Annotated in this window: 52 protein-coding genes (2 of these 52 running past the window's edge); 34 read left to right on the top strand and 18 right to left on the bottom strand. The window is 61.1% G+C overall.

Annotated features, from left to right (window positions below; all coding sequences use genetic code 11):
• The 5 genes in view from C5L13_RS14270 to C5L13_RS14250 are tightly spaced (at most 47 nt apart) and all read right to left on the bottom strand, a layout consistent with a single transcriptional unit that may run on beyond the window.
• On the bottom strand, positions 1-637 hold the 5' portion of the coding sequence (locus C5L13_RS14270) for a dihydrodipicolinate synthase family protein (protein WP_105383940.1). It extends 302 nt beyond the left edge of the window; the window shows 637 of its 939 coding nt (coding positions 1-637); the start codon lies at positions 635-637; its stop codon lies beyond the left edge, outside the window.
• Positions 638-670: 33 nt separating this feature from the next.
• Complete coding sequence (locus C5L13_RS14265) at positions 671-1,549, bottom strand: SMP-30/gluconolactonase/LRE family protein (RefSeq protein ID WP_105383939.1); 879 nt, start codon at positions 1,547-1,549, stop codon at positions 671-673.
• On the bottom strand, positions 1,546-2,376 hold the full coding sequence (locus tag C5L13_RS14260; protein WP_105383938.1) for an NAD-dependent epimerase/dehydratase family protein: 831 nt from the start codon (positions 2,374-2,376) through the stop codon (positions 1,546-1,548). Before C5L13_RS14260 ends, C5L13_RS14265 begins: the two co-directional genes overlap by 4 nt.
• Positions 2,377-2,423: 47 nt before the next feature.
• On the bottom strand, positions 2,424-3,143 hold the full coding sequence (locus C5L13_RS14255; protein WP_105383937.1) for a FadR/GntR family transcriptional regulator: 720 nt from the start codon (positions 3,141-3,143) through the stop codon (positions 2,424-2,426).
• Entirely contained in the window at positions 3,143-3,856 is a 714-nt protein-coding gene (locus tag C5L13_RS14250; RefSeq protein ID WP_105383936.1) for a ribonuclease activity regulator RraA, read from the bottom strand. Before C5L13_RS14250 ends, C5L13_RS14255 begins: the two co-directional genes overlap by 1 nt.
• Before the next feature lie 197 nt (positions 3,857-4,053).
• On the opposite strand from C5L13_RS14250, the gene C5L13_RS14245 reads away from it, so the two are divergent.
• The 9 genes from C5L13_RS14245 to C5L13_RS14205 all read left to right on the top strand — a co-directional run bounded on the left by C5L13_RS14245 (position 4,054) and on the right by C5L13_RS14205 (position 15,043).
• Positions 4,054-6,003 carry an ABC transporter substrate-binding protein gene (locus tag C5L13_RS14245; protein WP_105383966.1) on the top strand — a complete coding sequence of 650 codons (1,950 nt, stop codon included), beginning with the start codon at positions 4,054-4,056 and terminating at the stop codon, positions 6,001-6,003.
• Positions 6,004-6,123: 120 nt separating this feature from the next.
• The gene (locus tag C5L13_RS14240) at positions 6,124-7,110 is read left to right on the top strand and encodes an ABC transporter permease (RefSeq protein ID WP_105383935.1); all 987 of its coding nucleotides are present in this window, start codon (positions 6,124-6,126) and stop codon (positions 7,108-7,110) included.
• 11 nt (positions 7,111-7,121) lie between these two features.
• Complete coding sequence (locus C5L13_RS14235; protein WP_105383934.1) at positions 7,122-8,243, top strand: ABC transporter permease; 1,122 nt, start codon at positions 7,122-7,124, stop codon at positions 8,241-8,243.
• A 7-nt stretch (positions 8,244-8,250) separates the two neighbouring features.
• Positions 8,251-9,993, top strand: coding sequence for an ABC transporter ATP-binding protein (locus C5L13_RS14230; RefSeq protein WP_170117268.1), 1,743 nt, complete (start codon positions 8,251-8,253; stop codon positions 9,991-9,993).
• Complete coding sequence (locus tag C5L13_RS14225) at positions 9,990-11,201, top strand: mandelate racemase/muconate lactonizing enzyme family protein (protein ID WP_105383933.1); 1,212 nt, start codon at positions 9,990-9,992, stop codon at positions 11,199-11,201. The genes C5L13_RS14230 and C5L13_RS14225 overlap by 4 nt, the downstream gene beginning before the upstream one ends.
• Positions 11,202-11,215: 14 nt before the next feature.
• Positions 11,216-12,403, top strand: a complete 1,188-nt coding sequence (locus tag C5L13_RS14220; RefSeq protein WP_105383932.1) for a galactarate dehydratase — start codon at positions 11,216-11,218, stop codon at positions 12,401-12,403.
• Positions 12,390-13,262 carry an aldose epimerase family protein gene (locus tag C5L13_RS14215; protein ID WP_105383931.1) on the top strand — a complete coding sequence of 291 codons (873 nt, stop codon included), beginning with the start codon at positions 12,390-12,392 and terminating at the stop codon, positions 13,260-13,262. Before C5L13_RS14220 ends, C5L13_RS14215 begins: the two co-directional genes overlap by 14 nt.
• Before the next feature lie 156 nt (positions 13,263-13,418).
• On the top strand, positions 13,419-14,480 hold the full coding sequence (locus C5L13_RS14210) for an AI-2E family transporter (protein ID WP_105383930.1): 1,062 nt from the start codon (positions 13,419-13,421) through the stop codon (positions 14,478-14,480).
• A gap of 137 nt (positions 14,481-14,617) precedes the next feature.
• On the top strand, positions 14,618-15,043 hold the full coding sequence (locus C5L13_RS14205) for a CBS domain-containing protein (protein WP_105383929.1): 426 nt from the start codon (positions 14,618-14,620) through the stop codon (positions 15,041-15,043).
• 96 nt (positions 15,044-15,139) lie between these two features.
• Here the strand turns inward: C5L13_RS14205 and C5L13_RS14200 are convergent, their stop codons facing one another.
• Positions 15,140-16,549 (bottom strand): helix-turn-helix domain-containing protein, encoded by a 1,410-nt coding sequence (locus tag C5L13_RS14200; RefSeq protein WP_105383928.1) that lies wholly within the window; start codon positions 16,547-16,549, stop codon positions 15,140-15,142.
• Positions 16,550-16,666: 117 nt separating this feature from the next.
• Between C5L13_RS14200 and C5L13_RS14195 the strand changes: the two genes are divergently transcribed.
• From C5L13_RS14195 to scpA, 6 genes are all read left to right on the top strand, one after another.
• Positions 16,667-18,199 (top strand): acyl-CoA carboxylase subunit beta, encoded by a 1,533-nt coding sequence (locus C5L13_RS14195; RefSeq protein WP_105383927.1) that lies wholly within the window; start codon positions 16,667-16,669, stop codon positions 18,197-18,199.
• Between the two features lie 89 nt (positions 18,200-18,288).
• Positions 18,289-19,194: a glutathione-dependent disulfide-bond oxidoreductase gene (yghU, locus tag C5L13_RS14190; RefSeq protein WP_105383926.1), complete on the top strand. Its 906-nt coding sequence runs from the start codon at positions 18,289-18,291 to the stop codon at positions 19,192-19,194.
• A 10-nt stretch (positions 19,195-19,204) separates the two neighbouring features.
• Positions 19,205-19,582, top strand: a complete 378-nt coding sequence (locus C5L13_RS14185) for a hypothetical protein (RefSeq protein WP_105383925.1) — start codon at positions 19,205-19,207, stop codon at positions 19,580-19,582.
• A 37-nt stretch (positions 19,583-19,619) separates the two neighbouring features.
• Complete coding sequence (locus C5L13_RS14180; RefSeq protein WP_105383924.1) at positions 19,620-21,623, top strand: acetyl-CoA carboxylase biotin carboxylase subunit; 2,004 nt, start codon at positions 19,620-19,622, stop codon at positions 21,621-21,623.
• Positions 21,620-22,213 (top strand): hypothetical protein, encoded by a 594-nt coding sequence (locus tag C5L13_RS14175; protein WP_105383923.1) that lies wholly within the window; start codon positions 21,620-21,622, stop codon positions 22,211-22,213. Before C5L13_RS14180 ends, C5L13_RS14175 begins: the two co-directional genes overlap by 4 nt.
• Positions 22,214-22,337: 124 nt before the next feature.
• Positions 22,338-24,503 carry a methylmalonyl-CoA mutase gene (scpA, locus tag C5L13_RS14170; RefSeq protein ID WP_105383922.1) on the top strand — a complete coding sequence of 722 codons (2,166 nt, stop codon included), beginning with the start codon at positions 22,338-22,340 and terminating at the stop codon, positions 24,501-24,503.
• Here scpA and C5L13_RS14165 read toward each other — a convergent pair.
• Positions 24,500-25,432 carry a sugar-binding transcriptional regulator gene (locus C5L13_RS14165; RefSeq protein ID WP_105383921.1) on the bottom strand — a complete coding sequence of 311 codons (933 nt, stop codon included), beginning with the start codon at positions 25,430-25,432 and terminating at the stop codon, positions 24,500-24,502. The two genes, scpA and C5L13_RS14165, sit on opposite strands and share 4 nt — an antisense overlap.
• 147 nt (positions 25,433-25,579) lie before the next feature.
• On the opposite strand from C5L13_RS14165, the gene C5L13_RS14160 reads away from it, so the two are divergent.
• From C5L13_RS14160 to C5L13_RS14110, 11 genes are all read left to right on the top strand, one after another.
• Complete coding sequence (locus C5L13_RS14160) at positions 25,580-26,905, top strand: extracellular solute-binding protein (protein WP_105383920.1); 1,326 nt, start codon at positions 25,580-25,582, stop codon at positions 26,903-26,905.
• The gene (locus C5L13_RS14155; RefSeq protein ID WP_105383919.1) at positions 26,892-27,881 is read left to right on the top strand and encodes an ABC transporter permease; all 990 of its coding nucleotides are present in this window, start codon (positions 26,892-26,894) and stop codon (positions 27,879-27,881) included. Before C5L13_RS14160 ends, C5L13_RS14155 begins: the two co-directional genes overlap by 14 nt.
• A gap of 2 nt (positions 27,882-27,883) precedes the next feature.
• Positions 27,884-28,804: an ABC transporter permease subunit gene (locus C5L13_RS14150; RefSeq protein ID WP_105383918.1), complete on the top strand. Its 921-nt coding sequence runs from the start codon at positions 27,884-27,886 to the stop codon at positions 28,802-28,804.
• Positions 28,805-28,816: 12 nt separating this feature from the next.
• Positions 28,817-29,569, top strand: coding sequence for a glycerophosphodiester phosphodiesterase family protein (locus tag C5L13_RS14145; protein WP_105383917.1), 753 nt, complete (start codon positions 28,817-28,819; stop codon positions 29,567-29,569).
• A complete protein-coding gene (locus tag C5L13_RS14140; protein WP_105383916.1) occupies positions 29,556-31,079 on the top strand; it encodes an alkaline phosphatase D family protein in 1,524 nt (507 codons plus the stop codon). Before C5L13_RS14145 ends, C5L13_RS14140 begins: the two co-directional genes overlap by 14 nt.
• 23 nt (positions 31,080-31,102) lie before the next feature.
• Positions 31,103-31,786, top strand: a complete 684-nt coding sequence (locus tag C5L13_RS14135) for an HAD family hydrolase (protein ID WP_105383915.1) — start codon at positions 31,103-31,105, stop codon at positions 31,784-31,786.
• Positions 31,787-31,897: 111 nt separating this feature from the next.
• The gene (locus tag C5L13_RS14130; protein ID WP_105383914.1) at positions 31,898-32,983 is read left to right on the top strand and encodes an ABC transporter ATP-binding protein; all 1,086 of its coding nucleotides are present in this window, start codon (positions 31,898-31,900) and stop codon (positions 32,981-32,983) included.
• 89 nt (positions 32,984-33,072) lie between these two features.
• Positions 33,073-34,206: an ABC transporter substrate-binding protein gene (locus C5L13_RS14125; protein ID WP_205836836.1), complete on the top strand. Its 1,134-nt coding sequence runs from the start codon at positions 33,073-33,075 to the stop codon at positions 34,204-34,206.
• Between the two features lie 169 nt (positions 34,207-34,375).
• A complete protein-coding gene (locus C5L13_RS14120; RefSeq protein WP_105383913.1) occupies positions 34,376-35,197 on the top strand; it encodes an ABC transporter permease in 822 nt (273 codons plus the stop codon).
• Positions 35,194-36,018 carry an ABC transporter permease gene (locus C5L13_RS14115; protein WP_105383912.1) on the top strand — a complete coding sequence of 275 codons (825 nt, stop codon included), beginning with the start codon at positions 35,194-35,196 and terminating at the stop codon, positions 36,016-36,018. Before C5L13_RS14120 ends, C5L13_RS14115 begins: the two co-directional genes overlap by 4 nt.
• 7 nt (positions 36,019-36,025) lie before the next feature.
• On the top strand, positions 36,026-37,042 hold the full coding sequence (locus tag C5L13_RS14110; protein ID WP_105383911.1) for a LacI family DNA-binding transcriptional regulator: 1,017 nt from the start codon (positions 36,026-36,028) through the stop codon (positions 37,040-37,042).
• Here the strand turns inward: C5L13_RS14110 and C5L13_RS14105 are convergent.
• Genes C5L13_RS14105 through C5L13_RS14095 form a run of 3 tightly spaced genes read right to left on the bottom strand, consistent with a single transcriptional unit; the run spans position 37,032 to position 39,193 of the window.
• Positions 37,032-37,907: an amidohydrolase family protein gene (locus tag C5L13_RS14105; protein WP_105383910.1), complete on the bottom strand. Its 876-nt coding sequence runs from the start codon at positions 37,905-37,907 to the stop codon at positions 37,032-37,034. The genes C5L13_RS14110 and C5L13_RS14105 overlap by 11 nt on opposite strands.
• A gap of 23 nt (positions 37,908-37,930) precedes the next feature.
• Complete coding sequence (locus C5L13_RS14100) at positions 37,931-38,386, bottom strand: MarR family winged helix-turn-helix transcriptional regulator (protein WP_105383909.1); 456 nt, start codon at positions 38,384-38,386, stop codon at positions 37,931-37,933.
• A gap of 12 nt (positions 38,387-38,398) precedes the next feature.
• Complete coding sequence (locus C5L13_RS14095) at positions 38,399-39,193, bottom strand: crotonase/enoyl-CoA hydratase family protein (RefSeq protein WP_105383908.1); 795 nt, start codon at positions 39,191-39,193, stop codon at positions 38,399-38,401.
• Positions 39,194-39,326: 133 nt separating this feature from the next.
• Between C5L13_RS14095 and C5L13_RS14090 the strand changes: the two genes are divergently transcribed.
• From C5L13_RS14090 to C5L13_RS14060, 7 genes are all read left to right on the top strand, one after another.
• Positions 39,327-41,183: a feruloyl-CoA synthase gene (locus C5L13_RS14090; RefSeq protein ID WP_105383907.1), complete on the top strand. Its 1,857-nt coding sequence runs from the start codon at positions 39,327-39,329 to the stop codon at positions 41,181-41,183.
• The gene (locus C5L13_RS14085) at positions 41,180-41,941 is read left to right on the top strand and encodes an SDR family NAD(P)-dependent oxidoreductase (RefSeq protein ID WP_105383906.1); all 762 of its coding nucleotides are present in this window, start codon (positions 41,180-41,182) and stop codon (positions 41,939-41,941) included. The genes C5L13_RS14090 and C5L13_RS14085 overlap by 4 nt, the downstream gene beginning before the upstream one ends.
• A gap of 5 nt (positions 41,942-41,946) precedes the next feature.
• Positions 41,947-43,554 (top strand): acyl-CoA dehydrogenase family protein, encoded by a 1,608-nt coding sequence (locus C5L13_RS14080; RefSeq protein ID WP_170117267.1) that lies wholly within the window; start codon positions 41,947-41,949, stop codon positions 43,552-43,554.
• A 71-nt stretch (positions 43,555-43,625) separates the two neighbouring features.
• Complete coding sequence (locus C5L13_RS14075) at positions 43,626-44,534, top strand: LysR family transcriptional regulator (protein WP_105383905.1); 909 nt, start codon at positions 43,626-43,628, stop codon at positions 44,532-44,534.
• A gap of 147 nt (positions 44,535-44,681) precedes the next feature.
• Entirely contained in the window at positions 44,682-46,019 is a 1,338-nt protein-coding gene (locus tag C5L13_RS14070) for an FAD-dependent oxidoreductase (protein WP_105383904.1), read from the top strand.
• A gap of 10 nt (positions 46,020-46,029) precedes the next feature.
• Positions 46,030-47,301, top strand: coding sequence for an aconitase X (locus C5L13_RS14065; RefSeq protein ID WP_105383903.1), 1,272 nt, complete (start codon positions 46,030-46,032; stop codon positions 47,299-47,301).
• A complete protein-coding gene (locus tag C5L13_RS14060) occupies positions 47,301-47,747 on the top strand; it encodes an aconitase X swivel domain-containing protein (RefSeq protein WP_105383902.1) in 447 nt (148 codons plus the stop codon). The genes C5L13_RS14065 and C5L13_RS14060 overlap by 1 nt, the downstream gene beginning before the upstream one ends.
• 1 nt (position 47,748) lies before the next feature.
• Here C5L13_RS14060 and C5L13_RS14055 read toward each other — a convergent pair whose 3' ends face one another.
• Positions 47,749-48,561, bottom strand: a complete 813-nt coding sequence (locus C5L13_RS14055; RefSeq protein ID WP_105383901.1) for an NmrA family NAD(P)-binding protein — start codon at positions 48,559-48,561, stop codon at positions 47,749-47,751.
• A gap of 119 nt (positions 48,562-48,680) precedes the next feature.
• On the opposite strand from C5L13_RS14055, the gene C5L13_RS14050 reads away from it, so the two are divergent.
• Positions 48,681-49,295, top strand: a complete 615-nt coding sequence (locus C5L13_RS14050) for a TetR/AcrR family transcriptional regulator (protein WP_105383900.1) — start codon at positions 48,681-48,683, stop codon at positions 49,293-49,295.
• A 98-nt stretch (positions 49,296-49,393) separates the two neighbouring features.
• Here C5L13_RS14050 and C5L13_RS14045 read toward each other — a convergent pair whose 3' ends face one another.
• The 7 genes from C5L13_RS14045 to C5L13_RS14015 form a co-directional block, all read right to left on the bottom strand.
• Positions 49,394-50,098, bottom strand: a complete 705-nt coding sequence (locus tag C5L13_RS14045) for a ParA family protein (protein ID WP_105383899.1) — start codon at positions 50,096-50,098, stop codon at positions 49,394-49,396.
• A 117-nt stretch (positions 50,099-50,215) separates the two neighbouring features.
• The gene (locus C5L13_RS14040; protein WP_105383898.1) at positions 50,216-51,298 is read right to left on the bottom strand and encodes a protein-glutamate methylesterase/protein-glutamine glutaminase; all 1,083 of its coding nucleotides are present in this window, start codon (positions 51,296-51,298) and stop codon (positions 50,216-50,218) included.
• Positions 51,299-51,300: 2 nt separating this feature from the next.
• Complete coding sequence (locus C5L13_RS14035; protein ID WP_105383897.1) at positions 51,301-52,152, bottom strand: CheR family methyltransferase; 852 nt, start codon at positions 52,150-52,152, stop codon at positions 51,301-51,303.
• Between the two features lie 51 nt (positions 52,153-52,203).
• A complete protein-coding gene (locus C5L13_RS14030) occupies positions 52,204-52,695 on the bottom strand; it encodes a chemotaxis protein CheW (protein WP_105383896.1) in 492 nt (163 codons plus the stop codon).
• Positions 52,695-54,617, bottom strand: coding sequence for a HAMP domain-containing methyl-accepting chemotaxis protein (locus C5L13_RS14025; RefSeq protein WP_105383895.1), 1,923 nt, complete (start codon positions 54,615-54,617; stop codon positions 52,695-52,697). Before C5L13_RS14025 ends, C5L13_RS14030 begins: the two co-directional genes overlap by 1 nt.
• Positions 54,618-54,725: 108 nt before the next feature.
• Entirely contained in the window at positions 54,726-56,549 is a 1,824-nt protein-coding gene (locus C5L13_RS14020) for a methyl-accepting chemotaxis protein (RefSeq protein WP_105383894.1), read from the bottom strand.
• A gap of 186 nt (positions 56,550-56,735) precedes the next feature.
• Positions 56,736-57,303, bottom strand: the end of a protein-coding gene (locus C5L13_RS14015; protein WP_105383893.1) for a methyl-accepting chemotaxis protein. The gene runs 1,133 nt beyond the window's last position; the window shows 568 of its 1,701 coding nt (coding positions 1,134-1,701); its start codon lies beyond the right edge, outside the window; its stop codon occupies positions 56,736-56,738.

The raw sequence follows: 57,303 nt of genomic DNA, 5'->3' as shown, positions 1-57,303 counted from the left end.
TGACGAGGCCGGACGTGAAGCCGCGGGCGCCTGCCGCTGTGAAGGCGGGCGCCCAGCTCTCGGCGAGCCCGCAGACGAAGAGTGCATGGCCGGGATCGGCGGCGGCAACCGACCGCGAAAGCAGGAGAATATCGGTTGTCGCAAATTTTACCCCGGCAATGTTCGGATGGCTTGCCAGCCGCAGCATGTCGTCGAGGCTGAAACCTTCCGCCCGCACATAGGCCACCAGCGGCAGAGGCGATTCTTCCGCCAGTTGGCGAAAATAGTCGATCTGCGCTGCCGGCGCCGCGAACGGATCGACCGGCTGGTGAGACATGACCGCTGAAGCACCCATGTTTTTGGCTGTTTTCGCCATGGCGATTGCCTCGCGGAGCGAACGGCCGACAGCCGCAGTCACCGGAGCCTTGCCATCGACGCCAGCGATTGCCGCCTCGACGACGCGGCTGATCTCCTCGGGGGCCAAGGCATAAAATTCGCCGGTGTTGCCAGCTGCCACGATGTTGTGGATGCCTGCCGCGGCGACCCGCGCATAGATCGCGCGGGTGGTGTGGATGTCGACCTCGCCGTCGTCTCCATAAGCGGTGATGGGCACGCCGGAGATGCCGGTGAGGACGTTGCGGAATTCTTGGATGTTCATGTTTTTCCCTCTCCAGATGGGGGAGATGATGGATCAGATCGCGAAGCGATGTACCGGCACACCGCGCGCCCCGGTCTCGAAGGCGAATAGTGTTCCGTTCTCGAATGTGCCGTTGTTGTCAGTGGAAAGCGTGGTGACATAGATCGTGTCGAGGTCCCGGCCACCGAAACAGGGCATGGTCGGCGATTTCGCCGGCATCTTGTAGATTTCGACGACGTCGCCTTCCGGCGAAAGCCGATTGACGCCCCCGGACAGCACGCCGGCGATCCAGTAGAAGCCGTCCGCATCCATCGCCGCACCGTCCGGACGGCCTTCCTCTGGGGTGAAGTCGTGCAGCCGCCTGGGCGCGCTGGTGACACCTATAGTCGGATCGAAATCGAAGACCTGGGCAAAGAGCCCGCTGCTGTCGGAATGATACATCGTCCGGCCGTCCGAACTCCAGGCAAGGCCGTTGGACGTCAATAGGCCATCTGCAATCGTCGAAAAGCTGCCGTCCGGCATAACCCGGTAGAGGCGGGCATTGCCGGTCTGCGGCACCGCCTCGTCGCGTGTGCCGACCCAGAAGCACCCGTCCGGCCCGATCTTGCCGTCATTCAGTCGGCTGTCGGGGCGCCCGCCATCGGGATTGCAGAGCAGCTTTGTCGTTCCCGTTTTGGGGTTCAGCAGATGAACGCCGTTCTCCAGGGCAACGGCGATATCGTCCCCCTCGCAGAGCGCCAGGCAGCCGATCTTGAAAGGCATGTCGAACCGGTCGATACGTCCGTCGGCCCTCAGGCATAGCGCTGCGGGGGCGAGGATATCGACGAACCAGAGGTCGCCCGTCCTGTCGTCCCACACGGGAGATTCGCCGACCTGCAGGGGCAGCTCTATGACGCGCCTCACCTGAGGGGTGATGATTTTGGTTTTGCTCACAGCATCGCCTCCAGGCATGCAACCAGTCCATTTTTGTCACGCATTCGCATTGTCCCGTCATGCTCGGGGGCGCAGAACGCACCGCCCTGAAAGGTGGATTCAACCGTGCTTTCCGCTCGACCTTCGATTCTTAGATGGTCGCGCGCCATGTCCTGCGGCCGATAGCCCAGGCGTTCGGCAACCTCGTCTCGCCACCAGCCGGCATCGGTGCGCGACATGCCGTAGACGACCGCCGCTGCGATATCCGGGTGGGTGAGGCCGATCTTCACGAGTTGCCAAAGATCGCGGGCGCTGATCCAGATCGCCGCCGATCGCTCGCTGTTGGGATAGGGGGCCGCGTTGCCGATCCGGATGGAGAGCGTTCGAATGCCGGCGGTGTCGTAATAGAGGCCGGCAACGAGCTCTCCCCAGCATTTCGACAGGCCGTAGCGGCTGTCGGGGCGTGCGGGGTCGAGCTGCGTGATGGTGTCGGTGCGGGGATAAAAGCCGGTCGTATGGTTGCTCGATGCAAAGACGACCCGGTCGACACCGTTTTCCCGTGCCGCCTGGTAAAGATTGTACGTGCCGAGGACGTTGCTGTGCAGGATCTCGCCGATAGCCGCCTCCCGTGGAATGCCGCCGAGATGGATGACGCCGTCCATATCCTTCAACGCTGCGGCCATCGCATCGGCATCGGCCAGATCGGCCGCAAAGAAGCTTTCATTGGAAGCGAGCGCCTTCGGCGGCCGGAGGTCGATGAGCCTCACATGTTCGACTTCGGGGCCGAGAAAGGCTCTCAGCTGCGAGGCGATGTGGCCTGAGCCGCCCGTCATTGCGATCCGTTTCAAAACATCCTCCTCCGTGCGCCTCCCCGCGCCGCGGCTTATGGCAGGTCTTATCCTCCCACGCCCTGGAACATGCGGGCGCGTGCGTTCAGGATGTGGGTCTTCATAGCGTGATGTGCTTCCAGCTCGTTTCGGGCCAGAATGGCTTCGACGATTGCCGTATGCTCGTCCTGGACGTTGCGGACATGCAGTGGGGTTCGTTTCAGACTGAGACTGCGCGTGACCGACATGCCGATGGCGAAATGCGGCTTGAACCATTCCCTCACCGTGGTGTGGAACTGATTGCCGGTCGCCATCGCGATCGCATCGTGCAGGGCCTGATCTTCCTCTGCCCCGAGTTCGCCGACCTCGAGACAATGTTCGAGCGCCTTCAGCGCCGCGGTGATGCGGATCTTGTCGTGAGGTTGCCAATTGCGGGCCGCCAGTTCCGCGGCCTCTGCCTCCAGGCCCGCCCTGAACTCGAAGAACCGCTGCACATCCGCAAGGGATCCCACGGGAACCTGCTTGAGCACCGATGAGTCCGGTCTCTGGCGGACATAGGAGCCCGACCCCTTGCGCGAGACGATCAACTGGTCCGCCCTTAGCCTTTCCAGTGCCTCGCGGACCACAGGTCTGGATGCACCGAACAGGATGGCCAGATTCGGCTCCGACGGAAGCCGTTCGTTGACGGGAAAGCGGCCGTCGGCGATCATTCCCACGATCTTCTCGTAGATGATGTCGCTGAAACGAGGTTCGGCTTTCGCCGCCGCTATCACGTCGGACTGGTCCATCAACGTCCCTTCTCACGTCTCCAATCGCGGAATTCCGCTTCGGCTTCGGGGCCGGGCGGATAGAGACCGAAAATGCCTCGCCCCGCCTTCACGCGATCCTCGACGAAATCCTCGAAAACCGTCTGCTCGAAAGCCTCGTCGGCGACCTCTTGCGCTATGCCCGCGGGAATAACAACCACACCCTCGCCGTCACCGACGACAATATCTCCAGGATAGACCGGCACGTCGCCGCAGCCGATCGGCTGATTGATATCCAGTGCATGGTGGCGGATGAGATTGGTCGGGGCAGAAGGCGCGGAGTGATAGGCGGCAAACGGCAGTTTTGCGATCTCTGGTGTGTCGCGGAAGCCGCCGTCGGTCACCACGCCCGCCGCGCCGCGCATATAGAGCCGGGTTACCAGAATTCCGCCGGCGGAAGCGGCCGACGGGTCCTTTCTGCTGTCCATCACCAGAACATGGCCGGGCGGGCATTCTTCGATCGCACGGCGTTGCGGATGGGTGCGGTCGGTAAAGACGCCGATATTGTCGATATCCTCACGAGCGGGAATGTAGCGCAGGGTGAAAGCCGGCCCGACCAGTCGCGGCGCATCCGCATTGATCTTGTGAACGCCGCGAATGAACACGTTCCGAAGCCCGCGCTTCATCAGGACGGTCGTCAATGTGGCCGTTGAAACGGCCTTCAGCTTTTCGCGCACTTCCTCGGTGAACGTCATTCCTGTCCTCCCAACGGGACTGGGTATTTTGGGATACAGCTATGTAATCTGTAAAAATCTGTCAATACTTGTAATCATCTGAAAAGCGGCTTATGGTCCGGAGCGATCGGATGGAGGTCCGAGGCGTCGCGGCTGGGAGGCCGCTCGGGCGGGACGGCCTGACGAGAAGCTCGGTCTGGATTTGGGAGGAGATCAGGATGCACGACGACGATTTTATTTCTACCGGTGTGACCCGCCGGACATTCTTGGCAGGGGTGGGCGGAGCCGTCGCTCTCTCCGTTGCCGGCACCAGCGCACAGGCGGCCGCCGGAAAAGAAGCACCGCAACTGGCGGCACTCGTGAAAGACGGCAAGCTGCCGCCGCTGGCCGAGCGCCTGCCGCAGAATCCATTGGTTATCAAGCCTTTCGAGAAGATCGGCACCTATGGCGGCACGTTGCGGCGCGGTCTGCGCGGCTCGTCGGACCACAACGGCATTCTGCGCATGGTCGGCAATCAGGGTCTGGTGCGGTGGAATATGGATTTCACCCAGGTCTTGCCTAATCTTGCCGAAAAATGGGAGGTCAGTGCGGACGCAACCCAGTTCACATTCCATCTCCTAAAGGGTGCAAAGTGGTCCGACGGCCATCCGTTCACCGCCGATGACGTCGTCTTCGCCATTGAGGATGTCGTCAAGAACAAGGAACTCTACAGCGCGACGCCGGCCCAGATTTCCGTTGCCGGCAAACCGGTCACCGTCGAAAAGGTCGACGACTATACCGTCAAGTTCACTTTCGCGGCCGCGAATGCGCTCTACCTGGAAAACCTGGCGACCCCTCTCGGTCAGCATCCGACGCTCTTTGCCAAGCACTACTGCAGCAAGTTCCTGCCGAAATACAATACGAACCTCGATGCCGATGTGAAGGCGGCGGGCGTATCGAGCTGGACGGAGCTTTTCCGCGCCAAATGCGGCGACATCGAAATCCCGTCGCGATGGGGCAACGTCGACAAGCCGACGCTCGACCCCTGGATCGTCAAGGAAGCCTATTCCGGCGGTGCCACGCGGGTGCTCATGGTCCGCAATCCTTATTTCTGGCAGGTCGATACGGAGGGCAATCAGCTTCCCTATGTCGACGAGATCAATTTCGGCATTTCGCAGGACGTCGAGTCGCTGATGCTGAACGTCATCTCCGGCAAGGTCGACATACAGGAGCGTCATATCAGCACGCTCGCCAACAAGCCTACGCTGTCGCAGAACATGCAGAAGGGCGACTACCGGCTGCTACAGCTCGTGCCGTCCGCCGCGCAGCAGTGCCAGCTCTATCTGAACATGACCCACAAGGACCCGGCGATGCGAAAGATGTTCGCCGACAAATCCTTCCGCCAGGCTCTCTCTATTGGTATCAACCGGCAGGAGATTATCGACATCATCTATTTCGGCCAGAGCGAAGGTTATCAGACCGGCCCGCGCCCTGGACATCCCTGGCATCACGAGAAGCTGGGGCGGCAGTTCACGGAATATGATCCGGACAAGGCCAGCGCAATGCTGGACAAGGTTGGCTTCGACAAGAAGAACGGCAGCGGCATTCGGCTTCGCCCGGACGGTCAGCCCGTCTTCTTCGCCGTCGACGTCATTCCGACGCTCTATCCTGATCTGGTCGACGTGCTGGAGCTTGTGAAGGCGCATTGGGCGCAAATCGGCATAGACATGAAGGTCAATACCATCGAGCGGGCGCTCTATTACACCCGCGGTGACGACAACGCCCATGATGCGCAGGTCTGGCCAGGCCCAGGCGGCCTCGATCCGATGCTCGATCCGCGTGACTACTTTGCCTTTCATCCGCAGGGTTCGCGTTACGCTATCCCGTGGACGCTCTGGTACACGTCCAACGGTCAGAAGGGCGAGGAGCCTCCGGAAAGCCAGAAGAAGCGCATGAAGCTTTTTGACGAGGCCCGGTCGACGGCCGATCTCAACAAGCGGGGCGCGATCATGAAACAGATCTTCGACCTCGCGGCTGAAGATTTCGAGACCATCGGCGTCTGCCTTGCAGTCGGCGGCTTCGGCGTCATTCGCAACAATCTGCGCAATGTGCCGGAGAAACAGCCCGATAGTTGGTCATGGCCTAATCCCGGTCCTGCCCTCCCGCAGCAGTTCACCTTCACGAGCTGATTTGCCTCGCCGATGCCGCCGCCACCGCGGCGGCATCTTCTCCCAGTCCCGTTGCAAGACGCCGGGCGAGCCCCACGGTTCGCATCGACGCATCATGCAACCCGAATTGCGAGCATTCCCATGCTGAAATTCGTCGTCAAACGACTTTTCTGGATGATCCCGTCGCTGTTTGCAGTGAGTTTTCTCGCCTTCGTGCTGATCCAGCTCCCGCCGGGCGACTTCGTCACGACTTACATCGCCACCCTCGCATCGTCCAACGAAGTGGTCGACCAGAATACCGCCGCCCAGCTGCGCGAGCGTTTCGGTCTGGATCAGCCGATGCTGGTTCAGTATCTCAAGTGGATCTGGGGCATTGTCACTCGCGGCGATTTCGGGCTCTCGTTTGAATGGCAGCAGCCGGTCTCTGGATTGATCTGGGAACGCATGGCGCTGACGCTTGTTCTGGCGCTCGCAAGCCTGATCGCCACCTGGGCCTTGGCCCTGCCGATCGGCGTTTATTCCGCCGTCAAGAAATATTCGATCGGCGACTATGCTTTTACAGCCTTCACCTTTTTCGGCCTCTCCATTCCGTCCTTCCTGCTGGCGCTGGTGCTGATGTATGTCGCCGCGGTCGAGTTCGGGCAGGATGTCGGCGGCCTTTTCTCGTCGCAATACGAAACGGCACCCTGGAGCATCGGCAAGATGTACGATCTGCTGACGCATTTGTGGCTGCCGGTGGCGATCCTGGCGGTCTCCTCGACAGCCAGCCTCATCCGCGTGATGCGCGCCAACATGCTGGACGAACTGCCGAAGCCCTATGTGACGACGGCGCGCGCGAAGGGCCTCTCGGAATTTCGGCTGCTGGTCAAATATCCGCTGCGGATCGCGCTCAATCCGTTCATCTCGACCATCGCCTGGCTTCTCCCGAACCTCATTTCCGGTTCGGTCGTAGTGGCGATCGTGCTCAATCTGCCGACCGCCGCGCCGCTTCTGTTGCAGTCGCTGATGGCGCAGGACATGTATCTCGCCGGAGCCTTTGTCCTGTTGATCTGCGCCCTGACGCTGATCGGTTCGTTGATCAGTGATATCCTGCTTGCGCTGGTCGATCCGCGCATCCGTCTCGAATAGGAGGCCAGCCAATGGTTGATGTTTCCATCGCCACCCTGCGTGCGGATCGTGCTGCCGTCGCTTCCCAATGGCAGCTCATATGGTGGGCATTCAAGCGGCACAGGCTCGCCATGGCCGCGCTCTTCGTGACGCTCGCCATGTATGTCGTCGCCACGGTGCCGGGCTTTTTTGCCATCAATGACCCGATTGCCCAGAATGCCCGCGCAACATTCCATCCACCGCAGGCTGTGCATTTCTTCGATACGAGCGACGGCTTCGATTTTGGCCCCTATTACCATCCCATGCGGCTTACCCGCGATCCGAACACGCTCGCTGCGATCTTTATCGCGGACACGTCGAAGAAAGTGCCGATCGAGCTTTTCGGGCGCGGTTTCAGCTATTCCGTGCTCGGGCTTTTTGAAACCGACATACACCTCATCGCGAGTACCGATAAGACGCGGCCGTTATTCCTGTTCGGTGCCGACCGTCTCGGGCGCGACGTCTACAGCCGCGTGGTGCAAGGGGCGCAGGTGTCTCTCTCCATCGGCCTCGTCGGCGTGTTCCTGTCCCTGCTTCTCGGGATCGTGCTCGGTGGTATTTCGGGTTATTACGGTGGCCGTATCGATTTCGTCATGCAGCGCGTGATCGACTTCGTTCTTTCGCTTCCGACGATCCCGATCTGGCTCGCCCTGGCTGCGGCCCTGCCGCAAGGCTGGCCGGCGACGCTGCAATATATGATGATCACCATCATATTGTCCTTCACCGGCTGGGCCCAGCTTGCCCGCGTGGTGCGGGGACGGTTCCTGTCGCTCAGGACCGAGGAGTTCGTGGCTGCAGCGCGTCTGGATGGGGTGTCAGAGGGAAGAATTATATTCCGTCACATGCTGCCGAGCTTCTCAAGCCACATCATCGCTTCGATGACGCTTGCCGTTCCCGCGATGATCCTTGCGGAAACCTCGCTTTCCTTCCTTGGTCTCGGCCTCCAGCCGCCGACGATTTCCTGGGGTGTGCTGTTGCGCGAGGCGCAGAACATTCGCTCGATCGCCACAGCGCCCTGGCTCTTCCTTCCCGGGCTCGCGGTCGTCATTGCCGTCATGGCGCTCAATCTTTTCGGCGATGGTCTTCGCGACGCCGCCGACCCCTACAACAAGTGAGGCGCCGATGACCGATATCCTGTCCATCGCACCCCGCCCTTCAATGACAGCCAATAAGCCGCTGCTTGAGGTCCGCAATCTGGTGACGGAATTTCCGCTCCGAACCGGCATCTTCCGAGCGGTCGACGACCTCTCCTTTTCCATAGAACCCGGTAAGACGCTCTGCGTCGTCGGCGAAAGCGGTTCCGGAAAGTCGGTGACCGCCCGCTCGATCCTGCAGATCATCGATTCCCCCGGTCGTATCGCGTCGGGATCGATCCTGCTTCACCAGCCGGACGGCACCTCGCTCGATCTTGCCAAACTCGATCCGCGCGGCCGGGCGATCCGCTCTGTCCGCGGACGCGACATCGCCATGATCTTCCAGGAGCCGATGTCCTCGCTTTCTCCGGTGCATACGGTGGGAGACCAGATTACCGAGGCTCTCCGTCTGCACCTCAGGATGGGCAAGGCGGAGGCGAGGGCGGAAGCGATCTCGCTGCTGCGCCAGGTGGAAATCCCCAATCCCGAAAAAGCGATCGACCGCTATGCATTCCAGTATTCAGGCGGCATGCGGCAACGCGCGATGATCGCCATGGCGCTGGCCTGCAAGCCGCAGCTGCTCATTGCCGACGAACCGACCACCGCGCTTGACGTGACCACCCAGGCGGAAATCCTCGACCTGATCTCGCGGTTGCAGAAGGCGCATGGCATGGCCGTGCTGTTCATCACCCACGACATGGGGGTCGTTGCTCAGATTGCCGATGATGTTCTCGTCATGCATCACGGCGTCGCGAAGGAATACGGGCCGGTGGAACAAATCTTCCATTCGCCCCAGGATCCCTATACGCGCATGTTGATCGGTTCCGTTCTGAAGCTGGAGCAGAAGGCCGAGATCCGGCTTGCGCGGCCGCCGCTCGATACCACCGCCGCCCCGCTTCTCGACATTCGCAATCTGTCCATGCACTTCGGCGATATGAAGGCGCTGGATGACGTCTCGATCTCCCTGCTTCCGGGCGAAACGCTCGGCATCGTCGGGGAAAGCGGCTCGGGCAAGACCACCATGGGCCGGTCGATCATGCGGCTCTACGATCCCACCGCCGGTGAAATGCACTACCGCCGCGCCGATGGCACGGTCCTGGACCTCGCGAAAATCGGCGGCGGCGAGCTGAAGGCCGCAAGGCGGGAACTGCGCATGGTCTTTCAGGATCCGTTCGGATCGCTCAATCCGCGGATGACCGTCTCCCAGGTCATCGGCGAGCCGCTGCTCGTCAATGGTATAGCAAGGGGCAAGAATCTGGACGAGCGCGTCTGCCACCTGATGGAGCAGGTCGGCCTCGATCCGACCACACGCGAGCGTTACCCGCATGCCTTTTCCGGCGGCCAGCGCCAGCGTATCGGCATCGCCCGCGCGATCACGCTCAATCCGCGCATCATCGTGGCCGACGAGGCGACGTCGGCGCTCGACGTTTCGGTGCGCTTCCAGGTCCTCGATCTCCTGATGCGGCTGCAGGATGAACTCGGCCTCGCCTACATCTTCATCAGCCACGACATCGGCGTCATCCGCTACATGTGTGATCGCGTCGGCGTCATGTATCGCGGTAAGCTCGTCGAGGTGGGCGAGGCGGACAAGGTCTGCAATGCCCCCGATCATCCCTATACGCAGGCGCTCATCTCGGCCATTCCACGGCCGGACCCGCGTGATCGTGACCACTCCAGACGGTTCCGCTACACCGAACCGGGCACTGTGAAAAACGGAAGTTCTGCGCGATGAAGATCACAGGAATCCGAACCTTTCTGATGCAGGCTGGTGCGCCGGATGTCGGCAAGCGTCAGACGGCGCCGCTCTCCAAGGCGGAGCAGCCCTTTGCCGGGACCCGCAACTGGCTGTTCCTGAAGATCGAAACGGACGAGGGCATTACCGGCGTCGGAGAATGCTCCGGTTGGCCGCGTGTCGTCGAGACAGCCATCAAGGACCTGACACCGCTTTTGATCGGCGAGGATCCTGTTCATACAGAGAAGATCTGGCAGAAGATGGCGGTTGCCATGATGGGCCATGGCATGCTCGGCACGGTCGGCGGTGGCGCCATGACGGGGATCGACATGGCGTTGTGGGACATCAAGGGCAAGTCGCTTGGCGTTCCCGTATGGATGTTGCTCGGCGGTAAACTCCGTGACCGCATACCGATCTATTCGCATGCCAATACGGCCGAACTCGCCCTCAAGCTCAAGGACCGGGGTATCAAGACGATCAAATGCGGTGGGGTCGCCGACCCCGTACGCAAGGTCGCGATGTTGCGCGAGGCGGTCGGCGACGACATGGATATCGCCATCGACCTGCATGGTCCGCCCTGGCTGACGCCAGCCGATGCCTGCCGTCTGGTTCGGGCGCTGGAGCCCTATGAGCTTTTCTGGGTCGAGGACCCGATCGCGCCTGAAAACGTCGATGGGTATCGACGCATCCGCGACGCCGCGCATATTCCGCTCGCCGCAGGCGAGCGAATGGCCACGATCTTCGGCGAGCGGCAGCTGATCGAAGAGGAGCTGGTGGACATTATCCAGCCGGATACGGGGCGGGCGGGCGGCATCACCCAGATGAAGAAGATCGCCGCCATGGCGGAAGCCCATCACATTCAGATGGCGCCGCATTCCGGCTCGCTCGGGCCCGTTGCCGAATATGCGGCATTGCACCTCCTGGCTTCCATTCCAAACGCACTGATGCTCGAACGTCTGGATGACGATTGGGAAGGGCGCAAGCACACGATCGTCCCGCATCCGATACAACAGGATGGATCGATCGCGGTGCCGGATGCGCCAGGCCTCGGATGCGACATTGACGAGGAATTCGTCGCGCGCTTCCCGAGCGAAGGCAATTTGGCAATCCCTGTGACGGAAAGCTCGGGATCCTACAATCCCGGCACCTATGGCGAACATCTATATGTGCAGACACGCCTTTCCCGCCGTTCTTATTTCAATCCGTAAGGAAGCTTAAGACAATGAAAATCGACCGCATGCGGGTTTTCATGACCCGCGACAAGGATCGCCCGCGCGTCATCGTTGCTCTCGACACCGATGATGGCCTGACGGGTTGGGGCGAGTGCTATAACCATGGTCCGGACAAGGCGCTGCCGCCGCTACTCGACTACCTCTACGGCTTCATTGCCGGACAGGATCCGACGCGGGTGGACTTCCTCGTCAATCTGATGATCCAGCAGAGCCGCTTTCCGCCCGGGGCAATGGGGCTGGCGGCAATTTCCGGGTTGGATCATTGCCTCTGGGATCTTGCCGCCAAGGCCGCCGGTGTGCCGGTCTATAAGCTGCTTGGCGGCGAGGTGCGCGACCGTGTCAAGGTCTATGCCGGCGTCTACACGGCGCCCGACGCGCCGGCGGCGAAGGAGGAGCTGGACAGGCTGAACGAGGGTTGGGGCTTCACCGCCTTCAAGCTCAGCCCTTGGCGCATCGACATGCATGCCAACCGCTGGGGCAATGTCGTCAAGGCCTCCGCCGACTATTTCCGCTCGCTGCGGGAAACGATCCGGGATGACTACGAGATTGCCTTCGATGCGCATGCGAAGATCTACGAGCCCGCAGCCGCCCGCCAGCTCGGCAACGCGCTGGCTCCCTATGATCCGCTCTTCTTCGAAGAGCCGCTCCGGCCGGAAAACATTGAAGCCTGGGGTGATCTGAAGCAGGGGCTGAACTGCACCCTCGCCACCGGCGAGTCGCTCTACAGCCGCTACGAATTCCTGCGGCTCCTGCAGGTAAAGGGCGCCGATCTGATCCAGCCGGATATCTGCGTCGTCGGTGGATTGTCGGAGATGCGGCGGATTGCAACGCTGGCGGAAGCCTTTTACGTAGGCGTGGCCCCGCACAATCCGATGGGCCCGCTCGCTACTGCCGTCAACGTGCATTTCTCGGCGGCGCAGCAGAACTTCAAGATTCTCGAATACCGACTGCCGACCGGTCAGGCTTACGTCTACGGTGGAACCGAGGTTGAGAAACGGGAAGACACGACCCGCTATGTTGTCGATCCTTACCTGCCCAAGGACGGCTATCTCGAGCTGAGGCCGGATCGTCCGGGTTGGGGCGTCGAGATGGACGAAAAGGCCATGCAGGAGGACGGCTACATCCATTGGCAGCGGCGTGTGCCGAAGCGGCCGGACGGATCCTATGCCTTCGCCTGATTGGTTCAAAATCCGAAGCGGGCCGATCGAGGCCCGCTTCCTGCCTAAAAACGGCGGGCGGATGACGCATCTCGTCCATGACCGGCTCGGCAATATCCTGGTGCCCACGGCAAGCGCGGAATTCGATCCGCTGAACTGGCCGAAGGCCGGCGCCTACCCGCTCTTTCCCTATCACAACCGGCTGATCGGCGCAGCCTTCGAGCATGAGGGAAAGCGCTATGAGGTGCTGCCGCATCCCTCGCTCGTGCCGGATGCTCAACATGGCCCCGCTCATCGTCGGCCATGGCATGTCGTATCCCACAAAAGCGACAGCATCGAACTCGATGTCGACTATGCTGCCAATGCCGACTGGCCTTTCAATTTCCGCGCTGTTCAGCGCTTTACCCTTACCGCTGATCGCTTGGACGTCGAATTGTCTCTTGCGAACACCGGTCAAACTTCCATGCCCGGCGGCTTCGGCTGGCACCCTTATTTCGCAGCCGATTTCAAGCAGGCCGCATTAACAGATGCCGGAAAGATCTGGCCCGTCGGCTCAACGGGTATTCCCGTCGGCGCGCCGCCAGTACAACGCGAAGATAGGCTCCTCCCGGATGAGGGCTTCACCATCTTCCTTTCAAAATGGCACCATGCCACGGCTGCCTTGAACGATGGAGCCCGCATCATCCTGACTGCCAGCCCGGCGCTGCCGCATCTCGTGGTGCATCGCATGCCTGCGTATCTCTGCATGGAACCGGTGTCGCATGTCGCGGGCGTTTTCGGTTTTCCTCCGGAATTGCAAACCGCCGCCGGCCTTTTTGTCCTGCAGCCGGGAGAGGAGCGGTCTGCAGGGCTGTCCATCGAGATCACCGCCGCCGGTTGATCCGCCGCGGCCGTTTCGTGCATCAGGCGGTTGTGGGACGACCTGTCGTGCACAAGGGTGACCGCTCGCGGTTGCAGGAATTCCGGATCAGCCGCATGTGCGTAAAGATATCTGTGCTACGATCCGGCACGGACTATCCGAAACGGAAGAGATTGCATGCCTGTCCAGCGTATCAGTTTCTATGTGCTCCTCGTGTTTGTGAGCATGGCTTTCATCGCCGTTGTACTGCCTTTCTATTCCGCGATATTCTGGGCTGTGGTCCTGGCGATCATCTTCTTCCCGCTTCATGCGAAACTGGAGGCGGGACTGGGAGGGCGTCATCCGAATATCGCGGCGGGGCTTTCCGTTCTGGTCTGCCTTTGCCTCGTCATCATACCCGGCCTGATCATCCTCAGTTCCCTCATTCAGCAGGGCAACAGTCTTTACCAACGGATCGACAACGGCGAGATCGACGTCCGGCGGCTTCTCCAGCAGCTTCAAGACGCGCTGCCCGTGTTCCTGCAGGACCGGATCCGGACGTTGGAGCTCACGGGTTTCGCTGAATTGCGGGATCGGGTATCCGGCGCCCTCATGCAGGGTGGCAGCTTTTTTGCCGGCCGTGCCCTGAGCCTCGGGCAGAACACGTTGCAATTCTTCGTCGCTTTCGGTGTTATGCTGTACCTGCTGTTCTTCCTGTTTCGGGATGGCCGTTCGCTGGCCCGCGACGTCCGAACCGCGCTGCCGTTGAGCGACGCGCATACGCGGCGGTTCAGCGCCAAATTCACTTCGGTGATCCGGGCGACCGTTCGGGGCAATGTCATCATCGCGCTGATCCAGGGGTCGATCGGCGGTGTCGCCTTCTGGGCGCTGGGGGTCGAACCTGCATTGCTCTGGGGCGTGCTGATGAGCTTCCTGTCCCTGCTTCCGGCCGTCGGCGCCGCTTTGGTCTGGATACCGACGGCCATTTACCTCGCTCTCGCGGGGTTTTGGCTCAAGGCTGTCATTCTAGTAGCGATCGGAGTGCTGGTCATCGGTCTGGTCGACAATCTTCTGCGGCCGCCCTTGGTGGGGAAGGAGACCAAGCTGCCGGACTATGTCGTGCTGATTTCCACCGTCGGCGGTATTTCGCTGATCGGGATCAACGGTTTCGTCATCGGGCCGCTGATTGCAGCTCTGTTCATCGCAGCCTGGGGCATCCTCGTGGAAGAGCAGCGCCAATCGAGCGCCGAGGACAGTTGACCCGAAAATACGGCCGGCTTGGCCGGGAACAGTAGGCCTGCTCCCAAGTTCGGTGGGTCACGGACGCGCTTTGGCGGAGGCAGGTCAACAGCGCTGTCCGAGGTTCGTGGATCTCACCGGAAGCAGGAGGAAGAACGATGAAAGTTTCAGATATCATGTCCCGCGACGTCAAGATCGCCAGCCCGCAGCACACGATCGCGGAGGTGGCGAAGCTCATGGCCGACGAACAGATCGGCTTCATGCCCGTAGGCGAGGGCGACCGCTTGGTGGGCACCATCACCGACCGCGATCTGGTGGTGCGCGGCCTTGCCGATGGTCTCGGTGGTGATGCCAAGGTGCGTGAGGTGATGACGCAGGATGTCAAATATTGCTTCGAGGACGAGGATATAGATGACGTCGCCCAGAACATGGGCCGGGTACAGGTGCGCCGTCTTCCGGTCGTTAACCGCGACAAGCGCCTTACTGGCATCGTCTCGCTCGGTGATGCCGCTCTGGTCGAGGCTGCCGCCGCCGGCGCCAGTCTGAAGGATGTTGCCCGTCCGGGCGGACAGCACGCCCAATGACATAAAATCGGATACTCGAAACACCGCCCGACCGGTGCTCTGAGCTTTTTGATGGAAGTAGGTTTGCTCCCCCGCGGGAGCCTCAAACTCTGGCAACTACCAGAGTTTGTAGGGCGTGGTTTCGCGCATGTTGTGGTCCACCGAGATTTTGCGGCGGAAGGGTGGCACGGCTCGGCTTGTGCAGTTCGGCCGCTCGCAGATGCGGCAGGATATACCGATCGAGTCGAAACCCCCGCGATCCGTGAGATTCAGTCCGTCGGCATAGACGAAGGCTTCCGCGTAGGAGATCTCGCAGCCAAGCGCCAGCGCAAAAACCGGCTGGTGCGTTCTGAAGCCGCCGATGCCCTTGCTCACCTGCATGGCAAGACAAAGATAGCGTACCCCGTCCGGCGTTTCGGCAAGCTGGCGGATGATGCGTCCCGGCGTTTCGAAGGCCTGATGCGCGTTCCAGAGCGGACAGGCTGCGCCGAAGCGTGCGAATTGCAGTTTGGTCGCGCTGTGCCGCTTGGTGATGTTGCCGGCGCGGTCGATCCGGGCGAAGAACATCGGTACACCCTTGAGGCCGGGGCGCTGAAGGGTGGAAAGCCGGTGGCAGACCTGCTCCAGCGACGCGCCGAAGCGTGCCGCCAAAAGCTCGATATCGTGCCGAAGCTCCCGCGCCGCCTTCAGGAAGGCCTGATAAGGCATCAAAAGCGCGCCGGCAAAATAATTGTGAAGGCCGATGCGGCAGATGTCCACCGCTTCCTCGGTCCTGAAACCGGCATTGCGGGCGATCGTGTCGGCAAGCGCGCCGGCATGAAGCTGGGCAATCTCCACCGCCGTCTGAAAGACCCGCGTATGCGCAGGCGCATAAGGGTTCAAGGTCAGCACGCGGGAAGCGGGTTCGTATTGCCGGATAGCGTGGGTCGCCATCGGCCCGAGCACGACACGCACGCCGAACTGCTTTTCTAGGTAAGCCGTCAAAATTGGGTGGCTGTCCGCGGTCGGCAGGCCGAGGTCGTGTGCCAGCTTCTCCGCGGCCGTGTCGAGATCATGGAGGTAATTGTCGACGAAATGAAAGAAATCCCGCACCTCGTCATAGGATGTGGTTTCGGCTGCCGCCGACCGCCCCAGCCTGTCGTCCATGCTGGCGAGCTGCTCGCCGTTGCGGCGGTAGGCCTGATGGCAGGTGATCAGCGCATGCGCCAGTCCTGGCGCGTTCTGGGTCACCAGCTTCAGCTCCTGAAGGCTTGGCGCATACGCCTCGAACAGCGGGTCGGACAGCGCCTCGGCGAGCGCCGAGAGGAGCCGGTCCGTTTCCCCTGTCGACAGTTCGGCAATGTCGAGCTGGAACTTGTCGGCGAGTGCCAGAAGCACGGTCGCCGAAACCGGTCGCTGATTGTTCTCGATCTGGTTCAGATAGCTGGTTGAGATGCCGATGCGCTCGGCGAACTGGCTCTGGGTCGCATTGCTCGCGGCCCGCAATTCCCTTACCTTCCGGCCGATGAAGAGCTTTCCGATCGCCATGTTCGCAAATTCGCAATTTGAGGTTTGCGATTTTATAATTTCACAAACGCACGTGTTCAATGGTTTTCTCAAGCACGGCGACGGAATAAGAAAAAATCGAAGCATCCGGGAGTGATCATGCGCGCAGTTTTGGGTGAGGTTGAGAGACGTCGGGCGGAGGCACGGCTCGGCGGGGGCGAAAGACGTATCGAGGCACAGCATGCCAAGGGCAAGCTGACGGCGCGCGAGCGCATCGAAGTGCTACTCGACGAAGGCTCCTTCGAGGAGTTCGACATGTATGTCACTCACCGCGCGGTGGATTTCGGCATGGCCGAGCAGAAGGTCGCGGGCGACGGCGTCGTCACCGGCTGGGGCACGATCAACGGCCGCCAGGTTTATGTCTTTTCCCAGGATTTTACCGTGCTCGGGGGCTCCCTCTCGGAAACGCATGCGCAGAAGATCTGCAAGATCATGGATATGGCGGTGCGTGTCGGGGCGCCGGTGATCGGCCTCAATGATTCCGGCGGCGCCCGTATCCAGGAAGGGGTTTCTTCGCTAGCCGGCTACGCGGAAGTATTCCGCCGAAATGCTGAGGCGTCGGGCGTCATCCCGCAGGTTTCGGTCATCATGGGCCCCTGTGCCGGCGGTGCTGTTTATTCGCCGGCCATGACCGACTTTATTTTCATGGTGCGCGATAGTTCCTACATGTTCGTCACCGGCCCTGATGTGGTGAAGACCGTCACCAACGAGATCGTCACTGCGGAAGAACTTGGCGGGGCCGGTACCCATACGAAGAAATCGTCGGTCGCCGATGCCGCCTTCGAAAACGACATCGAAGCCCTGGAAGCGGTGCGGCAGCTCTTCGATTTCCTGCCGCTCAACAACCGCGAGAAGCCACCTGTTCGTCCCTTCCACGATGATCCTGCCCGCATCGAAGACCGGCTGGACAGTCTCATTCCCGATAGCGCCGCCAAGCCTTACGACATGAAGGAACTGATCCTGGCGGTTGCCGACGAGGGCGATTTCTTCGAGATCCAGGAGGCCTTTGCCCGCAACATCATCACCGGCTTCATCCGTATCGAGGGCCAGACGGTCGGCGTCGTCGCCAACCAGCCGATGGTGCTTGCCGGCTGCCTGGATATCGACAGTTCGCGCAAGGCGGCTCGTTTCGTGCGCTTCTGCGATGCTTTCTCGATCCCGATCCTGACCCTGGTCGACGTGCCGGGTTTCCTGCCCGGCGTGGCGCAGGAATATGGCGGTGTCATCAAGCACGGCGCCAAGTTGCTGTTCGCCTATTCGGAAGCCACCGTTCCGATGGTGACGCTGATCACCCGCAAGGCCTATGGCGGCGCTTATGACGTGATGGCGTCCAAGCATATCGGTGCCGACATCAACTATGCCTGGCCGACCGCCGAGATTGCGGTGATGGGAGCGAAAGGCGCGACCGAAATCCTCTACCGCTCCGAGCTTTCCGACCCGGAGAAGATTGGCGCGCGCACGAAGGAATACGAGGAACGATTTGCAAACCCCTTCGTGGCCGCCGAACGCGGCTTCATAGACGAGGTGATCATGCCGCATTCGTCTCGCCGCCGCATCGCCCGGGCCTTTGCCTCGCTGCGCAACAAGCAGGTCGCGACGCACTGGAAAAAGCACGACACAATCCCGCTTTGAAGGGCGGCAAAGCGCTCAGACAGTGCCTATATTGACCGCGTAGCGCTCGCCGAATGCGAGGCCCGTCAGAGAAACAAGGATAGATTTTGATGACCGAAAAATCACCCGCCGACAATTTCCCCGCCGGCTACGAGCCTTCGAAGGTATGGACCTGGGAACAGGGCAATGGCGGCGCGTTCGCCAATATCAACCGTCCGATCGCCGGCCCGACACACGAAAAGGTCCTGCCGGTCGGGAAGCACCCGTTGCAGCTTTATTCGCTCGGCACCCCGAACGGCGTAAAAGTCACGATCATGCTCGAGGAATTGCTGGCTGCCGGCCACACCGGCGCCGAATACGATGCCTGGCTGATCAGGATCGGGGAGGGCGACCAGTTTGGCTCCGGCTTTGTCGAGGTCAATCCCAATTCCAAGATTCCGGCGCTGCTGGATCGCGCGCCGAAGGGCGGCGCCGAGCCGCTGCGTGTCTTCGAGTCCGCCTCCATCCTCGTCTATCTGGCGGAAAAATTCGGCGCCTTCCTGCCGACCGACCTCAAAGCACGCACCGAAACCTTCAACTGGCTTTTCTGGCAGATGGGTTCAGCACCCTTCCTTGGCGGCGGTTTTGGCCACTTCTACGCCTACGCGCCGATGAAGATCAAATACGCGATCGACCGCTATGCGATGGAGGTGAAACGTCAGCTCGACGTGCTTGACCGGCATCTCGCCGACAACAAGTTCATGGCCGGGAACGAATATACGATCGCCGACATGGCTATCTGGCCCTGGTATGGAAATTTGGCGCTCGGACAGGCTTATGGTGATGCCGGCACCTTCCTCGACGTGCAGACCTACAGGAACGTCCAGCGCTGGACGGCAGAGATCGCCGCTCGACCGGCAGTGAAGCGGGGCCGAATGGTCAACCGCACATCGGGTGATCCGTCCGAACAACTGCATGAACGCCACGATGCCTCCGACTTCGAAACGAAGACGCAGGACAAGATCGCGATAGCCTGAGGAGAGCGGAATGGCCAACCTGCCCGACATGACGAAACACCGGGGCTTCCCGTCCGGCATGCCCGGCACTGGCATCCAGTTCACCATCCGCCGCGCCAATCCGAAAGGGGTGACGCCGGTCAAGGCTTTGCCCCGCCGTGCCCGCCCCGGCACGGCGGAACACCGGGTCGATGCCGCCTTCCTGCATGCGCTCTGGCACCATTTCGGCCCGGAACCCTTCGAGCGTGGCAATCTCGACGCTGCCCGCCTCAACCTTCTGTTCGGCCGCGAAGTGGTGGCGGTGGAGAAGGATTTCGATCCGCTATCCTATGAAGCTCTGCTCCAGATCAACGAGAAGGTCGCGCGCCAGAGTTTTCCGGAATCCTTCGAAGATGTGTTCGAGGTGTGATGATGGTTAGCCTTCCTACAAAAGAACGGGACGCTTGATGTTCAATAAGATCCTTATTGCCAATCGCGGCGAGATCGCGTGCCGGGTCATCAAGACGGCAAGGAAGATGGGCATCAAGACGGTGGCCGTCTATTCGGATGCCGATCGCGATGCGCTGCATGTGCGGATGGCCGACGAGGCGATGCATATCGGTCCGGCGCCTTCGTCTCAGTCCTATATCGTCATCGACAACATCCTTGCGGCCATCAGGCAGACCGGCGCCGATGCCGTGCATCCGGGCTATGGGTTCCTCTCGGAAAACCCGGCCTTTGCGGAAGCTCTGGAAAAGGCGGGCATTGCCTTCATCGGTCCGCCTGTCGGCGCCATCCGGGCGATGGGCGACAAGATCACCTCGAAAAAACTGGCAGCCGAAGCAGGCGTTTCCACAGTGCCTGGCCATATGGGCCTGATCGGGGATGCCGACGAGGCCGTGAGGATTGCCTCTTCCATCGGTTATCCTGTCATGATCAAGGCGTCGGCGGGCGGCGGCGGCAAGGGCATGCGTATCGCCTGGAACGACATCGAGGCACGAGAAGGTTTTCAGTCCTCGAAAAACGAGGCGAAGAGTTCCTTCGGCGACGATCGCATCTTCATCGAGAAATTCGTCACCGAGCCACGCCATATCGAAATCCAGGTGCTCGGCGACAAACACGGCAACGTACTCTATCTTGGCGAGCGCGAATGCTCGATCCAGCGGCGTAACCAGAAGGTCATCGAGGAGGCGCCATCGCCATTTCTCGACGAGGCGACCCGGCGGGCGATGGGCGAACAGGCCGTGGCGCTTTCAGAGGCGGTCGGTTATTTCTCCGCTGGCACGGTTGAGTTCATTGTCGACGGCAGCCGCAATTTCTATTTCCTCGAGATGAACACCCGGTTGCAGGTGGAGCATCCGGTCACCGAATTGATCACGGGCATCGATCTTGTCGAGCAGATGATCCGGGTTGCCGCCGGCGAGAAGCTCTCGTTCGGGCAGGATGACATCAAGCTGAACGGCTGGGCGATCGAAAGCCGGCTATATGCCGAGGACCCCTATCGCAGCTTCCTGCCCTCGATCGGGCGGCTGAGTCGTTACCGCCCGCCTCGGGAAGGTAAGCAGGAAAACGGCACCGTGGTCCGTAACGACACCGGCGTGTTCGAAGGCGGTGAAATTTCCATGTATTACGATCCGATGATCGCCAAGCTCTGCACCTGGGCGCCGGATCGGTTGAAGGCGCTCGATGCCATGGGCGCCGCGCTCGATGATTTCGAGGTGGAGGGCATAGGCCATAACCTGCCCTTCCTCTCGGCGGTTATGGGGCAGGAGCGTTTTCGCTCCGGCCGGCTGACAACCGCCTACATCGCCGAAGAGTTTCCGGAAGGATTTTCCGGTGTCTTGCCGGATGAAGCGGTGGCCCGGAAACTTGTCGCCGTCGCTGTCCTTGTCAATCAGGTTCTTCAGCAGCGCGCCGTCGAGATTTCCGGCACGATAGGCAATCATCGCCGCGTGGTCGGCAGGGAATGGGTGGCGACGCTGGCCGGCTTTGAAGAGGCCGTCACACTCGAAACCAACACCGATGGCACATCCGTAATCTTCGCCGATGCTACGCGAATGTCGGTTGCGAGCGGCTGGTCGCCGGGACAGAGCCACGCGGTCTTCCACCTCGACGGCGAGGGCATGGGGATAAAGGTAAACCTTGTCGGATCGGCAATCCGGTTGCGCTGGCGCGGTATGGATGTGACGGTGCGTGTCCGTTCACCGCGCGTTGCGGAGCTTGCCCGCCTGATGCCGAAGAAAGCTCCGCCGGACACTTCGAAAATGCTGCTTTGCCCCATGCCTGGCGTCATTACCTCGGTAGTGGTGAAGGCCGGCGATCAGATCGAAGCCGGTCAGACGCTCGCCACCGTCGAAGCGATGAAGATGGAGAACGTCCTGAAGGCTGAGCGGAAAGGTGTCGTGAAACGCGTTGCAGCGACCACGGGACAGAGTCTGGCGGTGGACGAGCTGATTCTGGAATTTGAATGATGAAGCCGCTGCTCACGACCGCCCGTTCCATTGGCTGGCGCCTTGTCGCCGGCGCCGTCGTGCTTTGTGCGGCGGCCTCGCTTGCGTCAGCAAAAGAACCGCGGGTTGAACTGCATCGGAAGTGGGTGGAAGAAAAGGACGCGGAGGGCTTTTATCCGGCGACATCCACGAAGGGACATTTCTCCATTCGGTCGCCAATCCCTTTCAACGACTACACAATTATCGCCGATGATCCGACTGTCGGCCAGCTGGTGCTGCATGGCATGGGCAGCAAGAGCACCGACGGTTATGAATTCGGCGCCATCGAAACGGAAATGAACGAGAAGACGAAATCACCGGATCTCGTCGCGGTGGTTCACGATACCGCAGCGAAATTGGGAGGAACGGTTCCACCGTTAAAGGTTGAAAAGAGTGGCGATGAAGAGTTTGTCTTCGCTGCCGTCGCTGGTCCCAGCAGAAGCGCCTTCATGCGGGTCTCCAAGACGCCGCAGAGCGTATTTACGGTCGTTTGCGAATATCCGACGGATCAACGGGAGATCGCCGAAGACCTTTGTGGCGGCTACCTCGCGAGCTTCCGCCTTTCGCGGTGATCGATCTTGAGAAATTCCGCGCAGAGGCGGGTTCTCACGGTTGCAAGCAATCCTAGTTATAGGCCTAGTTTTAGGCAAAGAGCGCGACGATGCGCATGTTTCAATCACATGCCGGGAGGAATCGGTGCCGAAAAAAAATGTCGAAGCGGTTGAGGCCCCAAGGGCGGTAAAAGACTGGGAGGCGTTGGCCGAGAAGGAGCTGAAAGCTTCGCCGGAAACGCTCGTCTGGCACACGCCCGAAGGCATCGACGTCAAGCCGCTCTACTCTGCCGAAGATCTTCAGGGCGTGAATCATCTGGACTCGCTGCCGGGCTTCAAACCGTTCGTGCGTGGGCCCCGTGCCACCATGTATGCCGGAAGGCCTTGGACCATTCGCCAATATGCCGGCTTCTCGACGGCCGAAGCCTCCAATGCCTTCTATCGCCGCAACCTCGCCGCTGGCCAGAAGGGTCTGTCGGTGGCCTTCGATCTTGCCACCCATCGTGGCTATGATTCCGATCATCCGCGCGTCGAGGGCGATGTCGGCAAGGCAGGGGTGGCGATCGATAGCGTCGAGGATATGAAGATCCTGTTCGACGGCATCCCGCTGAAGGACATGTCTGTCTCCATGACCATGAACGGTGCGGTCATCCCGATCCTCGCCTCCTTCATCGTTGCCGGCGAGGAGCAGGGCTGTTCGCGGGCCGAGCTTTCCGGAACCATCCAGAACGACATCCTGAAGGAGTTCATGGTCCGCAACACCTACATTTATCCGCCCGAGCCTTCCATGCGGATCGTCGCCGATATCATTGAATTCACGGCGAAGGAAATGCCGCGTTTCAATTCGATTTCCATATCCGGCTATCACATGCAGGAGGCGGGTGCGACGCTCGTCCAGGAACTCGCCTTCACGCTGGCCGACGGCCGCGAATATGTCCGGGCGGCACTTGCCAAGGGCCTCAGCGTTGATGAGTTTGCCGGCCGGCTGTCCTTCTTCTTCGCGATCGGCATGAATTTCTTCATGGAAGCTGCCAAGTTGCGCGCCGCCCGCCTGCTCTGGTCGCGGATCATGGAGGAATTCAAGCCGCAAAAGTCCTCGTCGCTGATGCTGCGCACCCATTGCCAGACGTCGGGCGTCTCGCTGCAGGAGCAGGATCCTTATAACAACGTCATTCGTACGGCCTATGAGGCTCTCTCGGCCGTTCTCGGTGGCACGCAGTCGCTGCACACCAATGCGCTGGACGAGGCAATGGCGCTTCCGACGGATTTTTCTGCCCGCATCGCCCGCAATACCCAGCTCATCCTGCAGCACGAGACCGGCATCACCAAGGTCGTCGATCCGCTGGCCGGCTCCTACTATGTCGAAAGCCTGACCAATGAACTGGCGGAAAAGGCCTGGGCTTTGATCGAGGAGGTAGAGGCCATGGGGGGCATGACGAAAGCTGTCGCCGAAGGTCTGCCGAAGCGGCTGATCGAGGAGGCTGCCACCCGGCGCCAGGCTGCGGTCGACCGCGGCGAGGAGATCATCGTCGGCGTCAACAAATACCGGCTGGAGAACGAAGACGAACTGGACATCCTGGCGATCGACAACACTGCGGTCCGCAAGGCGCAGATCAAGCGGCTGGAAGAGGTGCGCCGCCAGCGCGATCCCAAGCGCGTGGCGGCGGCGCTGGCCGTCTTGGAAGAGGCCGCTGAGACCGGGGAGGGAAACCTGCTGGAAGTAGCGATCGAAGCCGCCCGCGCCCGGGCTACCGTCGGCGAAATCTCCGATGCGATGCGTCAAGCCTTCGGTGGTCACTTGGCTGTGCCGGAGGTCGTCAGCGATATCTACGGACCCGCTTATGCGGACGATCCGGAATATAAGACAATCGTTTCGCGTCTTGGCAGCTATTCCCAGACGCTCGGCGCCAGACCGAAGGTCATGGTTGCCAAGCTCGGTCAGGACGGCCACGACCGCGGCGCCAAGGTGATCGCCTCGGCCTTCGGGGACATCGGTTTCGACGTGTTTGCCGGTCCGCTCTTCCAGACGCCTGAAGAGGCAGCCAATCTCGCGATCAAGGAAAAGGTGCAGGTGGTCGGCATGTCGTCGCTTGCCGCCGGTCACAGGACGCTGGCGCCGCAGCTCGTCAACGCGCTGAAACAAAACGGCGCCGAAAATATCATCGTCGTCGTCGGAGGTGTCGTCCCTCGGCAGGATTACGATTACCTCATGGAGCACGGCGTCGCGGCGGTTTTCGGCCCGGGCACCAATGTTCTCGATGCCGCCAACTCCATCCTCGACCTGCTCGAAGGCAAGCGGCGCAATATCTAGGCAAGGATCGCGCGGGCGCTGTCGGCATCGGTGATCAGCACGTTGGCAAGGCCGCTTTGTGCCACCGCATGAAGAATCGTGTGCTTGTGTGCGCCTCCGGAGGCGACGATGCGGCAGCCGATGCGACGGAAGTCATCCAGTTCCGGCGATAGCACCTGCCGGTTCAGTGGGTGGTCGATTTCTTGTCCTGAGGCGTTGAGATACCGGCCCATAAGATCGCCCACCGCGCCGGCCTTCTGAAGGATTTCCTCGCTCGTGCCTTCGGGCAGACCGTAGCGCACCTGCAGCGATTGCTGCGATACGTCGCCGACGCTTAAGTAGGCCACGTCCACCTCGCAGATCTGCCTGAAAGTCCTCTGAAAGACCGTCTGGGATATGATGGCGTCGCGTGATTCGGGGCTTTCCGCATAAATCGGCGCTGCGAAATAGCGGCATTGGGCGCTCATCACCTGGGCGAAACCGCGGACGATTTCGAATGTGTTGATTTCAGAGCCGTGGGTAAGGCCGCCCATCATCGAGCGCACCTTGATCTGCGGTTCGTTGAGCGACGGCATGTGCTGGATCGTCTCGCGGAGCGTCGAGCCCCAGCCGATGCCGATTGACGCCGGCTTCTGCGTCTGGATCAGCCGGCCGAGGAAGCCGGCGGCGCCCCGTCCGAGCACGGAATGCAGGAGAGCCGTCTCGGTCGGGGTCGGAACCACGACCGCGTCCCTGAGCGCAAAGCGCTTGCGCAGCTTCACCTCCAGCTCGACGCTTTCCGAGAGCGCGGAATCGAAACTGATCCGCACCACGCCCGTTTCCAGCGCTTCCGACAGGATTTCGTTTACCCGCCGCCGTGTGATGTTCATCCGCTCGGCGATCTGCTGCTGGGTAAGTCCCTCCACGTGGTAGAGCCAGGCAGCCCGCACCATCAATTCACGATGTTCCATATCCCCATCACCCGCTTGTACAAACGTCACAACGATGTAACATATGTAACGTAACCCGTGCATGTCATGGCTAACCCAGACTGATGGAGATGGCCAGAACCGAAACAAGGCGGGTCATGAGAAAGACCCGGTAGAAGGATCCGAAACATGGCTTCGACATATATGAAATCGGTTGCCGGCCTGCTTGCCGCCGGTGCGTTGCTGATGGGCGCGGCCGGTGCTTCAGCGGCGGAACGCGTCAAGATCGAATGGTGGTACGCCATTTCCGGCAAGCTTGGCGAAACCGTGCAGCAGTTGATCTCCGACTTCAACAAGTCGCAGGACAAGTACGAGGTTGTCGGCACGTTCAAGGGCAATTACGAAGAGACGATGGCGGCCATGGTCGCCGCCTACCGCGTCAACCAGCAGCCGGCTATCCTTCAGTCGGCGGAGCGCGGCTTCATGACCATGCTGAAATCCAGCGCCATTATCCCGGCGGATGAATTGATGGCCAAGCAGGGCTATAAGATCGACTGGAGCGATTTCGTAAAGCCGGTGGCAGGTTTTTACATTGTCAACGGCAAGCCGGCGGCACTGCCTTTCAACTCCTCGACGCCGATCCTCTGGTACAATGCCGATGCCTTCAAGGCCGCTGGCTTTGACGCGCCCGCCGATACCTGGCAGGGGCTTGAAAAGCAGCTCTATGCGCTGAAGGAAAAGAAGGTCACCGACTGCCCCATGGCATTGCCGGGCGACTTCCAGTGGAGCCTGATCGAGAATTATTCGGCCATCAACGATCAGCCTTTCGGCACCAAAGCCAACGGCTATGGCGGCCTTGACACCGAATTCGTCTACAACAAGACTTCCGTCGTCGGGCAGGTCGCGCGACTGAAGAAGTGGATCGATGACGGCGTGCTGAAGATCGCCGGTCAGGGCGTGGCGCCGATCAGCCTCTACACCTCGGGCACCTGCGCCTCGATCATCAATTCCACAGCCAGCCATTCGGCCGTCGAGGCGGATGCCAAGTTCAAGTGGAGCGCCGCGGTCATGCCGCATGAGGAAGGCGTCCAGCCGAAGAACAGCACGATCGGCGGCGCCGCCCTTTGGGCGATCAAGGGCAAGCCGGAAGAGGTTCAGGCAGGTGTTGCCGCCTTCTTCAACTATGTTGCTCAACCCAACGTGCAGGAATGGTGGAGCAAGGCGACCGGTTATGTTCCGGTGACCAACGCCGCCTATGCGAAGATTAAGCAGGAAGGTTATTTCAAGGATCACCCGACCCGTGAGATTGCTATCGAGCAGCTCTCCCGCGGCGAGCCGACCGACAATTCCCGTGGCTTCCGCTTCGGCAACCACAATCAGTCGACCGCGATCCTGCTTGAGGAAATGCAGGCTGTCTGGACCGGCAAGAAGACTCCGCAGGAAGCGCTCGACAGCTCCGTCAAGCGCGGCAACGAAATCCTGCGCCAGTACGAGAAACTCCATGCCGGCAAGTGATGCCATGAGGCTGAACGTGGGCGCGGCGACGCGCCCTCGTTTCCCGTTGCGGCTCAAGCTGGGTTCGCTCGTCGGGTCGTCGGAAACTGGGTTGAAGGCCTCGCATTTCCGGCGGCCCTGGTTGGCAGCGGGTCTTCTTGCCCCGCAGCTCCTCATCCTGCTCTTTTTCTTTTTCATTCCCACCTGGAAGGCGCTTTCGCTCGCTTTCGTGCAGGTGGATCCCTTCGGGGCGACGATGATCTTCGTCGGCCTTGATAATTTCACCATGCTGTTTTCGAGCCCGGAATACCGCGACAGCGCGGTGCTGACCTTATGGTTCACCACGGTCCAATGCTTCGTGACGCTCTTTGTCGCCGGCCTCTTCGCGTTTGCCACCGATCAGGTGATGCGCGGCCGGGCGATCTACAAAGGCGTCATCCTCTTACCCTATGCCATCGCGCCGGCGATTTCCGGGGTGCTCTGGGCGTTTCTCTTCAACCCGACCGTCGGGCCGCTGGCCCAGATGCTGCACGAGCTCGGATATGCCTGGGATCCGAACCGCCGCCCGTCCGATGCGCTTCTTCTGGTCTCGGTGGCGGCAATCTGGAAACATGTCTGTTACGACTACATCTTCCTCGTCGCGGCCTTTCTCGCGGTGCCAGCCTCCGTCATCGAGGCAGGCGCAATCGACGGCGCAGGGCCTATTCGGCGTTTCCTGACGATCACGCTGCCGATGGCCGCGCCGACGATCTTCTTCCTGATCGTCATGAATTTCGTTTACGGTCTCTTCGAGACCTTCGGTATCATCGACGTCATTACCCATGGCGGCCCGGCCGGCAGCACCAACACGCTGGTCTACAAGGTCTACCAGGACGGATTCCGCCAGCTCGATCTCGGCTCTTCCGCCGCCCAATCCGTGGTGCTGATGGCGATTGCCGTCCTCTTCACGGTCCTGCAGTTCCGCGCCGTCGAGCGTAAAGTCAACTATCAGGTGTGACCATGGTCGAACGGCATATCTGGCTTTCCCTGTTCTGCCATGTGGTGCTTCTGATCGGCGCCGCCGTCGTCTGCCTGCCACTCTACTTCGCCTTTGTCGCCGGTTCGCTCACAGTCAGTGAGGTGCAGCAGGTACCGTTCCCGCTGGTGCCGGGCGACCATTTCGTCGAAAACACGGTTTCGGCGTGGAAGGAAGGCGATTTCGGGCGACTCTACCTCAATTCGATTATCGTCACGGTCGGCATCGTCGTCGGCAAGCTGGCTGTCTCTGTCATTGCCGGTTTTGCAGTCACCTATTTCCGCTTTCCTTTCCGCATGACGGCTTTCTGGCTGATCTTCATCTCGCTGATGCTGCCGGTCGAAGTGCGTATCATCCCGACCTATGAGGCTGTGGCGGATGCTGGAGGGCCGCTTCGTTCCTTCTTCGGAGCGATTGGCTTGACCGGTTTCCTCGCCAGCACGACCGGCTATCAACTCGAAGCGGCCCTGCAGTGGAACATGATCAACACCTATGGCGGCCTCATCCTGCCCCTGATCGCCTCGGCATCCGCGACCTTTCTGTTTCGCCAATTCTTCCTGACCGTCCCGGACGAACTCTGCGAGGCGGCCAAGCTCGATGGTGCAGGTCCTTTGAAATTCTTCCGCGACGTGCTGCTGCCGCTATCCAGCTCCAATATCGCGGCGCTGTCGATCATCCTCTTCCTCTATGGCTGGAACCAGTATCTGTGGCCTCTGCTCTTCACCACTGAAAAGGAGATGTACACTGCGATGATCGGACTGAAGGATCTGATCCCCGTGGCCGATGCCCAGCCAGCCTGGCACCTGGCAATGGCGGCTTCCTTTTTCGTTATGGCGCCCCCTGCGCTCGTCATTCTCCTGATGCAACGGTGGTTCACCAGGGGCCTGGTGGATTCCAGCAAATAAGAGGTATTTCCAATGACCACTCCGATCATCGTCGGCCATCGCGGCGCTCGCAATCTCTGGGCAGAGAACAGTCTCTCAGGCTTCCGCAACCTCATCGGGCTTGAGGTCGAATCCGTGGAGTTCGACGTGCATCTCAGCGCTGCTGGCGAATTTCTGGTCATCCATGACGCGACGCTTGATCGCACGACGGAGCGGTCCGGCCGTGTGGCTGATCTTGCCGCCGGCGAATACCGCTCGGTCATCCTCAAAGGTACCGGTGAACGCATACCGACCCTTGAGGAGGTGCTGGAGATCTACGCGCCGACCGGCCTCGAACTGCATGTGGAGCTCAAGGCGGATGCCGACGGCAAGCCCTACGACGGTCTTGAAGCAAAGGCGGCTGCGGAGCTGGACCGCTTCGGCCTCGCCGATCGCGCGTTCCTGACGAGCTTTAACGGTGATGTCCTGAAGAAAGTCGGTGACGTGGCACCGCATATCCGCCGGCTTTCTTCGCTCAATCATAAGTCCGTCGAGGTTCGGGGCCTGAGGCAGTCGGTCGAGTTCATGCTGCAGGTGTCCGACGTGCTTGCCATCGAGAAGGCGCTGCTCTCCGAGGAATGGGATCTGCTTTCCGCCTTGATACCGGCGGAAAAGCTGGGTGTCTGGGTGCCGAACGAGCCGGATGATCTGTCGTTTTGGCTGAAGCAGCCGATCCGCCAGATCACCACCGATCGACCGGACCTGGCTGTGAAAGCGCGAGAAGGACTGTTCGATGCCGCGCATTGACCGGCGAAGCCTGCTGGCAGGCGGACTTGCGGCGGCCGCCGTCTGGCGGCCGCTCGGACTTGCACGTGCAGCAAACTTCAAGGCTGATCCGTTTTCTCTTGGCGTCGCCTCCGGTTCGCCAAGGGCGGACAGCGTCGTCATCTGGACGCGACTGATTATGGACGATACGTCTGCGGCCACCGCCGCCGATCCATTCGCCCTGGCTCCCAAGCTTGTGGCGGAACCCGTGGACGTGGAATGGATGGTCGCCGAGGACGAGGCGTTTTCGAAACCGGTCCAATCCGGCCTTTTCCGCGCCGTGCCGGAATTCGCGCATTCGGTGCACGTGGAAGTGAAGGGCCTTGAGCCCGGCCGCTGGTATTTCTACCGCTTCCGCTCCGGGAACGCGACAAGCGCCGTCGGGCGCACCCGAACTGCGCCTGAACGTGCCGACGCCTTCCGGTTTGCCTTCGCTTCCTGCCAGCAGTACGAGCAAGGTTTCTACAGCGCCTATGGCGACATGGCCGGGAAGGATCTCGACCTCGTCGTGCATCTCGGTGACTACATCTACGAACGAAGCTATGGTACCGAGCTTATCCGCCGGCATCAAACCGGCGTGCCTTCGCTTCTCTATGAATTCCGCGATCGTTACGCGCTCTACAAGGCTGACCCGCAATTGCAGGCGGCGCATGCCGCTTTCCCCTGGCTCGCGGTGTGGGACGATCACGAGGTCACAAACAATTACGCGGCTGATCGCGCGCCGGATGCCCCGAACCCGGCGGAATTCCTCGCCCGTCGCCGTGCTGCCTATCAGGCCTGGTTCGAGCATATGCCCGTCTCGCCGGCGCTCGCTGCCGGCTTCGACGCGCTCCGCATCTATGATCACTACCGCTTTGGCAATCTGCTCGGCTTGACCCTGCTCGATACACGGCAATACCGCTCGCCGCAGCTCCGGGGTTCCGCCGCCGCGGACCAGCCCGAGCGCACCATGCTCGGCCCGGCACAGGAAGAGTGGCTTGGCAGGACGCTTGTCGGCTCGCAGGCGAAATGGAACATCATCGCCCAGCAGACGCTGCTTTCGGAACGGGACACCAAGGCGGGCCCGGAGACGGGTTACAATCTTGACGGCTGGGACGGCTATCGTGCCGCGCGCGGCAGGCTGCTGAGTGCCGTTCAGTCTTCGGCGCCCTCGAACCCCCTTGTCATCGGGGGCGATCTGCACGCCTTCTATGCTGCCGATGTGAAGCGCGATTTCGCCGATGAGAAGGCTCTGCCGGTCGCCAGCGAATTCGTCTGCGGCTCGATCACCTCGGATGCTCCGTCTGCGGCGAGCCTTTCAACGGCTCTCGCCGAGAATCCACATCTCAGGTTTGCCTCCGACAAGCATGGTTACGCCATCGTGCGTCTCAGCGAGCGTTCCGCGGAGGTGGATTTCATCGGTATAACCGACCGCAAACAGCAGAATTCCGCCGCCGCCGTTTTCCAGCGTTTTGCCGTCGCCGACGGCGCTGCTGGCGTCAATCGGCTTTGACGCCTCATTTGAATTGGACCTTCATGCAGATAGATCTTCTGATTTTCGATTGTGACGGCGTGCTGATCAACAGCGAGCCGATCGCCAGCCGTACGCTTGCCAAGGCTCTCCAGGATGCCGGCGCGGCGATCACCGCCGAAGAGGTTCTGGTCCGGTTCACCGGCAATTCCGCCACCGCTATCCGCCGCATCTGCACGGAAGAGCTCGGCATCGGCAATCTGGATTCGGTCTTCGAGGCCTGGCATCTCGATATTTATCCGGAATTCGCCCGCTCGCTGGAGCCGATGCCCGGCATGGAAAAGCTGGTCCGGTCGCTGCCGCACCGAAAATGCGTTGCCTCCAACAGTTCGACGGAGCGGCTGGCGAAGAGCCTCGGCCTGTTCGATCTTTGGCACGCCTTCGCCCCGTCCGTCTTTAGCGCCGATGTGGTAGAGCGGCCGAAGCCGGCGCCGGATCTCTTCCATTTCTGTGCTGAAACCGTCGGGGTCGATCCCGCGCATTGCGTGGTAATCGATGACAGCGCCCATGGCATCAAGGGGGCGAAGGCGGCTGGCATGACGGCGATCGGTTTTGTCGATCCCGCCGATCCGCGTCCAGACCGCGCGCTGGTACTCAAGGAAGCGGGTGCTATCTTGGTGGCAACCGGCGCAGACGAGCTCGCAGAAGCGCTCATCCGCCTCGAAGCTTCACTGCCCATGGAAGTCTGAGCTGACTATCCTTGCGCTTCTCCATATAAAATAGCCGGTGTCATCCGCTTGTAAAACTCTGGCCCTAAGAAGCCTCCAGCAAGGTTGCACGGCTGTGCAAGAGGGGGCTGGATGGAACGGGACGGGTTTTTGGAATTGCGCGGGGTCGCCAGTCGTTATGGCTCCACGCAGGTTCTGAGCGATATCGACCTGTCGATCGCCAAAGGCGAGTTCGTAGCCCTGCTCGGCTCGTCGGGCTGCGGCAAGACCACGCTTCTGCGCCTGCTGGCCGGCTTCATCAGCCCTTCGTCCGGCGAAGTGAAGGTGCGCCATCGCGACGTGACCCATCTGCCGCCGGACAAGCGCGGCATGGCGCTCGTTTTCCAGTCCTATGCACTCTGGCCGCACATGACGGTCGCGCAGAACATCGGCTACGGGCTGAAGCTGAAGGGCGTCGCGCGGGCGGAGATCGCGTCGCGCGTTTCCGCCATGCAGGCGATGCTTGGCCTGGAAGGGCTGGAGGCGCGCAAACCGCAGGCTTTGTCCGGCGGCCAGCGGCAGCGCGTTGCGCTCGGCCGGGCGCTTGCCATCGATCCGGAAATCCTGCTGCTCGACGAACCGTTGTCGAACCTCGACGCTCGCATCCGCCTGTCCGTACGTCACGAGCTGCGCGCACTGCAGAAGCGCCTTGGCATTACGGCGATCCACGTCACCCACGATCGCGAGGAGGCCATGGTGATGGCCGACCGCATCGTCATCCTCAATGCCGGCCGCATCGCCCAGCATGGCTCGCCGGAAGAGGTCTATAACCGACCGGCCTCAGCCTTCGTCGCGGCCTTCATGGGTGCCGAGAACGTGCTTTCCCTGAACGGTCATCCGGATGGCGACGCCTTCATGCTGCAGGCAGGCCCTGCGAACGAAGCGACGACGGTGCAGCTTGCTGGTCGGCACCTGTTGCCGGGTGCGGTCGAAGCGCGGTTTCGTCCCGAAGCAGCACACCTGTTCGCCAAGGAGGAATTTCTTCCCCGCAGGCCCGGTGTGGCTTTTCGTGGCGAAGTTCTCGCCGTCGCCTATCCGGGCGGTCACTGGCGGCATGTGGTCCGGCTTGGCGACCGCGAGATCATGGCCGATGCGCCCCAAGCCTTTTCGCCGGGGATGCGGGTTGCCGTGCATGTGCCGGCCGAAAGCTTGTTCCTGTTCAATTCGCCGACTTCCTGAACCGGCTCCTCATTTCCCGGCGCTTAGACCGGGAAAATTCTGCCTGCCTTAATGCCTTAACGAGACTGCTCAACTCACGGAGAAACCCCATGAAGAGAATGTCCTACGCAGCTTTCGCCGTCGTGCTGGCGGCGCTTCCGGTTCGCGCCGGCGAGCTGACTGTTGCGACCGCCGGCGACCAGAACATGGTCGACTATATCAACCAGTATCTCGGTCCGCTGTTCGAGAAGACCTATCCGGGCAACACCGTCCGTGCCGTCGGCACAGGCCCCGGTGATGCCGGTTCTCAGAAGATCCTCGAGCGCTTCGATGCCCAGGCTTCCGCCAAGGCGGAAAAGTGGGATGTCGATGTTGCTGTCGTCCACGAAAAGTTCGTCGGCCCGATGGTCTCCAAGAGCTATCTCGACAAATACCGCGGTGATATCGAGACCGGCAAGCTCGTCACCCGGGCCAATGCCAAGATGGCGCTCGGCACCAATGTCGAGGGTTACGTCATGCCGATGTTCAACAGCCAGACGGCAATCGCTTACAACCCGACGCTCGTTCCGACCCCCCCGAAGTCCTATGCGGAGCTCGCAGAATGGGCAAAAGCCCATCCGAAGCAGTTCGGCTACAACGGCATCAAGGGCGGCGCTTCGGGCGTCTCGTTCGTCATGGGCTGGATCTACGCCTTCGGCGGCGGCGATGCCGACACGCTGATGAACGGCCCGTTCAAGGAAGAGGAAACCAAGAAGTGGGATGAGGCCTTCAAGAGCCTCGCCGATTTCACCAAAAACGCGACGCTCACCCCTGGCAATGCCGGCACGCTTGACCTGCTGTCCCGCGGCGAAATCGCCATGGGTCCGGTCTGGGTCGACATGTTCTATTCCTGGCAGGCAAACGGCCAGCTGCCGCCGACCCTCAAGCTTGTCCTCCCGGCTCCCGGCATGCCCGGCCAGCCGATGCACTATGTCGTGCCGGAAAAGGCTGCGAACAAGGATCTGGCGGAAAAGTTCATCGCGCTCGCCACCAGCCCGAAGGTCCAGGCCGAGGGCATCGTCAAGCGTTTCAACTGGTATCCGGGCATCGACGCGGACAAAGTGAAGGCCGAGTTGGACGACGCCACCTGGAATAAGCTCTTCGTCGATATCTCGCCGGCTGATCTTGCAGCGAAGGGCAAGCCCTTCCCGATCGCGCCCTACAATACTGCGATCTTGGAAGCCTACGAGAAGTCGGTGAAATAAGCCGCAATCTCACCTTCTCCCCTCGGGGAGAAGGTGGTCCAACGGGCCGGATGAGGGGGCCGCAAGGCATATCATTCAATGTTTTGCCCCCGAGCCCCCTCATCTGTCCTGCCGGACATCTTCTCCCGAGGGGAGAAGAGACGACCCATCCGCCCATCGAGCTCGAACCATGTCCAGACGACTTCTCGGCCTTACTCTCGTCTTTCCCGCGCTTGCAGTGATCGCGTTCCTGTTCATCCTGCCGCTGATCATGTCGGCGGTCGGCGCTTTTCAGGTGGATGGAGCGTTCGGCTGGGGCAATTTCCAAAAGATGTTTGATCTCTATACCAAGGACATTGTCTTCACCGTCGTCATCATCTCCATCTCGACGGTGCTGATCGGCATCGCCTCGATCGCCATCGGCGGATATCTGACCCTCGGAGAGCACCCGGTTGCGGTGGCGATCCTGCGCTGGCTCTACCGCTGGCCGATGTTCATCCCCTTCATCGTCGTCGGACAGATTCTGCGCACCTTCCTTTCGAAGAACGGCATGATGAACAATGTTGCCATCAATCTTGGCCTCCTGACGCCGATCGATGCGGTGAGCTTTCTCGACTGGCGCGGCATCGTGATCGCCTTCGTCTGGAAGCAGACGCCTTTCGTGGCGCTGCTTGTTGCCGGCGCCATGGCCTCGATCAATCGCGAAACTATAGATGCCGCACGCAATCTTGGCGCTTCGCGGCTTCGCGTCCTTATCGAAATCGTCGTACCCCAGGTGGGAACCACATTGACGGTCGGGCTCATCCTTTCGTTCGTCACCATGATGTCGGTCCTGTCGGTGCCGCTCATGATCAATGCGCAGACGCCCACCATGCTGACGGCGGATATCGCCTTCCGTGTCAATTCCTATGGCGACTACGGCGTCGCCAATGCGCTCGGTCTCATCTCGCTGCTGCTCGCCTCCTCGGTTGCTTGGATCTATCTGCGTGCCAGCCTCAAGGAGCGCTCATGAACGCCTCCCGCAATCCCGTTGCGGCGCTCTGGTGGGTGCCGCGCGGCCTGGTATTCGGCCTTATGGCTTTCTTCATCTTCGGGCCGCTGTTCAACCTGTTGCTCTGGACGGTCGCGGAGAAATGGTACTTTCCCCACAGCCTGCCGCTGGAATACGGCTTCAGTTCCTGGGCGAAGGTCTTCGCGCCGCGCGGAGGAGCGGTCGAGTCGCTGACCAACTCCATTGTCGTCGCGCTGCTGACCGTGGTCGTGTCGCTGTTACTGGCAATCCCGGCGGGCTATGCACTGGCACGGCTTAAATTGCCGCTGAGGGGATTGATCCTGCTTGCCTTCCTCATTCCGCAGGCATTTCCGAACCTCACCGTCTATGTCAACGTCGCCCGGATCTTCTACGAGATCGGCCTGAATGGCACGATCCCCGGCGTCGTGCTGGTGCATGTATCGCACGGCCTTGTTTATGCCGTCTGGATCGCGACCGCTGCCTTTTCGGCGATCGACGTCGAGCTTGAACAGGCGGCTCGCAATATCGGCGCCGGTGCCATGCGCACGTTTCTGGACATCACGCTGCCGCTTGCCGCACCCGGCCTGATGGCGAGCGCGATCTTTGTTTTTCTGGAATCGCTCGATGAATTCACCGGCAGCTATTTTGTCGGCGCGCCGGACGTGAACATGCTGCCGCTGCTCCTTTACACGGCCGGTGCCGGCGGCAACTACCAGATCGCATCGATCACCGCCCTCTTGCTGCTCGTCCCGTCACTGGTTTTCATGTTGATCGTGGAGCGGTTCCTGAAGGCGGATGTCCTTTCCCGTGTGGGGCATTGAGGAAAGCATGAAGGACGAAAAGAGGATGCGCTTCGTCAGCGCCGAACAGGTAGCAAAGTTGGCCGGCGTTTCCCGTTCCGCCGTCTCCCGCACCTTCACACCTGGCGCCAGCGTTGCGCCGGCAACGCGGGAAAAGGTAATGCGCGCAGCGGAAGAACTCGGCTACCACGTCAACGATCTGGCGCGTGGCGTGCTCGCCAACCAGAGCCGGCTTGTAGGCATTGTCGCTACCAAGCCGGAGCTCGGCTTTCGGGCCCATCTGACGGCAGCACTCGCCAAGGCGCTCATTGGGCGCGGCAGCATTCCGATCCTGATCAACACGGGTCAAACGGAGGAGGAACTACTGGCCGCCCAGAAGATGCTGATCGGTCACCGCGCCGAGGCGACGATCATCATCTCCGGTTCGCCGCCGGCGAGTTTTTTCGAACTCGCGCAACGAAACGGGCAGCCGCTCGTGGTAATCGGCCGCTCCGAGCAGAATGTGGACCACGTCCGCGCCGGCAATTCGGAAGCCTCCCGCAACGCGGCGAATGCCTTCGTGGAAGCCGGTCGGCGGCGGCTTGCGGTGGTTGGTTCGCTGTCCCGCACGCCGAGCATCGCGGAGCGCGAAAGCGCCTTTCTCGCCGCCGCCCAGGCCCTGGATATGGACGTCGTGGCGGCCAGAGGGCCGGACTCCGATTATGACAGCGGCACCGCAGCGGCGCGCGACCTGTTTTCCTCCGGTGAAAAGCCTGATGCGGTCTTTTGCGCCAACGACCAGATCGCCTTCGGTGTCATGGATTTTATCCGCCACGAACTGGGCTTGAGCATTCCGGAAGATGTGGCTGTAATTGGATTCGACGATGTGCCGGAGGCGAACTGGCTCAGCTACAAGCTCACCACGTTCCGGCAGGACCCGGCCGTCATGGCGGCGCGCGCCGTCGACTTTCTGGAGCATCGCTTGGAAAACCCGAACGCTGCGCCGGGTTACGAGCGGGTTATTCCGGAACTGGTGGTCCGAAAGAGCTTCGTCCCTAGATCTTGAGCAGCTTGCGGGCGTTTTCCTTGAGGATCAGCGGCCGCACCTCGTCCTTGATCGGAATGTTGGCGAAGTCCGCCATCCAGCGGTCGGGTGTGATCGCCGGCCAGTCGGAGCCGAACAGCATTTTGTGTTTCAGGATGGAATTGGCGTACTGCACCAGGATCGGCGGAAAATACTTGGGCGACCAGCCGGACATGTCGATATAGACGTTCGGTTTGTGGGTCGCGACCGACAGCGCCTCTTCCTGCCACGGGAAGGAAGGATGGGCCAGGATGATCGGCATATCGGGGAAATCGACAGCCACGTCATCGAGATGGATGGGGTTTGAGAATTTGAGCCGCATGCCCATGCCGCCCCGCATGCCGGCGCCGACGCCGGTCTGGCCGGTGTGGAAGAGCGTGATTGCGCCTTCCTCGGCGATTGCCTCATAAAGAGGATAGGCCATCCGGTCGTTGGGGTAAAAACCCTGCATGGTCGGGTGAAACTTGAAACCCTTGACGCCGAACTCCCGCACGAGGCGGCGGGCTTCCCGTGCGCCGGCCTTGCCTTTCGCCGGATCGATCGAGGCGAAGGGGATCATGATGTCGCTGTTTTCGGCGGCGATCATCGCCACTTCTTCGTTGTTGTAGCGACGAAAGCCCGTTTCCCGCTCAGCGTCGACCGGGAAGATCACGCAGCCGATCTTGCGTTCGCGATAATAGACGGCAGTTTCATTCACCGTCGGCAGCATGCCCTTGTGGCCGGCCGGGTTCTTGAAATATTTCGCCATGCCGGCCTGGAATTCGTCATAGCCGTCGTCGCGCGGACCGCAGCAGGGCTCCTCCGCGTGGGTATGGATGTCGATCGCGAGCAGTTCATCGATATTCAAGGCCGGCTCCTCCCGATCCTGTTTCAGTCAATCCCGACGAATTTCCGCAGCAGGCCTGTCAGTTGCTGGCGTTCGTCCTTGGTAAGGTTGGCGCCGACGGAATCCTCGTAGGTAAAAAACCAATGGCTTGCCTGCCTGACTTTATCTGCGGCAGCCGGCGTAAGTGTGATTTCAACCGCCCGGCGATCGTCATCCGGGACCCGGCGCGTGACGAGGCCCTGATCTTCCAATGCGCGGATGAGCTTGGTCATGTGGGCGCGCTTGATCATCAGCCTTTGGCCGAGGACGCTCTGGCGGATGCCGGGGTTGTGAAGGATGACCCAGAGAACGGAGAACTCGCCCGGTTTCAGGTGGTACTCTCCGACTTCCTCGAAAAAACGTTCATAGATCTTGAGCTGCGCGAGCCGCATCAGGAAGCCGAGCGCCGTGCTGAGCCGGTCTAGATCGACGTCTTCTGACGTGCGGACTGGCATATCCATGATGATGTCCTCTCAGGCCGAACCCGGCGCCTTCAAACGTGCAGCCCGTTTTTCCAGGAAGGCCCGCAGCCGTTCCTCGGCCTCCGGACTGGTGGCGGTAAACGAGGAGATGAAGGATTCCACGAACAGGCCGTCTTCCTTCGCCATATCCTGAATGCGCGGGAGCGCATTGATGACCGCGTAATTGGAAATCTCGGCATTGCTCGCGGCCGCTTCGGCCAGCTCATGCGCCTTCTGCCGCGCAGTGCCTTTTTCGACCACATACTGGGCGAGGTTCCAGCTCTCCGCCTCCTCGGCGGAAGCGACACGGCCGGTCAGCATCATGTCGGTCATACGTGCCACGCCCATCAGCCGCGCGACCCGCACGGAGCCGCCGCCGCCGACGAAGATGCCGCGCTGGCCTTCCGGCAGCGCAAAAAAGGCGGAGCGATCTGCAACGCGGATATGCGTGGCCGCCGCAAGCTCCAGGCCGCCGCCAACCACCGCGCCATGCAGAGCAGAAATCCACGGGATGGTGCCGTGCTCGATGCCGGAAAATACCGCATGCCAGCGGCGCGAACCACGCACGCCTTCGATCGGCGTCTTCTTCACATGTTCGGCAAGGTCGAGCCCTGCGCAGAAATGGTCGCCATGACCGAAAAGGACGACGGCCTTCGCCTCGCTTTCGGCGCGGGCTACTGCCTCGGCGATCATCTCGACGAAGCGGTCGCTGATGGCGTTGCGCTTTTCGGGGCGGTTGAGACCTATATGGGCGATCTTGCCCTTGAGTTCATAGGTGACGAAGCTCGTTGCCGTCTGATCGGCCATTTTCTGCTTACTCCTCCAGCAACGGACGCTCCCATTCATCCGCCTTGAGTTTTTGATCGTTTACATGGAGATTGTTTCCTTGTAAACAAATTTTTGGAAGCCTGTGGAGGCATTGACGTCTGGGAGGAGTGTCATGGCCGGTCAATCCGCGCGTGATGTAAAGCTGTGGTCGCCTGTGGTAAAGTGGGAGGAGCGGCCGGGTGGCGAGTTCCTGGTCTGGCGGGAAGATCCACTTGGTGCTTATCCGGACAAGCTCAACGAGCGGCTGGTGCATTGGGCAAAGACTGCGCCCGATCGCGCCTGGATGGCCGATCGCGACGCGACGGGCGGCTGGCGGACCGTAACCTATGGAGAGGCGCTCGACCGGGTACGGCGCATCGGCCAGTTCCTGCTCGACCTGAAACTTTCTGCCGAAAGTCCACTCGTCATTCTCTCCGAAAATTCGATCGAACACGCGCTGATAGCGCTAGGCGCGCAGCATGTCGGGATCCCTTCGGCAGCGATCGCGCCGGCATATGCAACGCTATCCTCAGACTTTGGCAAACTTGCTGAAATTGCCGCGCAGATCACGCCGGGCCTGGTGTTCGCCGATGACGCAGCCGTCTTCCGCAAAGCAGTCGATATAGCCTTCGGCGCCGACACTCCATTCGTTGCCACCCGCAATCTGCCGGGTGACCGCCCCAATTCCTATCAGTTCGATGACGTCATCCGAAGAGAGCCGACTGCGGCCGTGGACCAGGCCTTCGATGCCGTCGGCCTCGATACGGTCGCGAAATTCCTGTTCACCTCCGGCACTACGGGTTCGCCTAAGGGGGTGATCCAGACGCAACGCATGCTTTGTTCGAACCAGGAAATGGTGGCCGATTGCTACGGTTATTTTCGGGACGAGCCGCCGATCCTCGTCGACTGGTCGCCGTGGAACCATACGGCGAGCGGCAACAAGTGCTTCAACATCGTCATCTATCACGGCGGCACCTATTACATCGACCGTGGCAAACCGACGCCGAAGCTGATCGGCCAGACGATCGCCAATCTGAGGGAGATCTCGCCCACCTGGTATTTCAACGTTCCTGCCGGTTACGAGATGTTGGTGCAGGAAATGCGCGAGGACGATACGCTCCGCCAGAACTTCTTCAGGAACCTGAAAATGATGATGTATGCCGGCGCCGGTATGGCACAGCACACCTGGGACGCGTTGACCGAACTTGCGGAAATGACGGTGGGGGGACGTATCCCACTCGGCACGGGCCTGGGCTCCACGGAAACGGCGCCATTTTCGCTCTTCTGCACCGATCCTCAGGACAAGCCGGGCAATATCGGGATCCCTGCTCAAGGTGTTACGCTGAAGCTGGTGCCCTTCGAGGACAAGTACGAACTGCGCCTGAAGGGTCCGAATATCACTCCCGGCTACTGGCGGAACGAGACGCTGACGGCCGCTGCTTTCGATGAAGAAGGATTTTATCGCATAGGCGATGCCGTGAAATTTGCGGTTCCCGGCGACCCGAGCAAGGGGTTCTATTTTGACGGCCGGACGGCGGAGAATTTCAAGCTGCAGACGGGCACCTGGGTGGCCGTCGGCATGCTGCGCGCGCAATTCGTCAACCAGTTCGGCGGACTGATCCGCGATGCTGTCATCACTGGCGAGAATCGGGCGGAACTCGGCGCGCTCGTCGTGCCTTTCATGCCGGCTTTGCGGGAGATCATCGCAGGCGAGAGCGGTCTTTCGGATGAGGCGGTGGTCGCTCACCCCAAGGTAAGGGCGGCGATCGCTTCTCGCCTCGCCGAGCATCAGCGGCAGGCGAGCGGTTCGGCGACGCGCATCATGCGTGTGATGCTGATGACCGAGCCGCTGCGTTTCGAAAAGGGCGAGGTGACCGACAAGGGTTCGATCAACCAGCGAGCCGTGCTCGCTCAACGCAGCGATCTTGTCGATGCGCTTTATGCGGACGGCACAGATGTCATCCGGGTGGGGAAGGAGCTTGCGGCATGAAGATCGAAGGGGCGAGCGCGGTCGTAACCGGCGGCGGATCGGGGCTCGGCGAGGCGACGGCACGATTGCTCGCGAAGCTCGGAGCGATCGTGCACATCTTCGACCGCAACTCGGCAGCCGCCGAGAAGGTGGCGAGTGAAATTGGCGGCGCGGCGCTTTTGGGCGACGTAACGAGCGAAGACGATGCATCGCATGCGCTGGATATTGCCGCTCAGGCCGGAGACGGCCTTAGAATTCTCGTCAATTGCGCAGGCATCGGTACGGCGGGACGCATCCTCGGCAAGCAAGGCCCGATGCCGCTGGGGGATTTTGAAAGAGTGATCCGCATCAACCTGATCGGCACGTTCAATATGATGCGGCTTGCGGCCGAGCGTATGTCGACACTGCCGGAACGGGAAGACAAGGCGCGCGGCGTGATCGTCAACACCGCTTCCGTCGCAGCCTTCGAAGGGCAGGTCGGCCAGGCGGCTTATGCGGCCTCCAAGGGCGGCATCGTCTCCCTGGCGCTGCCGGCGACACGCGAATTCTCGCGTTTCGGCATCCGCGTCAACACGGTAGCGCCCGGCATTTTTCTGACGCCCTTGCTCTACGAATTGCCGCAGGAGGCGCAGGATAGCCTGGCCGCTGCCATCCCTTATCCGTCAAGACTCGGCGATCCGGCGGAGTTTGCAGATGCGGTGCGGTTCCTGATCGAGAACCAGTATGTCAACGGCGAAGTGATCCGGCTCGACGGCGCCATTCGCATGCAGCCGCGGTGATGCCGATGTCTTTCGCGGATCAGGCAAACCGTACGCTGGAGCTGCTGGCTCTGACGCCGGGCTGGCATCGGCTGCGTGATCTTCGGCAGGATTGCGACGATGAGACGGTCGTGGCGATCGTCGAGGAAGCGGCGAGTTTTGCCGAAGGCGTACTGGCGCCGTTGAATACGGTCGGTGATCGGATCGGCGCACGGGTCGTTGACGGTCGGGTGAAGACGCCTGACGGTTTTGCCGATGCGTTTCGGCAATATGCCGAAGCTGGTTGGCTCGGAATGGACGTGCCGGAGAAATTCGGCGGGCAGGCCGTTCCACTCACCCTGCATGCCGCTTGCGCACCGCTCTTCGAGCGCGGCTGCGTCGCCCTGATGATGGCCGCGGGTTCTACGCGCGCCGCCGCGCATCTTCTGGCCGAAACCGCCGACGAGGCGACCGCAAACGAATGGGTGCCCAAGCTCGCCTCGGGCGAATGGGCGGCCACGATCTGCATCTCCGAGCCAGAGGCCGGGTCCGATGTCGGACGGCTTCGGACAAAGGCCGAGCAGCGAGATGGCGAATGGCTCATCACTGGCCAGAAGATCTGGATTTCCTTCGGCGATCACGACATGGGGGCGCGCATTGGCCATTGCCTGCTTGCCCGCACCAACAATCAGCCGGGCACGCGCGGCGTCAGCCTCTTTCTCGTGCCGAATTTCGTCGAGGGCCAGCCGAACGGGGTCACGGTCGACCGGATCGAGGAGAAGATGGGCCTGCACGGATCCCCGACCTGCGCCATGCGGTTCGACAATGCGAAGGGCATATTGCTCGGCAAGGAAGGGCGAGGCCTGCCGCAGCTCTTCACGATGATCGAACTGATGCGGCTTCTCACAGGCTGCCAGGGGCTGGGCATCGCTTCTGCCGCCGCCGATATTGCCGAGGACTATGCCAGGGAGCGCCGGCAGGGCGGCCCGGCGGACCAGCCGCCGGTGTCGATCGCCAGCCATCCCGATGTTCGTCGACAGCTCCATGAGATACGCAGTTCGACCGAAATTTTGCGCGCAGCAGTGCTGGAACTGGCGACGGCCATGGATCTCGCTCGGCTAGACGCAGAGCCGGGGCTGGAAGATTTCACGGGCTGGATGCTGCCGCTGGTCAAAAATTTCGGAGCTGAGACGGGCTTCGATGTCGCCCATCGAGCGATCCAGGTGCTCGGCGGCGTCGGCTTCACCCGTGACTGGCCCCTTGAGCAATACCTGCGGGACTCTCGTGTCATGACGATTTATGAAGGCACGACGGGCATGCAGGCGCTGGATTTTCTGACGCGCCGCCTCTGGCGCGACGAGGGCAGGGGGCTTGCCGTTTTTCTGCAGAAGGTGCGGGACGAGGTGGATGCCTATTCTGCCGAACATCCCGATGCGTCAGAGGCGCTGGTTGTCGTTCTCGACGATTTCGAGGCGCTGAGCGAGCGGATGATGGTGATGCAAGACGACCCTGACGCGGCGCTTTACCGGGCGGATGCCTATATGCGCGCCGCCTGGTCGGCCGTGTCTGCCTGGCTGGCATTGCGCCTTTCCGAGACCAGGGCCGTCGAAAGAGTGACTGCGGAATTCCAGTTTCATAGCGCGCGTTGTAATTAACAGTCGAGTTGCGCAGGCTTCGATTTGCATGTCTGATGCCATTCCGATTTTTTCTCGAAATGAGAAAGACAGTGAATATACTTCTCGATATCGGAGCCTTTCTTGCAACTGCCCGCGCCGGGAGTTTTTCCGCAGCCGGTCGCGATCTCGGTGTTGCGACTTCCGTCATCACCAAACGGGTGAGGCGGCTCGAAGACCATCTGAAAACGCAGCTTTTCGTGCGCACGACGCGACGTCTGGCGTTGACGCTCGACGGGGAGCGGTTAAGGCCGCGGCTGCAACTTCTGGTCGGAGAGATCGAGGAGACCTTGGCCACTCCCAACACGCAGGAACTGGGATTGACCGGCTCACTGCGCATCAAGGCGCCGACGACACTGACCTCGATGTTCTTCGGCGATATCTGCGCGGCCTTCCAGGCGGCCAATCCGCGGGTCAAGATGGAGATCGTTCTGCTCGATCGGTCCGTAAACCCGCTGGAAGAGGGTTTCGACGTGGCGGTAGGCGCGCTGCCGCAATCCTATGCCTATGTGATCGACCATCCGCTCTGCCCCTATCCGCGGGTTCTTTGCGCGGCGCCGAGCTATTTCGCGAACCGCAGAAGGCCCAAGACCCCGACGGAGTTGGTCGGTCATGAATGCATCACGTTCCACACGATCGGCACGACCTGGACTTTCCAGCTGGAATCGAGCACACTCAACGTGGAGATAACCTCGAATTTCACTGCGAACGACAGCCGTATCCTGCTTGCAGCCGCCAGACAGGGGTTGGGCCTCGCGATACTGCCGCGGTTCCTCGCGCAATCGGATCTGGACAATCGTATGCTGGAAGAGGTGATGCCGGAGTTTCCGGTCGAGCCCTTGTGGGTGAAGGCGTCGGTGCCGCGGATCAAGATGAACAGGAATGTCGTCGCCGAGTTCATTGCTTATGCACAGAAACGGTTTGACCAAGGAATTCCAGCGCAGGCTATTCCTGCCTTCTGACTTGAGATCACGCGTCCTTCGCTTCCCAGCTTTCGCAAAACACGAAAGCTGATCGCGCCACTTGCCGGGTTCCGGCGATGGTATCTTCGGTTACCATCCGACTGATAAGTGCCGGGAAGACACAGGGCACCATGCGAGAGAGGCGTGATGACGCAGATGCTGAGCAGGGAAACACGGATCGTCAGGCGCGAAAAGGCCGCGCCCTTTCGCAAGCTGAAGGCAGATATCTGCGTCGTCGGCGCCGGCATCGCCGGGATTTCGGCAGCCCTCGAAGCCGCACGGCTCGGTCGCACGGTGGTCATCGTGGATGGGCAGGCAGCACTTGGGGGCCAGGCGGTCAATTCCATCATCTCCACCTTCTGCGGCCTCTTTTCGAACGGTACTCACGGCTATCAGTTCACCCATGGCGTTGCCGACCAGCTGCTTGCCTATCTCGAAACACAGGACAAGGCTGTCCACTACCGGCACGGGCCCAACACCACCGTCGTCTATTATGACGAAGTGGTGCTCGGCCGCTGGATGGAGAGCAGCGTTCTCGATGCGGGAATTCAGGTCGTGCTTGGCGCCACCATTCTCGATGTGCATGTCGAGGGAAGGCGTATCGTCCAGACGGATTTCATGACGCGTTACGGCGGCGTATCTGTCGAGGCCACGGGCTGGGTCGAGGCGAGCGGCGATGCTGCCCTCGTCTGGCAGGCCGGGTTTGCCTGCCGCGAGCCCGAAAGGGGCGGCGTCTTCGGCACGCAGATGGTGGTGCTGGAGAATATCGACGAGGCAAAGCAGCCGACGCGCTACGAGATCGCCGACCGGATGAAGGACAAGGCGGCGAGCTACGGCCTCCTGCGTCGCGAAGGGCTTGGCTTCACCATCCCGGGACGCGGCATTGCCGCCATGAACATGACTCATGTGGAGACGCCGCTCGATCCGGTCGAGGCTTCGAAAAAGGCGCTTGAGGGCAAGGATCAGGCTGCGCGTGCTGTCGAGTTCCTGAAGACGGAGTTTCCGGAATGCTTCGGCAATGCCCGCATCCGCTCGTTCGGCCTGCCTGGTATCCGCCAGACCCGCTGGATCGCGGGGCGGCATCACCTGACGGTGGATGAGATCCAGGCCGGCACGAGGTTCGACGATGCCGTCGCACGGACCGCCTGGCCGATCGAGCTGCACGATCATGGCGACGGCCATCACTGGATTACCTTCGACAAGGACCATACCCATTACATTCCGCTCGGCAGCCTGACGCCGGACGAATGCGACAATGTTGCCGCCGCCGGCCGCTGCATCGATGCCGACTCTGCAGCGCTCTCGAGCGTCAGGGTCATGGGGCCTTGCATCGGCATGGGCATGGCGGCCGCCAATGCTCTCGATCTTGCCGGGACCGGCAGCGTGCACCAGATCGATCTTGCAGCTTTGCGGGAAAGAGTTTCCGATAATGTCGAGAAGAAGCATTATCGCTGGTCCGATGAGGAAATGCGCGCCGCATCGTGAGGAGGACGCGATGAAGCTGAGCGACTGCGAAAAGGCAATGTATGACGGCGAACACGGCCGCGCAAAGGCGCGCGCCATGGATCTGCTCGTCCGCTACGGCGAGGCGCTTGGCGCCGAACGACTGGTGGAGACCAACAATGTCGCGGGCGCCTTCAACGCCTCGACCCCTTCGGTGCAGCCGATTGCCCGGAAGGGCATGGAGCATGTCTATTCCGAGCTCAACCTCGACAGCGACGAGGTGGTGGAAGTGCCGCACATGGTGGCGCATACCTGCCAGCTCATCACCGGCATCGACAACGACAATTGGGAACTTCAGGGCGTCGATAAATCGCTGCTCGACATGCAGCGGGAAAACGAAAAATTTCTCGGCCGCCGCGGCGTCAACATGTTCGCCACCTGTACGCCCTATCAAGTCGGCAACGTGCCTGTGAAGGGCGAGCATTGCGCGTGGATGGAGTCGTCTGCGGTCATCTATTGCAACTCCGTGCTCGGCGCCCGCACCAATGTCGAAGGCAAGGAAAGCACCGGTGCCGCGGCGCTGACCGGCCGAATTCCCTACTGGGGCTTCCACATCACCGAGAACCGTCGAGGCACCCATCTGGTCGAGCTCGATATCGAGGTCGACGAGATGATGGATTGGGGGTTGTTGGGCTATTACCTCGGCGAGGTGGTCGGTGAGGATATCCCGGTCGTAAACGGCGCTGCCCGCCGGCCGGATCTCATCAAACTCAAACACTTTGGCGCGGCAGCCGCATCGTCCGGTGGTGTCGAGATGTACCACATCCCGGGCATTACCCCGGAAGCGAATTCGATCGAGGAAGCCTTTGGCGGGCGCAAGGTTGAGGGCATCTTCCGCTACGGGGTCGCGGAGCGGCGCGAGACCTATGAGAAGCTGCAGAGTGCGACGGAGAAAAAGGTCGATTTCATCATGCTTGGCTGCCCGCACAATTCCATCGACCAGATGTCACTGGTCGCTCATCTCCTTGAAGGCAAGCGGATTCACCCGGATGTGGCATTGTGGGTGCACACCCCGCGAGCCATCAAGCAGGTCGCCGAACGCAACGGTTATATCGATGTCATCAAGGAAGCGGGCGGCGTCGTAATGAGCGACACCTGTCCCGCCATCTCCCGGCGCCTGCCGTCAGGAACCCGCGTCATCGCCACCGATTCCGCCAAGCAGGCGCATTACTTGCCGGCGATCACCGGGGTGCAGGGCTGGTTCGGCTCCGTGCGCGATTGCGTCAACGCCGCGTTGACGGGGACATGGAGCGGGAGGGCCTGATGGATATTGCGGCCGAAACCAAGACCGAAACCATCGTCCTCAAGGGACGCAAGGTGGTGGGAGGCCGCGCAGAGGGCGAGGCGCTGGTGACGACAGAGACGATTTCCGGCTGGGGCGGCATCAACGAGCGGACTGGCGCAATCATAGAACGTCGCCACGAGCTTAAAGGAGTTTCATTCGCCGGCAAGATTCTGGTCTTTCCCGGTGCCAAGGGCTCGTCCGGCTGGTCGGCCTATTTCCATATGACGCGATTGAACGGCGTTCAGCCTGCGGCGATGATCTTTACGCGGATGACGACGAAGATCGCGCTCGGTGCCGTCGTCACCCGCGTGCCGGCGGTAACCGATCTCGATCAGGACCCGCTGTCTGTTATCGAGACCGGTGATTGGGTGACCGTTGATGCCGATGCCGGCACGGTGACCGTGATCAAGACGAAGCCGGCATAAGTCACGTCCAGGCGCCGCGGGCTGCGGCACGTTGGGCATAATCCGCAAAATCCCTGGGCGGACGGCCAAGCGCGCGTTGCACGCCGTCGGTCAGATACTCGTTGCGCCCGTCGAGCACCACGGTGAACAGCTCGACCAGCAGTTCGGCAAGATCGGCGGGCACTTGCGCTGACTTCAATCCGTCCTCGAATTCCTCGTTGGAGATTGTATGGAAAGCGACCTCGCGGCCGCTCGCCCGGCCGATTTCGTTGACCGCTTCCGCGAATGTGAGGAGCCGCGGCCCGGTTACCTCATAGAGTTCTCCAATATGGCGCGTGTCGGTCAGCGCCGCCGTGACGACGTCGGCGATATCGCCGGCATCGATGAAAGGCTCGCGCACAGTGCTTACCGGCAGGGCGACTGCGCCGTCCAGGATCATCGGCGCCAGCTGGCCTTCGTCGAAATTCTGATTGAACCAGCTTGCCCGAACCACAGTCCATTCTGCGCCGGAGGCGATCAGTCGCTTTTCGCTTTCCTGCGCTTCCGGCTCGCCGCGGCCGGACAGCAGCACGAGACGTTTGACGCCGAGCGATACTGCGAGCCTCGCCAGCGCGTCGATATTGTCCGCTGCACCCTTTGCGGCGAGATCGGGGTAGTAGGTGATGTAGGCCGCAGCCGCGCCTTCGAGCGCTGCGGCCCAAGTGTTGCGATCCGTCCAGTCGAAACCGGTGGGGCGCGACGCAAAGCGGATTTCTTTGCCTTTGGCCTGCAGCCGTTCGGCAACGCGCGAACCGGTCTTGCCCTTGCCGCCGATGATGAGAATTGGCTTTTCCATGTTTCCATCTCCCAAATGCGAAGTTTTCTCATGTTTTAAATGTGATAAATCCTCGCGTTGCATTTGTCAACAAGAAATGCGAATATTCTTCATGTTCAGAATCAAGGTACGGAAAGAGAATGGAAATTTCTGTCTCAAGCCCACGACAACCGCAGCAGAAACGAAGTCGCGAAAGAGTTGAGCGCATCCTGTCGGCAGCAAAGGAGCTGATCGCGCGTGGCGGGAGCGACGTGATGAAAATGGGTGAGTTGGCGGAAAAGGCGGCCGTCCCGATTGGCTCGCTTTACCAATTTTTCCCGGACAAGGCCGCGGTCGTCCGCACCCTCGCCGAGCGCTACAACGAAGAGGGCCGGGCCTGTATCCGGGAAGCTATTGAGCCGGTGCGCGATGAGGCAGCTTTCGCCGGCGCCTTCAACGGCCTGATCGATACCTATTACGGCCTGTTCCTCGCCGAACCGGTGATGCGGGATATCTGGTCGGGTACGCAGGCAGACAAGGCATTGCAGGATATCGATCTCGCCGATGCTCGCGAAAACGGCGCCATTGTCGCCGCAGCGCTACGGTACATTCAGCCCCAGGCGGATCCGGAAGAACTTTTCAACCGGGCCATGCTGGTCATGTATCTCGGCACATCCACCATGCGACTGGCCATTTCCGTTGAGCGTCAACGGGGAGATGCAATGGTGGAGACCTACAAGCGGCTGGCGTTGCGGGAACTTCTTGCATCCAGCTGAGGGAGCGTGTCGATCGATTTCAAGGATTCGAAGGCCTGCGAGCGAGCGGCGCCTAACCTCGCGTCTGATGTCAAGCTGGAGATCGAGTTGAGACCGGCTCAGGCAGCGCGAATGAAGCGGCTCGAGAGCGCCGCGCGTTTGTGCAGCGGCACGCGGCGGAGCATTTCCAGCGCGAAAAGCCGCGCATTTTGGCGGGCCTTGTCGAGATTGCTGATGCGGGCTTCGTCCATCGTGTAAAGCGTGCCGCCGAGATCGAAGATATCGCGGAAAGCGGCACGTTCGATGATCGGCGTATCGAGCACGTCGACGTTGCGCTGCGCGAGCAGCATCTTGACCGTCAGCAGGGCCCGGGTCGTCACCATGGAGTTGACGCGCGTCAGCACCACCGAATGCGGCACACGAAGGTTGGCCTTTTCTTCCAGATAATGCAGGAGCTCCAGCACATTGGCGCCGCCCTGGGCATCCATGGCGCAACCCTGGATCGGGATCAGCACATGGTCGGACAGGCCGATCGCCTTGGCGAGCAGGGGGCTCTGGGCGCCGGGCAGGTCCAACACGAAATAGTCCGTCTTGTGCCGATTTTCGGCGATATGACGTTCGATCGAGGCCTGGGTGACATAGGAGATGACGTTGAGTTTGTCGTCCGGCGGGGAGAGTTGGTGCCAGCGCGAGATCCAGTATTGCGGATCGGCGTCGAGGATCGTGACGCGATAGCCTTGCTCAACGAGTTCTGTGGCGAGAAGAAGCACGGCAGTGGTCTTGCCTGCTCCGCCCTTGGTGTTGGCAAAGGTTATGACTGGCATCTTGGGGTCCTTGTCCGGCTGCTGAGCGCAAATTGCTCTCTCACCGCACCCTCATGATGCGTGGCGCCATTCTTGCCAAACATGGTTAACGAGGCATGAAGGCCGAGTTGGCAGATTTCACCGCCGGCGGTCGGCAGCGAGGATTTCCCGCCCGATCTGGTCGAGCGGCACGATCCTGTCGACGCCGCCATGCGCAATCGCTTCCTTCGGCATGCCGAAGACGACGGAGGTGGCTTCGTCCTGGGCTACCGTATAGGCGCCGGCCTGATGCATCTCGTTCATTCCGCGGGCACCGTCGTCGCCCATGCCGGTCATGATCACGCCCATGGCATTGGCGCCGGCCGACCTCGCGGCGGAGCGGAACAGCACGTCGACGGAGGGGCGGTGCCGACTGACGAGCGGTCCCGACCGGATCGAGACCTCGTAGCGTGCACCACGCCGCTCGAGCAGCATATGCCTGTCGCCGGGCGCAATCAGCACATGGCCGCGCAGAACGGGATCGCCATCTGCCGCCTCCTTGACCTCGACCTCGCAGAGGCTGTTGAGGCGTTGGGCGAAAGCGGCGGTGAATCTCTCCGGCATATGCTGGACGATGACGATGCCCGGCGAATTGGCGGGCAGGGCCTCCAGAAGCTCGCGCAATGCCTCGGTGCCGCCGGTAGACGCGCCGACGCAGACGACCATTTCGGTTGTTTTCGCCATGGCGCCAATCTTTGGAGGCGGCAGGATCGCATCCGCGGTAAGCTTGGCGGTCGTGCCGCCTTCCGCAAGTCGCGATGCGCGCAGTTTGCCGACCCGGGCGCGAGCGGCACCTTTGACCGCAGTGCGAATGCGATCGGCCGCCTCGGCGAGATGATCCGCGGCGCCGATCTTTGGCTTCAGGATGACATCCACGGCGCCGGCTTCCAGCGCCTGCATCAGAGTTTCCGATCCGGCTTCCGTCAGCGATGAACACATCACCACCGGAATCGGATGCTGCGACATCAACTTGCGCAGGAAAGTGATGCCGTCCATCTGGGGCATCTCGACATCGAGCGTGATGACGTCGGGGATTTCTTCGCGAATCTTGCGGGCCGCCATGAAAGGATCGTTGGCGACCCCCATGACTTCGATATCGGGATCGGCCGACAGGATGGAAGACAAAATCTGCCGGACGCTCGCCGAGTCGTCGATGATCAGGACGCGGATCTTGCCGGTCATGCTCATACCCGCCTGAAGATCGTGTTTGCGACTTGTCTGATCGGCAGATCGAAGCCCGTCACCGTTTCGGAATGACCGATGAACAGATACCCCCCCGGCATCAGCCGGTCGCAAAGCCTTGTCAGCACGTGGCTCTGGGTCGGTTTGTCGAAGTAGATCAGAACGTTGCGGCAGAAGATGATATGCATCGGATCGCCGACGGGATAAGCGTCGTCCATCAGGTTCAGCCTTGCAAACCCCACGTGGGAACGGAGTTTGGGGGTGATGCGCATTTCCTGGCGGCGAGCATCCGACGCCCGCATCACGTATTTCCGCATCATTTCGGAAGACACCGGCTGAAGAAGTTCGCTCTGATAGATGCCGCGTTGGGCCTTTTGCAGCACGTCGGTGGAAAGGTCGGTTGCGAGTACGAAATAGTCCCTCTCCGGCGCGTTGGCCGTGAGATAGTCGGACAGCACCATGGCCATGGTGTAGGGTTCGGCGCCTGTCGAGCAGGCGGAGCTCCAGGTGCGGATGCGCCGCTCTTTGAAGTTCCTCAGGATGTCCGGCAGCGCCGCTGTCGTCATGTACTCGAAGTGTTTCGGTTCACGGAAGAAGTCGGTCTTGTTGGTGGTGACGGCATCGATGAGGAAAATCGATTCCGCCTCGATGCCGCCTTGCTTGAAGAGATAGTCGCAATAGCTGTCGAAGGTCGGCATGCCGGTGACCCGCAGGCGCCGCCGAAGCCGCCCCTCCAGCATGGTCATTTTCGTATGCGGCATCTTTATGCCGCTGTAGTTGTATATGTATCCCGCCAGTACGTCGAAATTGCGCTCGCTCAGTCGATCGTCCAGCGGCTGGCCTCTCATCGCCATGCTCACGCGTTCACCCCCGTCATGTTGCCTTTCAGGTCCGCGTTCCTGTTCTTACGCGACTTGAGTCTGCGGGCCGACATCGGCGAGGGCCGAACCGGAATCCGAAAACAGTCGCGCAAGATCGACGATGACGACGAAGCCGCCGTCCCGCCGCACGACGCCCGCGATATAGTCCGAGCGCCAGCGCACGCCGATATCCGGGGCGGACTCTATCTGTTCGTCGCGGAACGGCACGACTTCGAAAACCCGGTCTGCGACGAGGCCGAGGGCCAGAACGCGACCGCCGACAGGCACGTCGAGCACCAGGATCCGCGTATGCGGCGTCTTGACGGTCCTCGACATGCCGAGACGCAGGCGAAGATCGATGACGGGGACACCCTGGCCCCGCACATCGCGCAGCCCCAGAAGGTATTCCGGGCCATGCGGGATCTTGAACGGTTCCTCGTGGTCGAGGATCTCGCGGACCACTTCCACAGGGACCGCGAAAAGCTCATCGCCGAGGGCGAAGGTTACGAATTGCGCTTCGGAAGATATTGCAGCCATTATGCACGCTCCCTGAAATCATCGTCATCCGAGTCCGGCCCGCCCATTGACAGGTCGAGGGCAAAACCCTTGGCGCGGGCCTGCTGCGCCGTCACCGATTGTTCAGCCGCCCGTGAGGTGTAGTTCTTGTGCGCCGAGGATTTCGCCGGGCCCAGCTTGGGAGCGGCGATCTGGCTTCGCGGTATCGAACCGGCGCGGTCGACCTTGAAGAAGGCGATCGATGCCTGCAGTTCCTCGGCCTGAGCTGCAAGTTCTTCCGAGGTGGCAGACATCTCTTCGGAAGCACCGGCATTTTGCTGCGTCACCCGATCAAGCTGCTGGATCGCATCGCTGATCTGGGCTGCACCGATATCCTGCTCGCGGCATGCGGCGGAGATTTCCGACACCAGTTCGGCGGTCTTCTGGATATCCGGGACCAACCTGTTGAGCATCTCGCCGGCTTCCGTCGCCACCTGCACCGTTTGACCGGAAAGAGCGCTGATTTCCGCAGCTGCGGCCTGGGACCGCTCGGCAAGTTTTCGGACCTCCGAAGCGACCACTGCAAATCCCTTGCCGTGCTCGCCGGCACGGGCCGCCTCGACGGCGGCGTTCAGCGCCAGAAGGTCGGTCTGGCGGGCGATTTCCTGTACGATCGAAATCTTTTCGGCGATCGTCCGCATGGCACCGACAGCGCGGTTGACGGCCTGGCCGGAGGCTTCGGCATCGCGGGACGACTGGCGGGCGATCTTTTCGGTTTGTGCGGCATTGTCGGCGTTCTGCTTGATGTTCGCAGCCATCTGCTCCATCGAGGCGGAAGCCTCTTCGGCGGACGACGCCTGTTCCGTTGCGCCCTGGCTGAGCTGCTCTGAGCTCGACGACAGTTCCTGGCTGCCTGAAGAGACGTTGGTGGAGGCGGCCAGAGCGTCGCCGACGACACCGCGAAGACGCTCCACCATGCTCTGCAATGCGATGCCCAGCACATCCTTGTCGGAGAGCGGCTTCGGCGAAACCATCAGGTCGCCATTGGCGATCTGATCCGCCACATGGGCAGTGACACGCAGGTTGGCGACCATGCTCTGCATCGCCAGCCCCAGCACATCCTTGTCGGAAAGCGGCTTTACCTCCACCGTCAGATCGCCCGCGGCGATACGATCGGCAATCGCTGCGGTGTTGCGCAGGTTTGTCGTCATCACGTTGATCGTATCGACCAGATCCTTGATTTCGTCGTTTGTCTTGATCGCGACCTCCTGGTTGAGATCGCCAACGGAAACCGCGCTGACGGCGGTTTTGATCCTGCGTAAATTGCCATTGATGCCGAACGCGATCCAAAGGGCCGCGGCAATCGCGACGACAAGCGCGGCGCTGGCCATCGCCAAAATCAGGTTCCGCGTAACGGCATAGCTTTCGTCGATATCGCTGGCCGCCTGGATCATGAGATTCTTACTGGAGGCAACGCGCGCATCCAGCGCCTTGGTGATCTCGTTGATCATCGCGCTTCCGTCACCAAGCGCCAGCCGCAACGCGTCATCGCTCTTGCCCGTGGTAGCGAGCTCGCGAATTGTGTCATCGACCGAAAAAAGACGTTCGGACATGCCGCGAATATCATCGAGGCCCTTCTTGCTGGCCTCGGTTGTTACCGCGCCCCTCAACCAGGTCAGCTTTTCGAGATACTCGCTCCGGTACTGGTCACTGGCCAAGGCAATCTTGACCGCGGCTGCGGGGCTTTCAGCCGTTGCCATACTCATCTGCGACTGCGCGATGCGCAGTTGCAGATTGGCCAGATCCTGAGCGCGTTCCAGCCGCAGCGCAGGTCCCTGAACCGCGCCGGTTGCCGAGGCGTTTAGCTTGGAAAGGCTGAAGACGCCGTATCCCGCGGTTATTGCCAGCAGAGTGATTGTCAGGCCGAAGGCCAAACCCAATTTCAGCTTAATGGTAAAACGCATCTGTCGTTTCCCTTGAGATGTCTCTCGGATGCGGGCCTTGCCGCTGGATCGTAAGTCGTTGAAGGTCGGCGGGCGGATGTCCGCCCGCTTCGCCAGCCTTGATCCGCGTCATGCGCTCTCTCTGAAGTCGTGGTCGTCGGAATCCGGCCCACCCATGGAAAGATCGAGGGCAAAGCCCTTGGCGCGAGCCTGCTGGGCCAGAACCGAATGCTCGGTCCGCTGCGCGCCGGCAGCCTTGCCAGCGGGCTTCGGCGCCGCTCTCGATGTTCCGGAAGCCCGTGCAGCAGTCTGTGCCCTGTCTCTCGCCGACCCAGCGCGGTCGACCTTGAAGAAGGCGATCGATGCCTGCAGCTCCTCGGCCTGAGCTGCAAGTTCTTCCGAGGTGGCAGACATCTCTTCGGACGCACCGGCATTCTGTTGGGTCACCTTGTCGAGCTGCTGGATCGCCTCGTTGATCTGGGCCGCACCGATATCCTGCTCGCGGCAGGCGGCGGAGATTTCCGACACCAGTTCGGCGGTCTTCTGAATATCCGGGACCAGCTTGTTGAGCATCTCGCCGGCGTCCGTCGCCACCTGCACCGTTTCGCCCGAAAGCGCGCTGATTTCCGCAGCCGCAGCCTGGCTGCGTTCGGCAAGTTTCCGCACTTCCGAAGCGACCACTGCAAATCCTTTGCCGTGTTCGCCGGCACGGGCGGCCTCGACGGCGGCGTTCAGCGCCAGAAGGTCGGTCTGGCGGGCGATTTCCTGCACGATCGAGATCTTTTCGGCGATCGTGCGCATCGCACCGACGGCGCGGTTGACGGCCTGACCGGAGGCTTCGGCGTCGCGCGACGACTGACGGGCGATCTTTTCCGTCTGGGCGGCGTTGTCGGCGTTCTGCTTGATGTTGGCCGCCATCTGCTCCATCGAGGCGGAGGCCTCTTCGGCGGACGATGCCTGTTCGGTGGCGCCCTGCGACAGGGTTTCCGAACTTGCCGAAAGTTCCTGGCTGCCTGAAGAGACATTGGTCGAAGCGGCCAGCGCGTCGGCGACGACACCGCGCAGGCGCTCCACCATGCTCTGGAGCGCCAAACCAAGAATATCCTTGTCGGAAAGCGGCTTCGGCGAAACCATCAGGTCGCCATTGGCAATCTGATCGGCGATGTTCGCGGTATTGCGAAGGTTGGCCGTCATCACATTGATCGTATCGACGAGATCCTTGATTTCGTCATTCGTCTTGATCTCGACATTCTGGTTGAGGTCGCCGATGGAGACGGCGTTGGCGACACCCATGATCTTTCGAAGGCCGGAGCTGATCCCAAGGGCGATCCACAGAGCGACAAGGAACGAGAACACGACAAGTCCGATACCCATGCCGATGAGCAGGTTCCTCGAGTTGGAGTACTGTTCGTTGGTGGCTTCGTCCGTGGCATGCAGATCGGTCTTAATAAGACCCGTCAGGTCCGACATCAGCGTGAGCAGGCGGTTGACCAGGGCAGCGCCCTCGGTCATCGAAATCTCGCCGGCGCGCTGGTTGCTCTCGGTAGTATTCTGGGTAGCGAGAGTCAGCACATCATTCTGCAAGGCGACGAACGAAGGATAGACTGACCGGATCTCCCCGATCTTGGAGCGCAGTTGAGGATCAGTCGTCTTTTCGAATTCGGCCAGGGTCTCTTCGATCTCCTTGCGAGCCAATTCGACATTCTGACGGTATGTGCTGATCTTCGCCGGATCGTTATTCAGTATGGCGTTCTTCTCACCGCGGATCGTGTTTGCTAGCGAAGTCGAAAGCGCATTCAGGCTCTCAAGATGGCTTGCTGGACCCTGGACAAGGCTGGTGATCGAGGAATTGAGCGAGGAAAGGTTGATGATCGCCAGAACGGCCATGCCGACCGACATCAATATCACCAGGCCAAAGGCGATCGCGAGTTTGAGCTTAATGGTGAAGCGCATGGGTATCGTGTCCCTCGATTGCAATGCGATAACAAATCTGCTCCATCCGGAGATGGTAGCTTTGCAAGCGCAGTCAGGCAGATACATTCACCCTCTGCAGGCCGGCGAACCGGCACGACGTCGCCGCATACACGCGACGACGGTCCCCTGGGCCGAAGCCCAGGGTCTTGTTCTCTTCAGGCGCCCTTAGGCGCTTTCGCGAAAATCCGCGTCGTCGGAGTCCGGCCCGCCCATCGACATGTCGAGGGCAAAACCCTTGGCGCGAGCCTGCTGGCCGACCACCGAATGGTCCTGCTTGAACTGGCGCGGCGCCGGGCGGTTCGCCTGCGCGGGCCTGACGGCAGGCTTGTTGCTGGAAACGGGTGCATTCCGCTTTGGCAGCTTGTTGCCCGCGGTCTGGTCGACCTTGAAGAAGGCGATCGATGCCTGCAGCTCCTCGGCTTGTGCGGCAAGTTCTTCCGAGGTGGCAGACATCTCTTCGGATGCGCCGGCATTCTGCTGGGTCACCTTGTCGAGCTGCTGGATCGCCTCGTTGATCTGGGCCGCACCGATATCCTGCTCGCGGCAGGCGGCGGAGATTTCCGACACCAGTTCGGCGGTCTTCTGGATATCCGGGACCAGCTTGTTGAGCATCTCGCCGGCGTCGGTCGCAACCTGCACCGTTTCGCCCGAAAGCGCGCTGATTTCCGCAGCCGCAGCCTGGCTGCGTTCGGCAAGTTTCCGCACTTCCGAAGCGACCACCGCAAATCCCTTG

It is taken from the genome of Neorhizobium alkalisoli (assembly GCF_002968635.1).
GTDB lineage: Bacteria > Pseudomonadota > Alphaproteobacteria > Rhizobiales > Rhizobiaceae > Neorhizobium > Neorhizobium alkalisoli.
This window is presented reverse-complemented; position numbering and strand designations above follow the sequence as displayed.

Bases quoted from the DNA above. Each gene is read 5' to 3' on its own strand.
- C5L13_RS14255 (WP_105383937.1), bottom strand. From the start codon at position 3,143: ATGGACCAGTCCGACGTGATAGCGGCGGCGAAAGCCGAACCTCGTTTC.
- C5L13_RS14250 (WP_105383936.1), bottom strand. From the start codon at position 3,856: ATGACGTTCACCGAGGAAGTGCGCGAAAAGCTGAAGGCCGTTTCAACG.
- C5L13_RS14245 (WP_105383966.1), top strand. From the start codon at position 4,054: ATGCACGACGACGATTTTATTTCTACCGGTGTGACCCGCCGGACATTC.
- C5L13_RS14240 (WP_105383935.1), top strand. From the start codon at position 6,124: ATGCTGAAATTCGTCGTCAAACGACTTTTCTGGATGATCCCGTCGCTG.
- C5L13_RS14235 (WP_105383934.1), top strand. From the start codon at position 7,122: ATGGTTGATGTTTCCATCGCCACCCTGCGTGCGGATCGTGCTGCCGTC.
- C5L13_RS14230 (WP_170117268.1), top strand. From the start codon at position 8,251: ATGACCGATATCCTGTCCATCGCACCCCGCCCTTCAATGACAGCCAAT.
- C5L13_RS14225 (WP_105383933.1), top strand. From the start codon at position 9,990: ATGAAGATCACAGGAATCCGAACCTTTCTGATGCAGGCTGGTGCGCCG.
- C5L13_RS14220 (WP_105383932.1), top strand. From the start codon at position 11,216: ATGAAAATCGACCGCATGCGGGTTTTCATGACCCGCGACAAGGATCGC.
- C5L13_RS14215 (WP_105383931.1), top strand. From the start codon at position 12,390: ATGCCTTCGCCTGATTGGTTCAAAATCCGAAGCGGGCCGATCGAGGCC.
- C5L13_RS14210 (WP_105383930.1), top strand. From the start codon at position 13,419: ATGCCTGTCCAGCGTATCAGTTTCTATGTGCTCCTCGTGTTTGTGAGC.
- C5L13_RS14205 (WP_105383929.1), top strand. From the start codon at position 14,618: ATGAAAGTTTCAGATATCATGTCCCGCGACGTCAAGATCGCCAGCCCG.
- C5L13_RS14200 (WP_105383928.1), bottom strand. From the start codon at position 16,549: ATGGCGATCGGAAAGCTCTTCATCGGCCGGAAGGTAAGGGAATTGCGG.
- C5L13_RS14195 (WP_105383927.1), top strand. From the start codon at position 16,667: ATGCGCGCAGTTTTGGGTGAGGTTGAGAGACGTCGGGCGGAGGCACGG.
- yghU (WP_105383926.1), top strand. From the start codon at position 18,289: ATGACCGAAAAATCACCCGCCGACAATTTCCCCGCCGGCTACGAGCCT.
- C5L13_RS14185 (WP_105383925.1), top strand. From the start codon at position 19,205: ATGGCCAACCTGCCCGACATGACGAAACACCGGGGCTTCCCGTCCGGC.
- C5L13_RS14180 (WP_105383924.1), top strand. From the start codon at position 19,620: ATGTTCAATAAGATCCTTATTGCCAATCGCGGCGAGATCGCGTGCCGG.
- C5L13_RS14175 (WP_105383923.1), top strand. From the start codon at position 21,620: ATGATGAAGCCGCTGCTCACGACCGCCCGTTCCATTGGCTGGCGCCTT.
- C5L13_RS14165 (WP_105383921.1), bottom strand. From the start codon at position 25,432: ATGGAACATCGTGAATTGATGGTGCGGGCTGCCTGGCTCTACCACGTG.
- C5L13_RS14160 (WP_105383920.1), top strand. From the start codon at position 25,580: ATGGCTTCGACATATATGAAATCGGTTGCCGGCCTGCTTGCCGCCGGT.
- C5L13_RS14155 (WP_105383919.1), top strand. From the start codon at position 26,892: ATGCCGGCAAGTGATGCCATGAGGCTGAACGTGGGCGCGGCGACGCGC.
- C5L13_RS14150 (WP_105383918.1), top strand. From the start codon at position 27,884: ATGGTCGAACGGCATATCTGGCTTTCCCTGTTCTGCCATGTGGTGCTT.
- C5L13_RS14145 (WP_105383917.1), top strand. From the start codon at position 28,817: ATGACCACTCCGATCATCGTCGGCCATCGCGGCGCTCGCAATCTCTGG.
- C5L13_RS14140 (WP_105383916.1), top strand. From the start codon at position 29,556: ATGCCGCGCATTGACCGGCGAAGCCTGCTGGCAGGCGGACTTGCGGCG.
- C5L13_RS14135 (WP_105383915.1), top strand. From the start codon at position 31,103: ATGCAGATAGATCTTCTGATTTTCGATTGTGACGGCGTGCTGATCAAC.
- C5L13_RS14130 (WP_105383914.1), top strand. From the start codon at position 31,898: ATGGAACGGGACGGGTTTTTGGAATTGCGCGGGGTCGCCAGTCGTTAT.
- C5L13_RS14125 (WP_205836836.1), top strand. From the start codon at position 33,073: ATGAAGAGAATGTCCTACGCAGCTTTCGCCGTCGTGCTGGCGGCGCTT.
- C5L13_RS14120 (WP_105383913.1), top strand. From the start codon at position 34,376: ATGTCCAGACGACTTCTCGGCCTTACTCTCGTCTTTCCCGCGCTTGCA.
- C5L13_RS14115 (WP_105383912.1), top strand. From the start codon at position 35,194: ATGAACGCCTCCCGCAATCCCGTTGCGGCGCTCTGGTGGGTGCCGCGC.
- C5L13_RS14110 (WP_105383911.1), top strand. From the start codon at position 36,026: ATGAAGGACGAAAAGAGGATGCGCTTCGTCAGCGCCGAACAGGTAGCA.
- C5L13_RS14100 (WP_105383909.1), bottom strand. From the start codon at position 38,386: ATGGATATGCCAGTCCGCACGTCAGAAGACGTCGATCTAGACCGGCTC.
- C5L13_RS14095 (WP_105383908.1), bottom strand. From the start codon at position 39,193: ATGGCCGATCAGACGGCAACGAGCTTCGTCACCTATGAACTCAAGGGC.
- C5L13_RS14090 (WP_105383907.1), top strand. From the start codon at position 39,327: ATGGCCGGTCAATCCGCGCGTGATGTAAAGCTGTGGTCGCCTGTGGTA.
- C5L13_RS14085 (WP_105383906.1), top strand. From the start codon at position 41,180: ATGAAGATCGAAGGGGCGAGCGCGGTCGTAACCGGCGGCGGATCGGGG.
- C5L13_RS14080 (WP_170117267.1), top strand. From the start codon at position 41,947: ATGTCTTTCGCGGATCAGGCAAACCGTACGCTGGAGCTGCTGGCTCTG.
- C5L13_RS14070 (WP_105383904.1), top strand. From the start codon at position 44,682: ATGACGCAGATGCTGAGCAGGGAAACACGGATCGTCAGGCGCGAAAAG.
- C5L13_RS14065 (WP_105383903.1), top strand. From the start codon at position 46,030: ATGAAGCTGAGCGACTGCGAAAAGGCAATGTATGACGGCGAACACGGC.
- C5L13_RS14060 (WP_105383902.1), top strand. From the start codon at position 47,301: ATGGATATTGCGGCCGAAACCAAGACCGAAACCATCGTCCTCAAGGGA.
- C5L13_RS14055 (WP_105383901.1), bottom strand. From the start codon at position 48,561: ATGGAAAAGCCAATTCTCATCATCGGCGGCAAGGGCAAGACCGGTTCG.
- C5L13_RS14050 (WP_105383900.1), top strand. From the start codon at position 48,681: ATGGAAATTTCTGTCTCAAGCCCACGACAACCGCAGCAGAAACGAAGT.
- C5L13_RS14045 (WP_105383899.1), bottom strand. From the start codon at position 50,098: ATGCCAGTCATAACCTTTGCCAACACCAAGGGCGGAGCAGGCAAGACC.
- C5L13_RS14040 (WP_105383898.1), bottom strand. From the start codon at position 51,298: ATGACCGGCAAGATCCGCGTCCTGATCATCGACGACTCGGCGAGCGTC.
- C5L13_RS14035 (WP_105383897.1), bottom strand. From the start codon at position 52,152: ATGGCGATGAGAGGCCAGCCGCTGGACGATCGACTGAGCGAGCGCAAT.
- C5L13_RS14030 (WP_105383896.1), bottom strand. From the start codon at position 52,695: ATGGCTGCAATATCTTCCGAAGCGCAATTCGTAACCTTCGCCCTCGGC.
- C5L13_RS14025 (WP_105383895.1), bottom strand. From the start codon at position 54,617: ATGCGTTTTACCATTAAGCTGAAATTGGGTTTGGCCTTCGGCCTGACA.
- C5L13_RS14020 (WP_105383894.1), bottom strand. From the start codon at position 56,549: ATGCGCTTCACCATTAAGCTCAAACTCGCGATCGCCTTTGGCCTGGTG.